The organism is Variovorax defluvii (genome assembly GCF_039541515.1).
Lineage (GTDB): Bacteria > Pseudomonadota > Gammaproteobacteria > Burkholderiales > Burkholderiaceae_C > Variovorax > Variovorax defluvii.
Genome location: NZ_BAABGJ010000026.1, coordinates 1 through 40,521, shown reverse-complemented (window position 1 = coordinate 40,521; position 40,521 = coordinate 1). Strand labels below are relative to the sequence as shown.

At 68.8% G+C, this 40,521-nt stretch carries 37 protein-coding genes and 1 pseudogene; 25 read left to right on the top strand and 13 right to left on the bottom strand.

Going from position 1 to position 40,521, the window contains the following annotated elements:
- A partial coding sequence (locus ABEA07_RS13755) for a tripartite tricarboxylate transporter permease (RefSeq protein WP_345538502.1) occupies positions 1-1,238 on the top strand: 1,238 nt, incomplete at its 5' end.
- A gap of 41 nt (positions 1,239-1,279) precedes the next feature.
- Here ABEA07_RS13755 and ABEA07_RS13750 read toward each other — a convergent pair.
- The 8 genes from ABEA07_RS13750 to ABEA07_RS13715 form a co-directional block, all read right to left on the bottom strand.
- The gene (locus tag ABEA07_RS13750; protein WP_345538501.1) at positions 1,280-2,305 is read right to left on the bottom strand and encodes a uroporphyrinogen decarboxylase family protein; all 1,026 of its coding nucleotides are present in this window, start codon (positions 2,303-2,305) and stop codon (positions 1,280-1,282) included.
- Between the two features lie 31 nt (positions 2,306-2,336).
- Positions 2,337-3,041, bottom strand: a complete 705-nt coding sequence (locus ABEA07_RS13745) for an ABC transporter ATP-binding protein (protein ID WP_345538499.1) — start codon at positions 3,039-3,041, stop codon at positions 2,337-2,339.
- Complete coding sequence (locus ABEA07_RS13740) at positions 3,034-4,833, bottom strand: branched-chain amino acid ABC transporter ATP-binding protein/permease (RefSeq protein ID WP_345538498.1); 1,800 nt, start codon at positions 4,831-4,833, stop codon at positions 3,034-3,036. The genes ABEA07_RS13745 and ABEA07_RS13740 overlap by 8 nt, the downstream gene beginning before the upstream one ends.
- Positions 4,830-5,696, bottom strand: coding sequence for a branched-chain amino acid ABC transporter permease (locus ABEA07_RS13735; protein WP_345538496.1), 867 nt, complete (start codon positions 5,694-5,696; stop codon positions 4,830-4,832). Before ABEA07_RS13735 ends, ABEA07_RS13740 begins: the two co-directional genes overlap by 4 nt.
- A gap of 269 nt (positions 5,697-5,965) precedes the next feature.
- Complete coding sequence (locus tag ABEA07_RS13730) at positions 5,966-7,180, bottom strand: amino acid ABC transporter substrate-binding protein (protein WP_345538495.1); 1,215 nt, start codon at positions 7,178-7,180, stop codon at positions 5,966-5,968.
- A gap of 148 nt (positions 7,181-7,328) precedes the next feature.
- Positions 7,329-8,516, bottom strand: a complete 1,188-nt coding sequence (locus tag ABEA07_RS13725; RefSeq protein WP_345538493.1) for a CaiB/BaiF CoA transferase family protein — start codon at positions 8,514-8,516, stop codon at positions 7,329-7,331.
- A complete protein-coding gene (locus ABEA07_RS13720; protein ID WP_345538492.1) occupies positions 8,513-9,319 on the bottom strand; it encodes a citryl-CoA lyase in 807 nt (268 codons plus the stop codon). Before ABEA07_RS13720 ends, ABEA07_RS13725 begins: the two co-directional genes overlap by 4 nt.
- Before the next feature lie 98 nt (positions 9,320-9,417).
- Positions 9,418-10,305, bottom strand: coding sequence for a dioxygenase family protein (locus ABEA07_RS13715; RefSeq protein ID WP_345538491.1), 888 nt, complete (start codon positions 10,303-10,305; stop codon positions 9,418-9,420).
- A gap of 117 nt (positions 10,306-10,422) precedes the next feature.
- On the opposite strand from ABEA07_RS13715, the gene ABEA07_RS13710 reads away from it, so the two are divergent.
- From ABEA07_RS13710 to ABEA07_RS13670, 9 genes are all read left to right on the top strand, one after another.
- The gene (locus ABEA07_RS13710; RefSeq protein WP_345538490.1) at positions 10,423-11,331 is read left to right on the top strand and encodes a LysR substrate-binding domain-containing protein; all 909 of its coding nucleotides are present in this window, start codon (positions 10,423-10,425) and stop codon (positions 11,329-11,331) included.
- A gap of 98 nt (positions 11,332-11,429) precedes the next feature.
- Positions 11,430-12,470 (top strand): TRAP transporter substrate-binding protein, encoded by a 1,041-nt coding sequence (locus ABEA07_RS13705; RefSeq protein ID WP_345538489.1) that lies wholly within the window; start codon positions 11,430-11,432, stop codon positions 12,468-12,470.
- Between the two features lie 34 nt (positions 12,471-12,504).
- Complete coding sequence (locus tag ABEA07_RS13700; protein ID WP_345538488.1) at positions 12,505-13,620, top strand: LLM class flavin-dependent oxidoreductase; 1,116 nt, start codon at positions 12,505-12,507, stop codon at positions 13,618-13,620.
- 99 nt (positions 13,621-13,719) lie between these two features.
- Positions 13,720-14,754, top strand: a complete 1,035-nt coding sequence (locus ABEA07_RS13695; RefSeq protein WP_345538487.1) for a TRAP transporter substrate-binding protein — start codon at positions 13,720-13,722, stop codon at positions 14,752-14,754.
- Positions 14,755-14,781: 27 nt separating this feature from the next.
- On the top strand, positions 14,782-15,828 hold the full coding sequence (locus ABEA07_RS13690) for a TRAP transporter substrate-binding protein (protein ID WP_345538486.1): 1,047 nt from the start codon (positions 14,782-14,784) through the stop codon (positions 15,826-15,828).
- Between the two features lie 185 nt (positions 15,829-16,013).
- Entirely contained in the window at positions 16,014-17,045 is a 1,032-nt protein-coding gene (locus tag ABEA07_RS13685; protein WP_345538485.1) for a TRAP transporter substrate-binding protein, read from the top strand.
- Positions 17,046-17,057: 12 nt separating this feature from the next.
- Positions 17,058-17,564, top strand: coding sequence for a TRAP transporter small permease (locus ABEA07_RS13680; RefSeq protein ID WP_345538483.1), 507 nt, complete (start codon positions 17,058-17,060; stop codon positions 17,562-17,564).
- A gap of 46 nt (positions 17,565-17,610) precedes the next feature.
- On the top strand, positions 17,611-18,906 hold the full coding sequence (locus ABEA07_RS13675; RefSeq protein ID WP_345538482.1) for a TRAP transporter large permease: 1,296 nt from the start codon (positions 17,611-17,613) through the stop codon (positions 18,904-18,906).
- A gap of 7 nt (positions 18,907-18,913) precedes the next feature.
- Positions 18,914-19,855, top strand: coding sequence for an SDR family NAD(P)-dependent oxidoreductase (locus ABEA07_RS13670; RefSeq protein WP_345538481.1), 942 nt, complete (start codon positions 18,914-18,916; stop codon positions 19,853-19,855).
- Between the two features lie 55 nt (positions 19,856-19,910).
- Here the strand turns inward: ABEA07_RS13670 and ABEA07_RS13665 are convergent, their stop codons facing one another.
- Entirely contained in the window at positions 19,911-21,737 is a 1,827-nt protein-coding gene (locus ABEA07_RS13665; RefSeq protein WP_345538480.1) for an acyclic terpene utilization AtuA family protein, read from the bottom strand.
- A gap of 92 nt (positions 21,738-21,829) precedes the next feature.
- Between ABEA07_RS13665 and ABEA07_RS13660 the strand changes: the two genes are divergently transcribed.
- From ABEA07_RS13660 to ABEA07_RS13650, 3 genes are read left to right on the top strand one after another with little or no spacing between them, the layout of a single operon-like run.
- Positions 21,830-22,726, top strand: coding sequence for a succinate--CoA ligase subunit alpha (locus ABEA07_RS13660; protein ID WP_345538479.1), 897 nt, complete (start codon positions 21,830-21,832; stop codon positions 22,724-22,726).
- Positions 22,723-23,925, top strand: a complete 1,203-nt coding sequence (locus ABEA07_RS13655; protein ID WP_345538477.1) for an ATP-grasp domain-containing protein — start codon at positions 22,723-22,725, stop codon at positions 23,923-23,925. The genes ABEA07_RS13660 and ABEA07_RS13655 overlap by 4 nt, the downstream gene beginning before the upstream one ends.
- Positions 23,922-24,740: an enoyl-CoA hydratase-related protein gene (locus tag ABEA07_RS13650; RefSeq protein ID WP_345538476.1), complete on the top strand. Its 819-nt coding sequence runs from the start codon at positions 23,922-23,924 to the stop codon at positions 24,738-24,740. The genes ABEA07_RS13655 and ABEA07_RS13650 overlap by 4 nt, the downstream gene beginning before the upstream one ends.
- 33 nt (positions 24,741-24,773) lie before the next feature.
- On the opposite strand, the gene ABEA07_RS13645 is transcribed toward ABEA07_RS13650, so the two are convergent.
- Positions 24,774-25,541, bottom strand: coding sequence for a GntR family transcriptional regulator (locus ABEA07_RS13645; protein WP_345538475.1), 768 nt, complete (start codon positions 25,539-25,541; stop codon positions 24,774-24,776).
- Positions 25,542-25,613: 72 nt separating this feature from the next.
- On the opposite strand from ABEA07_RS13645, the gene ABEA07_RS13640 reads away from it, so the two are divergent.
- From ABEA07_RS13640 to ABEA07_RS13630, 3 genes are all read left to right on the top strand, one after another.
- Positions 25,614-26,609 (top strand): Bug family tripartite tricarboxylate transporter substrate binding protein, encoded by a 996-nt coding sequence (locus ABEA07_RS13640; protein ID WP_345538474.1) that lies wholly within the window; start codon positions 25,614-25,616, stop codon positions 26,607-26,609.
- A 117-nt stretch (positions 26,610-26,726) separates the two neighbouring features.
- A complete protein-coding gene (locus ABEA07_RS13635; RefSeq protein ID WP_345538473.1) occupies positions 26,727-27,896 on the top strand; it encodes an acyl-CoA dehydrogenase family protein in 1,170 nt (389 codons plus the stop codon).
- The gene (locus tag ABEA07_RS13630) at positions 27,896-28,915 is read left to right on the top strand and encodes an NADP-dependent oxidoreductase (protein ID WP_345538471.1); all 1,020 of its coding nucleotides are present in this window, start codon (positions 27,896-27,898) and stop codon (positions 28,913-28,915) included. Before ABEA07_RS13635 ends, ABEA07_RS13630 begins: the two co-directional genes overlap by 1 nt.
- Before the next feature lie 28 nt (positions 28,916-28,943).
- Here the strand turns inward: ABEA07_RS13630 and ABEA07_RS13625 are convergent, their stop codons facing one another.
- The gene (locus ABEA07_RS13625) at positions 28,944-29,906 is read right to left on the bottom strand and encodes a Bug family tripartite tricarboxylate transporter substrate binding protein (protein ID WP_345538470.1); all 963 of its coding nucleotides are present in this window, start codon (positions 29,904-29,906) and stop codon (positions 28,944-28,946) included.
- Positions 29,903-31,156: a CaiB/BaiF CoA transferase family protein gene (locus ABEA07_RS13620; RefSeq protein WP_345538469.1), complete on the bottom strand. Its 1,254-nt coding sequence runs from the start codon at positions 31,154-31,156 to the stop codon at positions 29,903-29,905. Before ABEA07_RS13620 ends, ABEA07_RS13625 begins: the two co-directional genes overlap by 4 nt.
- Positions 31,157-31,249: 93 nt before the next feature.
- On the opposite strand from ABEA07_RS13620, the gene ABEA07_RS13615 reads away from it, so the two are divergent.
- Positions 31,250-32,368: an NAD(P)H-dependent flavin oxidoreductase gene (locus ABEA07_RS13615; RefSeq protein WP_345538467.1), complete on the top strand. Its 1,119-nt coding sequence runs from the start codon at positions 31,250-31,252 to the stop codon at positions 32,366-32,368.
- Between the two features lie 57 nt (positions 32,369-32,425).
- Here ABEA07_RS13615 and ABEA07_RS13610 read toward each other — a convergent pair whose 3' ends face one another.
- Complete coding sequence (locus tag ABEA07_RS13610; protein ID WP_345538465.1) at positions 32,426-33,283, bottom strand: GntR family transcriptional regulator; 858 nt, start codon at positions 33,281-33,283, stop codon at positions 32,426-32,428.
- 83 nt (positions 33,284-33,366) lie between these two features.
- On the opposite strand from ABEA07_RS13610, the gene ABEA07_RS13605 reads away from it, so the two are divergent.
- The 8 genes and pseudogenes from ABEA07_RS13605 to ABEA07_RS13570 form a co-directional block, all read left to right on the top strand.
- Positions 33,367-34,518, top strand: a complete 1,152-nt coding sequence (locus tag ABEA07_RS13605) for an iron-containing alcohol dehydrogenase family protein (protein ID WP_345538464.1) — start codon at positions 33,367-33,369, stop codon at positions 34,516-34,518.
- Between the two features lie 155 nt (positions 34,519-34,673).
- Positions 34,674-35,828 carry an LLM class flavin-dependent oxidoreductase gene (locus ABEA07_RS13600; RefSeq protein WP_345538462.1) on the top strand — a complete coding sequence of 385 codons (1,155 nt, stop codon included), beginning with the start codon at positions 34,674-34,676 and terminating at the stop codon, positions 35,826-35,828.
- A gap of 6 nt (positions 35,829-35,834) precedes the next feature.
- On the top strand, positions 35,835-36,965 hold the full coding sequence (locus tag ABEA07_RS13595; protein WP_345538461.1) for a flavin reductase: 1,131 nt from the start codon (positions 35,835-35,837) through the stop codon (positions 36,963-36,965).
- A 62-nt stretch (positions 36,966-37,027) separates the two neighbouring features.
- On the top strand, positions 37,028-37,876 hold the full coding sequence (locus tag ABEA07_RS13590; RefSeq protein WP_345538460.1) for an SDR family NAD(P)-dependent oxidoreductase: 849 nt from the start codon (positions 37,028-37,030) through the stop codon (positions 37,874-37,876).
- Between the two features lie 11 nt (positions 37,877-37,887).
- On the top strand, positions 37,888-38,670 hold the full coding sequence (locus ABEA07_RS13585) for an SDR family NAD(P)-dependent oxidoreductase (RefSeq protein ID WP_345538458.1): 783 nt from the start codon (positions 37,888-37,890) through the stop codon (positions 38,668-38,670).
- A 35-nt stretch (positions 38,671-38,705) separates the two neighbouring features.
- Complete coding sequence (locus ABEA07_RS13580; RefSeq protein ID WP_345538456.1) at positions 38,706-39,944, top strand: CaiB/BaiF CoA transferase family protein; 1,239 nt, start codon at positions 38,706-38,708, stop codon at positions 39,942-39,944.
- 44 nt (positions 39,945-39,988) lie between these two features.
- A complete protein-coding gene (locus ABEA07_RS13575) occupies positions 39,989-40,294 on the top strand; it encodes a hypothetical protein (protein ID WP_345538455.1) in 306 nt (101 codons plus the stop codon).
- 39 nt (positions 40,295-40,333) lie between these two features.
- A pseudogene (locus ABEA07_RS13570) lies at positions 40,334-40,521 on the top strand (electron transfer flavoprotein subunit beta/FixA family protein); the annotation flags it as partial.

The window sequence follows — 40,521 nt, the reverse complement described above, 5'->3', positions numbered from 1 at the left end:
CCGTGATCGACGGCCACCAGATGGCCAAGCAGGGCCGAGGGGGCGCCGCGCTCGCGGCCGCCGGCCTGGGCTCCTTCTTCGCCGGCTGCGTGGGCACGCTGATCCTGGCCGCCTTCGCGCCGCCCTTAACCGAACTGGCCTTCAAGTTCGGCCCGGCCGAGTATTTCTCGCTGATGGTGCTGGGCCTGATCGGCGCCGTGGTGCTGGCGTCCGGCTCGCTGCTCAAGGCGATCTGCATGATCGTGCTGGGCCTATTGATCGGCCTGGTCGGCACCGACGTGAACTCCGGCGTCGCACGCTACAGCTTCGATATCCCGGAACTGACCGACGGCATCAGCTTCATCGCCATCGCGATGGGCGTGTTCGGTTACGGCGAGATCATCGCCAACCTGGCCAAGCCCGAGGAGCACCGCGAGATCTACACCGCGAAGCTGCAAGGCCTGTGGCCCACGAAGGACGACTTCAAGCGTGGCATTCCGGCCGTGCTGCGCGGGACCACGCTGGGTTGCTGCCTCGGCATTCTCCCCGGCGGGGGCTCGCTGCTGTCGGCCTTCGCGTCCTACACGCTGGAGAAGAAGCTGCGCCTGGGCGCCGGCGAGATTCCTTTCGGCAAGGGCAACATCCGCGGCGTGGCGGGCCCCGAGTCGGCCAACAACGCGGGCGCGCAGACCTCCTTCATTCCGCTGCTCACGCTGGGCATTCCAGGCAATCCCGTGATGGCGCTGATGGTCGGCGCGATGACCATCCACAACATCCAGCCCGGCCCGCAGGTCATGACCAGCAACCCCGAGCTGTTCTGGGGCCTGATCGCCTCGATGTGGATCGGCAACCTGATGCTGATCGTGCTCAACCTGCCGCTCATCGGCATGTGGATCAAGCTGCTGTCGATCCCCTACAAGTGGCTCTTCCCGGCCATCGTTCTGTTCTGCGCGATCGGCGTGTACTCGACCAACAACAACACCTTCGACGTGTGGATGGTGGGCCTGTTCGGCGTCGTGGGCTATGCCTTTCACAAGCTGGGTTGCGAGCCGGCGCCGCTGCTGCTGGGCCTGATCCTGGGCCCGATGATGGAAGAGAACCTGCGACGTGCGCTGCTGTTGTCGCGCGGGTCGTGGGCCGTGCTCGTGACGCGCCCCATCTCCGCGGGCCTGCTGATCGCCGCCGCGCTCCTGCTGGTGATCGTCCTGATGCCGGCCGTGAGGTCGAAGCGCGAGGAAGCCTTCGTCGAGGAAGGCTGAGGGCGCCGGCCGCGCCGGCCGCGCCCGCCGGCGCCTTTGGCTCAGCCGGCGTGCTCTTCGCGCAGCACCCTGGCCGCCGCCACCATCGCCCGCAGCTTGCCCGTAGCGGCCTCGCGCGGCAGATACTTCATGCCGCAGTCCGGCGCCAGGATCACGTTCTCCGGCTTCACGTAGGGCAGCGCGCGCCGGATGCGCTGGACGATGGTCTCCACCGATTCCACCTCGGGAGTCGACAGGTCGATGCAGCCGACCATGATCCGCTTGCCGTCCAGCGGCTGCAGCGCCGCGCAATCGAGATTCGACTGCGCGGTCTCGATCGACACCTGCCTGCACCGGCACTGCGCCAGCTCCGGCAGAAAGGAGTAGCCGCTGGGCCGCTCATGGATGATGGCCGCGTAGCCGAAGCAGATGTGCACCGCCGTCGTCCCCGTGATGCCTTCGAGCGCGCGGTTGAGCGCATCGAGGCCGTACCGCCGTGCCTTCTCGGGCCGCGCCTGCATGTAGGGCTCGTCGATCTGCACCACGTCCGCGCCGGCGGCGAAGAGCTCGCGGATCTCGGCGTTGACCGCGTCCGCGTAGTCCATCGCCGCCTCTTCCTCGGTCTTGTAGAAGTCGTTCTGCGCCTGCTGCAGCATGGTGAAGGGACCGGGCACGGTGATCTTCACCTGCCGGTCGGTGTGGGCGCGCAGGAACTTCAGGTCCTCCACCTCCACCGCATGGCGGCGACGGATGCGGCCCACGATGCGCGGCACCGGGTTGGGATGGCCCGAGCGGTCCAGCGCCGTGCCGGGGTTGTCGAGGTCCACGCCGTCGAGCGCGGTGGCGAAGCGGTTCGAATAGCTCTCGCGCCGGATCTCGCCGTCGCTCACGATGTCCAGGCCGGCCTCCTCCTGCGCGCGGATCGCCATCAGCGTCGCGTCGTTCTGCGCCTCCTCCAGGTACTGCGGCGGAATGCGCCACAGCTCGCGCGCCCGCACGCGCGGCGGAAAGCGGCCCGCGAGCTTTGCGCGGTCGATCAGCCAGTCCGGCTGCGGAAAGCTGCCGACGATGGTGGTGGGAAACAGCATGGGCTTCTCCTGTCAACGGTTGAATTCGACGCTACACGCCCAGGTAGGCGCGCTGGATCTCGGGCCGCGCCATCAGCGCCTGCGGCAGGCCCTCGGCCACCACGCGGCCTTCTTCCAGCACGTAGGCGCGCTGCGACACCTCCATCGCCATCGCCACGTTCTGCTCCACCAGCAGCACCGACATGCCCTCGGCGTTGATGCGGCGGATGGCGGCGAACATGTCGTTCACGATGCGCGGCGAGAGCCCGAGCGAGGGCTCGTCCAGCAGCAGCAGGCGCGGCCGCGCCATCAGCGCGCGGGCGATCGCCACCATCTGCTGCTGCCCGCCCGAGAGCTCGCCGGCCGGGCTGGCCAGTTTCTCCTCGATCACGGGGAAGAGTTCGATCACCTGGTCCAGCGTCTGGCGCCGCCGCGCCTTCGCGTTGCGCGTGAAGCTGCCCAGCTCCAGGTTCTCCAGCACGCTCATCCCGGTGAAGAGGCGCCGCCCCTCGGGCACCAGCGCGATGCCGGCTTCGCAGAAGCGATGGGGCGGCAGATGCGTGAGGTCCCTGCCATCGAGCACGATGCGCCCCGACCGGGCACGCAGCATGCCGGAGATGGCGCCGATCAGCGTCGTCTTGCCGGCACCGTTCGGCCCGACCACGCACAGCAGTTCGCCGGCATGCAGGTCCAGCGACACGCCCCACAGCGCGCGCGCCGCGCCGTAGGCCACTTCGAGCTCTCGTATTTCAAGCATGGGCCACCTGCCCCAGGTAGGCGCTCATCACCTCGGGGCGCTGCATCACGTCGCGCACCCCGCCTTCGGCCAGCAGTTCGCCGTGGTTGAAGACCACGATGCGATCCGTCAGCGCCATCACCGCGCGCATCACGTGCTCGACGAAGACGATGGTGGAGCCCTGCTCACGGATGCGCCGGATCAGCGCCACCGCCTCGTCGATCTCGCTCGGCGTCAGCCCGCACAGCACCTCGTCGAGCATCACCAGGCGCGGCCGCGAGGCCAGCGCGCGCGCCAGCTCGAGGAACTTGCGCTGGTGCAGGTTCAGGTCGTCCGGCCGGGCCATCGCCTTGTCCTGCAGGCCGGTGAACTCCAGCCATTGCATGGCCAGCCGGTTCGCCGTCGCGGGGTCGCCCACGGCACCGCCGAACATCGTGGCGATGGCCACGTTCTGCAGCACGCTCAGGTGCCCGAAGGGCCGCGGGATCTGGTAGGTGCGCGCGATGCCGCTGCCGGCGATGCGGTGCGCCGGCAAGCCGTCGAGGCTGCGGCCCTCGAACCAGATCGAGCCGCCGGTGGGCGTGTAATGGCCGCTCACCACGTTGATGAAGGTGGACTTGCCCGAGCCGTTGGGCCCGAGCAGGCCGAGAATTTCCCCACGCCGCACTTCGACGTTCACGCCGGCCAGCGCGCGCACGCCCTTGAAGGATTTGCTCAGGCCCTGCACGCGCAGCAGCACCTCGGCCTGGGCTTGGCTCCCTCGCCCCCCGGGAGCGGGCTGGGGTGAGGGCACCGGGCCCGTGCCGTCGCCGTGCGCTTGCAAAGGCCCCGCGCCCTCGGCCCCGCCCGCGCCCAGAGGGAGAGCGGGCAAGGCAGGGGAGCGCCGCCAGAGGCGCTGCACGCGCATCAGGATGCCGTCCGGCATGAACAGGATCGCGGCGATCAGGATCGCCCCGATCAGCGCCTTGCCCGCCACCGCGTGGTCCGCCGCGGTGAAGCTGTAGAGCAGCCCGGTGATCGCCACCGCGCCGATGGCCGGCCCGGCCCAGTGGCGCGTGCCGCCCAGCACGCTCATCAGCACCACCGTGAGCGGCACCGTGATCGTGAATACTTCCCCCGCCGTCACGTACGACAGAAAGAGCGCATGGATGCCTCCCGCCACCCCCGCCAGCGCGCAGGAGATCGCGAGCGCCATCAGCTTGTAGCGGAAGGTCGGCACGCCCATCACCTCGGCAGCGTCCTCGTCGTCGTGGATCGCGAACAGCCCGGCGCCGAACTTCGACACCTGGATGCCCCAGGCGATCAGCAGCGTCGCCACCGCCGCGGCCAGCGCCAGCAGGTAGAAGGTGGACGAGGCCGTGGGCCCGATCTTCGGCACGGCCACCGCGGCCAGCGAGACGCCGTTGCCGCCGTCCAGCGGCGTGTTGACCACGATGGTGCCGATCACGAAGGTGATCGCCAGCGTCAGCAGCGCGAACAGCTCGCCGCGCACGCCCTTGACGCGAAACACCACCGCCCCCAGCGCCACGCCCAGCACCGCGGCGACCAGCGCGGCGACGGGCAGCGTCCACAGGAAGGGCCAGTCGAAGCGCGACATCAGGTTGGCGCTGGTGTAGATGCCGGCGCCGAAGAAGGCGCCGTGCCCGAAGGAGAAGTAGCCCGAGTAGCCCGAGAGGATGTTCCACGAGGTCGCCAGCACCACCCAGTGCAGCACCAGGTAGAGGAAGGCGTCGTAAAACGCGGGCAGGCCCAGCTGCGGCAGGAAGGCCAGCGCCACGCCGGCGGCGAGGATGGCGACAGGGGTTCGCTTCATCCCGCCTTCCCGGGCTTGAGGATGAGGATCACGATCAGCAGCGTGAAGGACACGATCGGCGCCCACGACGGCGCGGTCACCGCCATGGTCACCGCCTCGCTCACGCCGATCAGCGTGCCCGCCACCAGCGGGCCGAGCGCGCTGCCCAGGCCCCCCAGCATCACGGCGGCGAACACCACGCCGACCCAGGCGTACATCTGCGAGGGCGTGAGCGTGAAGCTCAGCGCCAGGCACACGCCCGCGATGCTGGCCAGCGCGGCGCAGGTGCCGGCCAGGATCAGCCCCAGCGCCCGCTCGTTCACGCCGAAGGCCGCGGCCACCGGCCCGTCCTGCGCGGCGGCACGCAGCGCACGGCCCAGGTCGGTGTAGCGCAGCACGGCCCACACGGCGAAGGCCAGCGCGACCGCGATGATCAGCGTGATCAGCTCCGGCACCGGCACGAACAAGCCCGCCACCTTGAACTTGTGCTCGCCGTAGCTCGACTCCAGCTTTCGGAAGTCCGCCGTCCAGATCGACTGGATCACGCTCTCGGCGATGCCGGTGAGCCCGAAGGTCAGCAGCAGCGAATTGAAGGGCGTCACCGAGAAACGCACCATCACCCAGTGCAGCGCAGCGCCCAGCACGAAGAAGAGCGGCACGATCACCGCCAGCGTCAACAGCGGGTCCATGCCCATCGTCGCCATCTGGTAGCACAAGTAGGCCGCCAGGAAGGCGAAGGCGAAATGCGCCAGGTTGATCAGGCGCAACAGGCCCCAGCTCAGGCTGAGGCCCAGGCCCATCAATCCGTACAAGGCACCGACGAAGATGCCCGAAAGGATCGATTGGGACAACAGCGAAATGCTGGGCAGGGTGAAGCCAGACATATCAGTTTTCTGCCACGCGATCGGGAGACCCGCGACGCGCGAAACACGCAGGCCGCGCAGCCGGCCCGCTCGGGAGCACCCGTGGAACCGGCTTTGCCGGGCCACCGGGTGCGCCCCCGGTGAGGGGGTTGGCGGACCACACGAAGTGGGGGAGCCTGGGGGAGAGCAACATGCTCCGTGGAACCGGCTTTGCCGGGCCACCGGGTGCGCCCCCGGTGAGGGGGTTGGCGGACCACACGAAGTGGGGGAGCCTGGGGGAGAGTGTCATTTCAGGGCGTCAGGAGTTTCGCGCCGCCCGAGGTGACCTCCTTCGGCCACACCACCACCCACTTGCCGTCCTGGATCTGCTTGATGCGCATCAGGTCGTCGCCGAAGTTGCCGGTGCCGTCGAAGCGCAGCTTGCCCTGCAGCGTGTCGACCTTGTTGGCCTTGAGCCAGGTGCCGATGGCCTTGTCGTCCAGGCTCCTGGTATTGACCACGCCCGCCTCCAGAATCTGCCAGGCCGTGTACGAGGCCGCAGCCTGCGTTTCCACCGAGGTGTCGGGGAAGCCCGCCTTGCTTGCGCGCTCGCGATAGATCTTCACGAACTCGGCGGCGCCGAAGTTGCTGGTGAAGGGCGGCTGGTCCTCGAAGATGGTGGCCGACAGCGCGTTCTTCGCATCCGGCGAGGCCAGCAGCGGCCCCGGCGCCGGGTACAGGTAGAAGTGCAGCGGCGGCGAATAGTCGATCTTCTTCATCGCGTCGAGCAGCAGGTTGCCCTCCAGCCCGATCGCGCCCACCCACACGAAGTCCGGCTTGGCGTCTTTCACGCGGTTGGCGATGGGGCCGAAGTCGCGGTTGCCGAAGTCCCATTCGAGGAACAGCACCTCCGTCAGCCCACGCTTCTTCAGCACCTCGCGCGCGCCCGCGCTCATGAACTGGATCGAGGGAAACTTGCTGGTCACCACCGCCACCGTCTTCGGCGGCTTCGGCGAGGCCGCGAGTGCGTCGAACAGCGTGTTGGGCACCGTCGTCGCCGGGTCCGATCCGATCGACCAGGCCGGGAACTGCATGTCGTACTTGGCCAGCGAGGGGATGCCCAGCGTGTGGTGCACCAGCACCTTGTTGTAGCGCTGGGCCACGCCCATCGCCGAAAGAATGGCTCCGGTCGCATAAGGGCCCATCAGCAGGTCCACCTTGTCGGCGGTGACGAGCTGTTCGTACAGGGTGCGTGCGAGGTCCGGCTTGGACTGGTCGTCCTTCACCACCCACTCTACCGGCCGGCCCAGCAGGCCGCCGCGCTTGTTGAGCTGCTCGATGTAGATCTCGCCCACCAGCTTGTGGATCTGCGCCGTGGCCGACAGCGGCCCGGTCAGCGCCAGCGTGCTGCCGATGCGCACCGGCTGGCCCGTGGGCTGCTGCGCGAAGGCGATGCCCGATGCGGCGAACGCCAGCGCGGCCATGGCCGTGCGGCGGGGAATGCCCGGAAGCTGCTGCGTCTTCATGATGCCTGTCTCCTTCTGCTTTGTTGATCAAGTTACACCGCTGCTGCTCTTTCCAGGAACACCGCGGAACCGGCTTCGCCGGCCCGCTGGTGTTGCCCCCGGTGAGGGGGTTGGCGGACCCCACGAAGTGGGGGACCCTGGGAGAGAGCTAATCCACCTGCGCGCCGGAGCGCTTGTCACCCTCTTCGCTGTTGGTTTGGAGGCGCTGCTTCAGCGCCGCGCGGATCTCGTCGTTGTGCTCGCCCAGCGTCGGCGGCGGCCGCACCTCGAGCGCGCGCACGCCGTCGAAGCTGACCGGCGAGCGCACCGTGCGGAACAGGCCCATCACCGGGTGCCGCGCCGAGGTCATCAGCTGCAGGTGCCTGGCCTGCGGGTCGTCCAGCGCCTCGCTGGTGTCGTACATCGGCGCGTGCGGCACGTCCTCCTTCGCCAGGCGGCGGCACCACTCGTCGCGCGGCTGCGTGCGGAAGCGCTGGCCCAGCAGCTCGATCAGCGTCTCCTGGTTCTCGATGCGCGCCTCGCGGGTGGCGAAGCGCGCGTCCTCGAAGATGTCCGGCTGCTCGATCGCCACCGCCAGGCCGCGCCAGAACTTCTCCGGCGACGACATGTGCAGCGCGATCCACTTGCCGTCCGCGCAGCGCAGCACGTAGGACTGCGACACGCTCGGCCGGCTGTAAGGCCCCATCACCTCGTCGACCTGGAAGTAGTGCGTGAAGGCGTCGAGGTTGAAGTGCGTCATCGCCTCCAGCATCGACACCTCCACCTTGCGGCCCTTGCCCGTGCGGCCGCGCTCGAACAGCGCGCCGAGCGCGCCGTAGGCGGCGTAGAAGCCGGTCAGCGCATCGGCGATGGCCGGCCCCACCACGCGCGGGTTCTCGGGGTTCACCAGCAGGTTGAGGAAGCCGCTCGCGGCCTGCGCCACCGTGTCGTAGGCCGGGCGCCCGGCGGCCGGGCCGGTGGCGCCGAAGCCGCTGATCGCGACGTAGATCAGCTTCGGGTTGAGCGCCTGCAGCCGCTGCGCGCCCACGCCCAGCTTCTCCGCCACGCCGGGGCGGAAGTTCTGGATGTAGACGTCGGCATCCGCGATCAGCGCATCGAGAACCTCGCGGTCGGCCGCGTCCCTGGTGTCCAGCGTGATGCTGCGCTTGTTGCGGTTGTAGGTCTGGTAGTGCGGGCTGTACAGGCCGTTCTTGAAGGCGCGGAAGGGGTCGCCGGTCTTCGGCACCTCCACCTTGATCACGTCCGCGCCCAGGTCGCCCAGCAGCATGCCGGCGGCCGGCCCGGTGATGAAGGTGCCCTGTTCGATGACCTTGAGGCCTTGCAGGACCGGGATCATGCGTGCTTCCCGAACTCCGGGGGCACATCGCCCTCGTACTCCACCTCGCGCGTGGCCTGGTAGGACAGCGCGAAGCCGATCGGCTGGCGGATCTCCTCCACCATGTGCGCGATCAGGCCCGCCGTGCGCGCCAGCATCGGCACGCCCTTGAGCCCTTCCACCGGAAAGCCCGCGCCCAGCAGCACCGCCGGGATCGCACCCGAGACGTTGAGCCGCAGCGGCTTGTTGAGCAGGCCGGGAATCAGGCGTTCGCAGGCCTGCGCGATCTCGACGAAGCGCAGGCTCGTGCCGGCTGCCTTGGCCGCGTCGAAGAGCGCGCCCACGCGCGCGTCACGCTCCTTGTGCAGCGGGTGGCCGTAGCCCGGCACCGAGCGGCCCGCCGCGCGCCACGCCTGCATCACCGCGAGCGCTGCTTCGTCCATCGGCGCGCCGGCTTGCATCTTCGCGTCGATCTCGGCGTACATGCGCCCCGCCGTCTCCGACGAGCCCAGCACCACCGAGCCGCAGCCCAGGATGCCCGCCGCCACCGCGCCCTGCATCGCGTCCGGCGCGGCGGCGAAGGTCATGCGTGCCGCCTGCACGCTGGGCACCAGTCCGTGCTCGGCAATCGCCACCAGCGTGGCGTTCAGCACCGCGGCCTGCCCCGGGCTCGGCATCTGCCCGGTCAACAGCAGGAAGAAGTGGTCGACGAAGGAGATCTTGCCGATCAGTTCCTTCGACAGGTCGCGCCCGCGGATCACGATGGTGTGCTCGTCCGAGGTGCAGATGGCCGTGCGCGGCACGGTGGCCTTGCCGATCTTCATGGGAGTCCTTGAGATAAAGAGGGGAGGGGGAGCGGAGTGCACCGAAGCACCTTCGCCTCCGGCTGCGGTACGAGCGCCTTCGGGCGGCCGGGCGGTGCTCAATCCGGCACCGGCGCGAGCCGCACGTCGAAGCTCGCGGAGTAGTAAGGCACGGGCATCTCGCGCCCGTCCACCGCCTTGCCCGGCGGGTGCGACTCGAAATCCACCACCAGGCTGTCGCGCTTGCCGAACACCGCGTCCTGGTCGATGTACGGGCTGCCGCCGACGAAAACCTGCGTGGTCAGCGTCACGTGCCCCGGCGCCGAGACCTGCAGGTGGATGTGGCCCGGCCGGTAGATGCTGCGCTCGGTGGCGCGCATCATCTCGCCCACCGGCCCGTCGTCGGGAATGGGGTAGTAGGCCGGCCGGATCGACCAGAACCAGTAGCGCCCCTGCGCATCGGTGCGGAAGCGCCCGCGCGCGGCCATCGTGGGTTCGCTGCTCAGCTGCACGTCGTACTTGCCCTCGCCGTCGCCCGACCAGACGTCGAGCAGGGCGCCTTCCAGCGGCACGCCATGCACGTCGGTCACGCGGCCCATGTACAGCGTCGGCTCGCCGCGTGCGCTGCCGCGGATGTCGGCGCCCAGCGGCTGGTCGGGCGCGCCGGCCCAGTAGAAGGGGCCTTCCACCGTGGCCTCGGTCGCCTCGGTCGCGCCCTGGGCCTGGCCGCTGGCACGCGCCTGGTCCAGCGCCACCACCATCATCGACAGGCCCAGCGTGTCCGACAGCAGGATGAACTCGGGCCGCTTGTCGGTGGAGATCTGCCCCGTCGCCTCGAGGAACTTCATCGCCGCGAGCCATTCGCCGGGCTTCAGGTCCACCTCGCGGGCGTAGGCATGGAGGTGCTTGACCAGCGCCGTCATCAGCTCGCGCAGGCGCGGGTCGGGCGTCCTGGCGAAGGCTTGGAGCACGTCCTGGGTGATGCTGTCCTGGTTGTAGTCGGCCACGTCGCGTCTCCAGTCATCCTGTGTTGTGGCATGGACGATAGGCCTCGGGAAAGCGAGCGGCAAATGATGAATTTCCATGAATATCATCGATGCCGTCGATCATCCGCAGGGGTTTTCATGGAGATGCGCCATCTGCGCTACTTCGTCGCGTTGGCCGATTGCCTGAGCTTCACGCGGGCGGCGGAGCGGGTGCATGTCACTCAATCCACCCTGTCGCACCAGATCAGGCAGCTCGAGGACGAACTGGGCCAGCCGCTCTTCGAGCGCATCGGCAAGAAGGTCGTGACCACCGAGGCCGGCGAGCTGCTGCGGGGCTTCGCCGCGCGCGCGCTGAGGGAGGTCGACCAGGGCGTGGCCCTGCTCAAGCCGGCTGCGGGCAGCCTCACCGGCGAGGTGCGCATCGGCGCCACGCACACCTTCAACATCGGCCTCATCCCCGAGTGCGTGGCCCTGTCGCTGGCGCGCCACCCGACAGTGCGCATCACCGTCGAGGAACTGGCCGCCGAGGTCATCGCCGCGCGCCTGGTGGCGGGCGAGTTGGACCTGGGCATCTCCTACCGCCCCGCGGACCCGACCGGCCTGTGGTTCGAGCCGCTCTACAACGAGGAGATGGTGCTGGTCGTCTCCACCGCCCACCCCTTGGCCGAGCGCAAGCGCATCCGCATGGTGGAGCTGCACCGGCAGGCGCTGGTGCTCCTGTCGCGCACCTTCTCCACCCGCACCATGCTCGAGGAGTGCTTCCGCGCGGCCGGCTGCGAGCCCACCGTGGTGGCCCAGATGTCGACCGTGGCGCCGATGCTCGGGCTGGTGGCGCGCACCATGATCGGTTCGATCGTGGCCATCAACGCGGTCCCCGGGGGCATGCCCGGCCTCAAGGTGATCCCGCTGGAGAGTCCGACGCCGATCCGCACGCCGGGCATCCTCTGGCGGCTGGGCGAGACGCGGCCGGCGGTGGTGCAGTCCTTTGCGGTGATCCTGCGCAAGACGGCCTTGGGGAACAGCCTGCGGCGGGAAGGGCCGGGTTGAGGAATGCCAGCCCGTTGACAAGGCTGAAAGTCCTATTAATAATTCTTTAGGCAAATCGTTGAAGTCCTATAGATCCAACCTCAAGCCCGGAGACATACATGCGATTCATCTCGTCCGCCATCGGTCTCGTCCTCGCCGCCGCGGCCGCCCTGGCGCCGCTCGGAGCCGCCGCGCAGCCCATCGTGCTGAAGTACTCGTCCTACCACCCGCAGACCATCTGGTTCACCAGCAAGGGCATCAACCCGTGGATCGCCGAGGTCGAGAAGGCCACCCAGGGCCGCGTGAAGATCGAGACGCTGCCGAAGACGGTGGGCACGCCGGCGAGCGCCTTCGAAGTCTCGCGCGACGGCCTGGCGGACATGTCGATCGTGATCGCCGGCTACACGCCCGGCCGCTTCCCGCTGGCGGAGATGGGCGAACTGCCCTTCGCCGGCGATGACGCCTCGACGATGTCCCCCGCCTTCGACCGCGTCTACCGCAAGCACTTCGCCAAGGCCGACGAGTTCAAGGGCGTCGAGGTCCTGAGCATCTTCACGATCTCGCCCGGCCACATCTTCACCACCAAGCGGCAGGTGAAGACCATGGACGACATGAAGGGCCTGAAGCTCCGCAGCCCGGGTGCGACGTCGACCCGTTCCCTCACGCTCATGGGCGCCGTGCCGATCCTGAAGTCGTTCACCGAGGCGCACGAGATGCTCTCCACCGGCGCCATCGACGGCAGCCTCATGCTCAAGGAAACGGTGAAGTCCGGCAACGCGGTCGATCTGCTCAAGTACGGCACGCTGGTGCCCGGCGGCGTGTTCAATGCCGTGCTGGCCGTGGTGGTCAACGCCGACAAGTGGAAGTCGATCCCCGAGGCCGATCGCCAGGCCATCATGTCCGTCTCGGGCGAAGCCCTCGCCCAGCACATGGGCAGCGCCTACGTCGAGGCCGACAAGGAAGCGATGGGCCTCATGACCCAGGCCAAGTACGTGGTCGAGACGGCCAGCCCCGCCCTGGTCGCCGACATGAAGAAGGCGCTCGCGCCGCAGGAGGCCGAATGGGTCGAACGCGCCAAGAAGAAGGGCGTTGCCGATCCGATGGCCGCCCTCAACGAGTTCCGCCAGGAATCGGCAAAGCCCCGCGTGGCTGCGCGCTGAAGCCATTGCCCATCTTCGACGGAGGCCCGCTCTCATGCATCTCGGCTTTTTCACGATGCCCCTGCACCCCCTTTCGCGGAATTACCCGGACACGCTGGAAGAGGATCGCCAGGCGATCATCCTGGCGGATCGACTGGGCTTCACGGAGGCATTCGTCGGCGAGCATGTGACCGACCTGTCCGAACCCATCAGCTCCTCGCTGATGTTCCTCGCGTCGCTGGCCAGCGACACGCGCCAGATCAAGCTGGGTAGCGGCACCGTCAACCTGCCGAACAACCATCCGGTGGCGGTGGCGGCCCAGGTCGCGATGCTGGACAACCTGCTGCGCGGGCGCTTCCTGTTCGGCATCGGGCCGGGCGGGCTCAAATCCGACTCGGAGGCCTTCGGCAACCTCGACGAGGACCGCACCGCGATGTTCGTCGAGGCCATCGATCACATCCTCGCGATGTGGCAGGACGAGGCACCGATCGTGCGGGACGGCAAGTACTGGAACATCCGCATGGACCGCACCTACATGCGGGAGCTCGGCCAGGGCATGATGCTCAAGCCCTACCAGGGCCGCGTGCCGGACATCTTCGCCACCGTGGTGGCACCTTACTCCAAGGGCATCGTCGCCGCGGCCGAGCGCGGCTGGCTGCCGGTCACCGGCGACATGCTGCAGCCCGTGTGGCAGGCGACGCACTGGCCGCTCTACGAGAAGGGTTGCCGCAATGTCGGGCGCGCGGCCGACCGCAGCGACTGGCGCGTCGGCGTGAACATCTTCGTCGCCGACAACGAGGCAACCGCGCGGACCTACGGCGGCAGCGCCGAAGGTCCCTACGGCCAGCGCTGGGAAAGCCTGCGCACGCGCTTCGTCTTCAACGGCCGCATGGACCTGTTCAAGTCGGACCTCGGCATGCCCGATTCGGCCATCGACGCGCAGTACCTGGTCGACAACCTCACGATCAGCGGCACCCCTGAGCAAGTTGCCGAGAAGCTCCTCGCTCGCCACGACGCCCTGGGCGGCTTCGGCACCGTGCTCTACGTCGGAGCCGACTGGCAGGACCCCGCGCTGGCGCGCCGCTCGATGGAGCTGATGGCGACCCGCGTCATGCCGATGGTCAACGCCGTCCTCGCGGACCGAGAGCCGCGCACCGGCACGCTGGGCTGACGACGGCCGGCCGATGCCCCCGGTCCTTCTTCCCAACCAAGAAGGCCCGCCGAACCAGTGACGGTCACAGACGGACCCCGATCCGGAAGGAGACAGAGGATGAAGCGCATGCTGCTGGTGGCCGCCCTGTGGCTGGCCGTGTCGGCGCCCGCCTTGGCACAGACCATGATCCGCTACTCGAACTGGCTGCCCGTCAAGCACCAGCTCCATGCGGAGGTCATGGTGCCCTGGATGGCCGAGGTGGAGAAGGTCACCCAGGGCCGTGTCAAGTTCGAGATCCTGCCGAAGCTCGTGGGCACGGTGCCCACGCAGTTCGACGTGGTGCGCGACGGCCTGGCCGACATGGCCATCTTCGTGCCTGGCTTCTCGCCAGGCCGCTTCGAACTGGTCGAGGTGACCGAGCTGCCGCTGCTGGCCGACGACCCGCTCGTCATGGCACCGGCGGCCAACGCGCTCTACGTGAAGCATCTGGCCCGGTACAACGAGTTCAAGGGCGTGCACATCGCGAGCATGTTCTCGACCGCGGCAGGCCACATCTACACCGCGAAGAAGCCGATGCGTTCGCTCGCGGACCTCAAGGGGCTGAAGTTGCGCACCTCGCTGGCGAGCAACGCGCCGGCCATGATCGCCCTCGGCACGATCCCGATCCAGAAGGGCACCAATGAAATCTACGAGCTGGTGACCAGCGGCGTCGTCGACGGCACCCTCTGGACGAAGGAAGGGCCGGCCGGCTTCAGCATGGTCAACGGCACCCTCAACCACATGCTCGTGGTCCCGGGCGGCCTGTACAACTCCATCCTCTCGCTGGCGATCAACGAAGAGAAGTGGAAAGCCATCGAGCCGCGCGACCGCGAGGCCATCACGAAGAGCTCGGGCGACGCCCTGGCCCGCGCAGTCGGCGAAGCCTACAGCCGCGCCGACGAGCGCGGTTTCCAGATGATGAAGGCCGCCGGCGCCACCATCGTCACGGCCGACGGCGAGTTCCTCGCATCGATCCGGCAGGTTCTGCGGCCGGCCGAGGCGGCCTGGATCGCCAAGGCGAAGAAGAAAGGCATGCCCGACCCCGAGGCCGTGCTCGCCGACTTCAAGGCCGACATCGCCGCGCGCCAGAAGGCGCTCGGATCGGCGCGCTGAGAAGCGACATCACCACAGGAGACTTCCATGAAGAGACTCGTGCTCTGCCTCGCCCTCATGCTGGCCGCCGCCGCACCCGCGTGGTCGCAGACCGTTCTGCGCTACTCCAACTGGCTGCCCGCCAAGCACCAGATGCATTCGGAGGTGTTCGTGCCCTGGATGGCCGAGGTCGAAAAGATCACCGAGGGGCGCGTCAGGTTCGAGATCCTCCCCAAGATGGTCGGCACCGTGCCCACGCAGTTCGACGTGCTGCGCGACGGGCTGGCCGACATGGCGGTGTTCGTGCCCGGCTTCTCGCCGGGGCGCTTCGACCTGATCGAAATGGCCGAGCTGCCTCTGGTCGCCGACGAACCCAACGTGATGGCGCCCGCGGTCGAACAGCTCTACACGAAGCATCTGGCCAAGTACAACGAGTTCAAGGGCGCGCACATCGTCAGCATCTTCACCACCGCATCGGGACACATCTACACCGCCAAGAAGCCGGTCCGCAACATGGCGGACCTCAAGGGCGTGAAGCTGCGCACCTCGCTTGCGGCCAACAGCCCGGCCGTCACCGCGCTCGGCGCCGTGCCGGTGCAGAAGGGCACCAACGAGATCTACGAACTGGTGTCCTCCGGCGTGCTGGACGGCACCCTCCTGAGCAAGGAGGGCGTGGTCAGCTTCAGCCTGGTCGACACGCTCAACAACCTCACCATCATCCCGGGCGGCATCTACAACTCGGTGCTCTCGCTGGCGATCAACGAGGACAAGTGGAAGGCCATCTCCGCGAAGGACCGGGAGGCCATCTCGAAGATCTCCGGGCAGGCCATGGCCAAGGAGGTCGGCAAGGCGTACAGCAAGGCCGATGCCGCCGCCGTGGCGACGATGAAGAAGGCCGGCAAGACCGTGATCGTCGCCGAGGGCGACTTCTACAAGCAGATCAAGCAGGCGCTGTCGTACGCCGAGTCCACCTGGATCGCCAAGGCGAAGAAAAAGGGCATGGCCGAGCCGGAAAAGGTACTCGCCGAATTCCGCGCCGACATCGCCGAGCGGCACAAGGCCCTGGGCATCCCGATGCTGGGCGAGAGCCAGTGACATGCAGGACGCGCTGTCGGGCCTCGCAGTGCGGATGGCCGACCCGGCACCGTACAACGTCCGTCCCAGACAAGTACTATTGACAGGCAAACCGGCCAACGAGTAGATTGGTTTGACGAATTATGCGGCGCCACGACGCTGGCGATTCGCACCCCCCGCGGAACAAACGGTCGAAGGAGACAAAGGTGCACCCATTCAAGACAACCATCCGGTCGGCCACGGCCGGCCTTTTCCTCGCCGCGGCGGCGGCACTGGCGCACGCGCAGGCGGCGGTGGTGCTGACCTATTCGTCCTGGCTGCCGCCCACCCACTGGCTGAACACGAACGGCATGCTTCCCTGGATTGCCGAAGTCGAGAAGGCGACGCAGGGGCGGGTGAAGATCGAGATGCTGCCCAAGACGGTCGGCACGCCGCCCACCCAGTTCGACGTGGTGCGCGATGGCCTGGCCGACCTGAGCCTGATCGTCACCGGCTACACGCCCGGCCGCTTCGAGCTGGCGGAGATGGGCGAGCTGCCCTTCCTCGGCGAGGACCCGACCGTGATGTCCCCGGCCTTCGACCGCGTCTACCGCAAGCACTTCACCGCCGCCAACGAATTCAAGGGCGTCGACGTGATGAGCATCTTCACGATCGCGCCGGGCCACATCTTCACGGCCAAGAAGCAGATAAAGACCCTCGACGACCTCAAGGGCATGAAGCTGCGCAGCGCCTCGGCCACGGGAACGCGGGCCCTCAACCTGGTGGGCGCGGTGCCGATCCTCAAATCCTCCACCGAGGCCTTCGAAATGCTGTCCAGCGGCGCCATCGACGGCAGCCTCATGCTGCAGGAGACGGTGAAGTCGACCAATTCGCTGGGCTTGCTGCGCTACGGCCTGCTGATCCCGGGCGGCCTGTTCAACTCCTCGCTGGCTGTTGTCGTGAACAGCGGCAAGTGGAAGACCATCTCGCCCGCGGACCAGCGCGCGATCATGAGCGTCTCGGGTGAAGCGCTGGCGGCCAAGATCGGCCGGGCCTATGCCGCCGCCGACCAGTCCAGCATCGATTCGATGAAAGAGGCGAAATACGTCCTGGAGCGCGCCGACCCGGCATTGACGGCGGGCCTGCGCAAGACGCTGAGCCCGATCGAGGACGAATGGATCGCCAAGGCCAGGAAGAAGGGCGTGGCCGATCCGGCGGCCGCGCTGGCCGACTTCCGCGCTGCGGTCCAGGCCCGCTGAAGGAGCGAGCCCATGTATCGCCGGATCGAACGCGCGGCCGTGAACCTGGCCGCCATCCTGCTGTTCGCCCTGATGCTCCTGACCTTCGTCGACGTGGCCGGGCGCAACCTGTTCAACAAGCCCCTCACCGGCGCCTCGGAGCTGACGGAGATCCTGCTGGCGCTGGTCATCTTCCTGATGCTGCCGCAGGTCGCGCGGCGCAACGAGCACATCGTGATCGACCTGATCGACCAGATCTGCAGCGACCGGGTGCGCAAGGCGCTCGACATCTTCGCCTGCGTACTGGCCGCCATCATGTTCGGGCTGATCGCCTGGCAGTGCTGGATCCTGGCCAACCGGGCGATGGGCTACGGCGACAGCACCGCCGCGCTGCAGATCCCGGTGGGACCCATCCTTTATGGCCTGTCGGTGATGGCCGGCATCGTGGCGGTCGCATCCCTGCTCGCCATCGCACCGCAACACCCCAAGACCGAGCAGAGCGTCGACGGCGAAGCCGCGCAAGAGCCCGTCATCGTCTGACCTGCCCCACGCCCATTCCAACTCATCACACTCGACAGGAGCCACCATGTACGCAGCGGGTGCGGGGTTTCTCTTTTCCTTCGCGCTGATCTTCATGCGCGTGCCGATCGCGGTGGCGCTGGGGCTCACCGGCGTCATCGGATTCGGCCTCACCGCCGGCTGGCACCAGTCTTTCGTGATGCTCGCGCTGACCACGCGCGAGGCGGCCATGACCTATTCGATGGTCGTCATTCCGCTGTTCATCCTGATGGGCAACCTGATCGCCGGCACCGGCGTGTCGAAGGAGCTCTACAAGGCCGCGCAGGCCTTCCTGGGCCGGCAGCGCGGCGGCCTGGCCAGCGCCACCGTGCTTTCCTGCGGCGGCTTCGCGATGGTCTGCGGCTCCAGCGTCGCCACCGTGGTGACGATGGGCAAGGTGGCGCTGCCCTCGATGCGCGCGTTCAACTACGACGACAAGCTGAGCGCCGCGACCATCGCCGCCGGTGCCACGCTGGGCATCATCATCCCGCCCAGCGTGCTGCTGGTGATCTACGGCGTGATGACCGAAACCCACATCGGCAAGCTGTACGCCGCGGCACTGATTCCCGGCTTGCTGGGTGTCGTCGGCTACGTCCTCGCGGTGCGCTGGACCGTCTGGCGCAACCCCTCCAGCGCGCCGGGCTCGATCGCATCGACCCGGGCGGAAAAGATAGGCTCGCTGATGGCCATCTGGCCCATCCTTGCGCTCTTCACGCTGGTGCTGGGCGGCATCTACAGCGGCCTGTTCACGGCGGCGGAGGCTGCCGGCATCGGTGCCGTGGGTGCCTTCGCGCTCGGAATGGCCCGCCGCAAGATGACGATGAAGCTGCTGCAAGAGGTGCTGATCGACACCGCGCGGTCCACCGCCGTGATCTTCGGCCTGCTGATCGGCGCGCTGGTGTTCACCGAATTCCTCAACCGCACCGGCGCGCACAACGCAGTGCTCTCGCTGGTCAAGGACCACGGCTTCTCGCCCTTCCAGGTGGTGGCTGTCATCTGCATCATCTACATCGTGCTGGGCGCGCTCATGGAAGAGCTTTCCATGATGTTGCTGACCGTGCCGCTCTTCTTCCCGGTGGTGACCGGCCTGGGCTACGACGGCGTGTGGTTCGGCGTGCTGGTGATCGTGCTGTGCGAGCTCGGGATGATCGCGCCGCCGGTGGGGATGAACCTTTTCGTCGTCCGATCCTTCGCGCCGGACATCAAGATCGGCACCATCGTGAAGGGCATCGCGCCCTTCGCCGTGGCCGACATCGTGCGCGTCTTCATCATCGCGGCCTTCCCGATCCTGGCGATGTACCTCCCCAACCTCTTCTACAAGTAGCGACCGCATGTCCGACCCAGCACCCTCGCGCGATGGCGCCATGACTCTTCGATTCGACGGCCGCGTGGCGATCGTCACCGGCGCCGGCACCGGTATCGGACGCATCTACGCGCTGCAGCTCGCCGAACGCGGCGCAAAGGTGGTGGTCAACGACCTCGGCGGCAGCGTCGCCGGCCAGGGCCGCTCCAGGCAGGCGGCCGACGCGGTGGTCGACGAGATCCGCGCCGCCGGCGGCGAGGCGGTGGCCAGCCACGACAGCGTGGCCACGCCCGAGGGCGCCGGGCGCATCGTCGCGACGGCCGTGGAGCACTTCGGGCGGCTCGACGTGCTCGTCAACAATGCCGGCAACCTCAAGATGGCCAAGCTGGGCGAGGCGCCCGTCGGCGATGTCGATGCTCAGGTGGGTGTGCACCTCATGGGCACGCTGTACTGCTGCCGCGCAGCGCTGCCCGAGATGCAGCGCCACGGCTACGGCCGCATCGTGCTGACCAGCTCGGGCTCGGGCCTGGTGGGCTTTGCCGGCCAGGCGGCCTACGGTGCCGCCAAGACCGGCATGGTGGGCCTCATGAACTGCATCTCGCGCGAGTACGGCGAGCAGGGCATCTTCATCAACACCATCGTCCCCACGGCGACCACGCGCATGAGCCAGGGCTTGCTTTGGCCGCAGATGGAAAAATTTCTGCGCCCGGAGCTGGTGGCGCCGGCCGTGCTTTTCCTCGCCAGCGAACGCTGCACCTCCAACAGCGGCATGTTCGCCGTCGCGGGCGGCCACGTCGCCAAGCTCGAAGTGCACAAGGCGCCGGGCGTGCAGTTCGACCCGACGAAACCAGTCACGCCCGAGATGGTGGCCGCGCGGTTCGACACCGTCTGCGACATGGCCGGCGCGGCCGAGTTTCGGGGCACGCAGGCGGCCATGGAAAAGATGCTCACGCAGATGGGCGTGATGTAGCGACGCGCCCCGGGCTCCAGCGGGCGGTGGCGCCCCGCGACGGGAGCGCTCATCTTCAGGATGCGATGGTCCCCTGAAAGCCCGGATCGACCTCGGGCAGCCAGGCCTTCGGAATCTCCACCGGATGCGTGAGGGCGATCTGGCTGAAGGTCTTGCCCAGCGGGTCGTTGCGCAGCGACGCGGCACCGCCGCCGCCGAGGGCCTCGTCGAGCACGTAGTTGTAGGCGTGGATACCCGGCACCTCGTAGCGGTGTACGCGCCCCTTCGCGAGGTGTGCGAACCAGGACTTCATCGCCGACTCGGTCAGCTGCGCGCCGACGAGCGCGGCGAAGCGCGGCTCGCGCGCAATGATCGCGAGGTGCGCCCGGTCCCCCTTGTCGCCGCTGCGCGCGACAGCGATCGCCGACAGCGGAACCTTCGCGGTCTCGCCGGCAGGCACGGCCGCATGCGAGAAGCGCGTGCCATCGGACGGCACGAAGGCGTCGGCCGACGACGGAGGCACGACCGCGCTGCGTTCGTCGTCGATCACGATGCTCACAGGCACGCGCGACTTCGGCCACAGGAAGGAGAACAGCCGGAAGATCGGCGTCGGCTTCTGGCGGCCGCTGAAGCCGGTGGTGCCGGGCGCGCCGGCAATACCCATCGGCGCGATCTCGCCAGCCAGGATCTCCAGCGCCTTCGCGCTCTCGTGATGGACCGCGAGCCGAACCACCACCTCGCGCGCATCGGCCTGTGCGTGTGCGCCGAAGGAAGGCTGCTCGCTGCCCAGCACCTCGATGTTGACGCGCTTGAAGTCCCCGTGCCCGGCCTCGGCCATGACGCGGCGTGCGCGGGCGACGATGGCGTCCATGGCGCGCCGTCCCATGGCCACCGCATCCTTGCCGACGAAGGTGAGCGTGGTCGACAAACGGTAGCCGTCGAGCCAGGTGCCGCTGACCTTGTAGGTCGGCGTCGGCGCCCGCCCGCGCGCGCCCTGCACGCGCACGCGGTTGTCGCCGGCCTGCTCCAGCTTCACCGCGGTGAAGTCGCAGGTCACGTCGGGCAGCAGGTAGTTGGCCGGGTCGGTCACCTCGTAGAGCATCTGCTCCGAGACCACCAGCGGCGTGATCAGTCCGCCGGTGCCCGCCGGCTTGCACAGCACGAAGCTGCCATCGGCTTCGCACTCGGCGATCGGGTAGCCCATGTCCTCCCAGCCCGGCACTTTCCACCAGTCGGTGAAGAGACCGCCGGTGGTCTGGGTCGTGCATTCGAGGATGTGGCCGACCAGGCTGCCCGCGGCAAGCCGGTCGTAGTCCTCGGGCTTCCAGCCGAAGCGATGGATGAGAGCGGCAAGCGCGAGCGCGCTGTCGGCGCAGCGGCCGGTGACGACCACGTCAGCCCCTTGCCGCAGTGCCTCCACGATCGGAAAGGCGCCCAGGTAGGCGTTCATGCTGGTCAGGCCCTCGGGAAGCGGTGCCCCCGAGAAAGCTTCGCGCACCCCGGCGGCACTCACTTCCGCGCGATGCGGCAGCAGGTCGTCGCCCTCGATCACCGCGATGCGCAGCTGCACGCCCGCCGCGTCGGCCGCGGCGCGCAGCGCCTGCGCGCAGGCCTGCGGGTTCATGCCGCCGGCATTGCTCAGCAGCAGCGTCCCGCGCTGCTTGAGCGTCTGCAGGTGCGGGCCCACGGCCTTCACGAAATCGGTCGCGTAGCCGAGCTCGGGTTTGCGGCTCTTCGCACTGGCCATGATGGAAAGCGTGAGTTCCGCGAGGTAGTCGAACACCAGCACGTCCACGTCGCCGCGCTGCACCAGTTGATCGACGCCCTTGTTGCTGTCACCCCAGAAGGCGCTGGCGCCGCCGATGCGCAGCGTGAGCTTGTTGGCCATTTCCGTTCCTTTCATGCATGGTCTTCCGGCATTCGAGTTTCCTTGTTAGCATAACGTCCTGTCAATAGTACTTCTCGGCTTACATCGATTAGGGGACGCCTCGCTGCATGGCCATCCTGCTGAATTCGGAGACTCGCGTACTCGCCGTCAACGCCACCGGCGCCTACGGTGGTGGGCAGGTGCGTGCCATGCGCGGCTTCGGCACGCGCGTCGTCGCCCACGTCGCGCCGGGCCGCCGCGGCGAACTCGATGGGCTGCCGGTGTTCGACACCATCGCGCAGGCTGTGCAGGCGACGCAGGCAACGGCCGCGGCCGTCTTCACGCCGGCGGCCGGCGTGCGCGATTCGATCGTCGAGGCGGCGCGGGCGGGGCTGAAGCTGGTCTTCGCCGCGGCGGAGTTCGTGCCCGTGCACGATGCGCTGCGCGCCGCGCAGCACGCGCGCGAAGCGGACTGCTGGCTGGTCGGCCCCAATTCGAGCGGCATGGCCTCGCCAGGGCAGGCCGTGCTCGGAGCCATCGCGCCGGGAATGACGCTGCCGGGCCGCATTGGCGTCATCGGCCGCAGCGGCACGCTGACCATGAACGTCTGCCGTGCACTCAGCCTCGCCGGGCTGGGCCAGAGTTCGGTGTTGCACATCGGCGGCGACGTGGTGTGCGGCCGCAATCCGCACGAGTGGCTCGGCCTTTTCGCTGCCGATCCGCAGACCGACCTGGTGGTCTACCTGGGCGAGCCCGGCGGCACCAAGGAATACGCCATGCTCGATGCGGTGCGTGGCGCCGGCAAGCCGGTCGTCGCGCTCGTGGTCGGCCGCCACGTGCCCCCGGCGCGGCGCATGGGGCATGCGGGCGCCATGGTGGGCAGCGCGCGCGAAACCGCGAGCGCCAAGATCGAGGCGCTGCTGTCCGCTGGCGCGCATGCCGCGCGTTCTCCTTCGGAGGTGGTCACGATGGCAGCGCGGCTGCTCGGCCGGCCTGCGCCTCGCGCGCCGGAGCTGCTCGCATGAACCTCGTCGAGTTCGAGGCAAAGGCGATGCTCCATCGCGCCGGCTTGCCGGTGCCTGCCGGCACCGTGGCGGGTGAAACGGCCGCCGTCGAGATCGAACCGCCCTGCGTCCTCAAGGCCCAGATCGCCGAAGGCGGGCGCGGCAAGCGCGGCCTCGTTCTGCCGGTGGGCGTCGGCGAGGATGGCGCATCGCAGCTGGAACTGCTGCGCGAGCGCATGCGGGCCCACGGGCACGATGCACCCCAGGTGCTGGTGGAACAGACCATCGACGCCGCGCGCGAGCTCTACTTCTGCTGGCGCATCGACGACGTGGCGCAGGACCATGTGCTGCAGTTCTCGATGCACGGCGGCGTCGATGTCGAGGCGCAGGGCCACACCCTGTCCGCCTTTCACGTCGCGCCCTGTCACGTGCCGGCCGCGCACGAATTCGTGCCCTTCTTCGCGCAGGCCGGCGCAGAGGGCCGCACCCTGGGGGCGCTGTGCCGCTTCGCCAGCGTGAGCTGGCGCGTGTTCGTTCATGAAGACGCCGAGCTGCTCGAGATCAATCCGCTCGCCGTTCTGCCTTCCGGCGAACTGATGGCGCTGGACGCGAAGCTGGTCCTCGACGACAACGCGTCCCCGCGTCACCTGGACTGGCGCGCGCTCCACTCGTCGCGCCTGGCGGATCGACGGGTCACTCCCCTGGAGCGGCGCGCCGCGGCCAACGGCTTCGCCTTCGTCGAGCTCGAAGGCGAGATCGCGATGCTCGCCGGCGGCGCAGGCATCGGCATGGCGATCCTCGACATCGTGGCCGACGCCGGCATGCCGGCGGCCAACTTCGCGGATGCATCCGGCGGCAGCGGCGCCGACGTGTTCGAAACGCTGGGCCGCATCGCCTTCGAGCGCGCCGCCCGGCCGGATGTGAGCGCGATCCTCATGTACTTCACCCTGGCTGCGACCTCCGTGGCGACCGTCGTCCGGGGCGTCATGGCGCTGCTCGATGCCGCCGCGCCGCCCAAGCCGATGGTGATCGGGCTGCTGTGCTGCGGGGCAGGCGAGCGCGAGATGACTTTCGCCCAGGCGCGCGAGGCCTTCGCCGCGCGCGGCCTGCGCTGCGAGCCCGGTCTGCCCGAGGCGCTGGCGGCCCTGGCCGAGGTGCGCGTACCGCGCCGGGCCGGCCCCGACACCCTGCCAACCCACCACGACGGAGCGATTCGATGAGCGTAGAGAAATGGATCAAGGACCAGGAAGGCCGCCTCGCAGGCGGCGACCTGCTTGCGGCGTGCGAGGGCCAGGTGCTGCGCCTGACGCTGAACCGGCCGCAGCGCCGCAACGCACTGACCGATGCGGTGCTGCTCGGCCTGCGCGATGCATTCGCGGTGGCCTCGAAGGACAACACCCTGCGCGCCATCGTCCTCACCGGCGCGGGCGACAAGGCCTTCTGCGCGGGTGCGGACCTCACGCCGGGCGACACACCCTTCCAGCCGGACTTCGCACGCCTGACGCTGCCGATGGCCGACCTGATGCGCGCGGCGCACGGCTGCCACGTGCCGATCGTCGGCCGCATCAATGGCGTGTGCATGGCGGGGGGCATGGGCCTGTTCGGACTGTGCGACATGGCCATCGCGGTGGAGGAAGCGCGCTTCGGCATGCCCGAGGTGAAGGTCGGCATCTTCCCGATGCAGATCCTCAACGTGCTGCGCGACCTCATCCCGCCACGCTTCCTCAACGAGATGTGCATGACCGGCCAGCCCATCGATGCGGCCACCGCCTTTTCCATCGGCTTGCTCAACAAGGTGGTGCCGGCCGCGCAGCTCGATGCCGCGGTCGAGCGGCTCGTGCAGGACCTGCTCGCTGTCTCGCCGATGGCCGTCCGGCGCGGAAAGTACGCGCTGCGCGCGGTCGAATCGATGGCCTTCCCGGAGCGCGTGGCCTTCACCGAAACCGCCATCAGCGCGATGATCCAGACGCAGGACGCCCGCGAAGGCCTGGCGGCCTTCAACGAGAAACGGCCGCCGCAGTGGAAGAACCGCTGAGAAGCTGCGAGCCCGCCGCGCCCGCGTGCGCGCTCAGGCGCCCTTGATCAGGTCCGTCGTGTCCCGCTCGATGCCGAAGCGGTCGCTGCGGAAGGTCAGCAGCGCGTAGTAAAGGACCTCGTCCTTCGCGTCCAGGAAGACGCGGCGGATGCGCGCGACCGGCGCCGCCAGCGGGCACTTGAGGAACTGCGATTCCTCCAGATCCGCCGCGCCGACCGTCACGCGCTCGTGGCAGCGGTGCAGCGCGCCGCGCGACTTGTCGCGCACGAGGCGCGCGATCTTCACCTGGTCTTCGCCCACCTTGCCGAAGCGCTTGTAGATCGGCAGCGAGATGAAATGCGTCGACACCGAATACGGCTCGCCACCCTCGAAGTCGACCTTGCGCACGCGCATGTAGGGGCCGCGCGCCTTGCCCAGGTACGGCTCGCCCAGGTAGGACTCGGGCACCTCGTCGCGGCTGATGACGGTGATCTCGTAGTTCGGCGTGACCGACGACACCATGTTGATCGACAGGAACAGCGGGTTCTTGTCTTCGGCCGGCGTGTACGTCACGAAGGTGCGGCGGCCGCGCTGGCTGGAGACGAGGCCTTCCTTCATGAGGATCTGCATGGCCTGGCGCACCGTGACGCGCGCGACGTTGAAGTCGGCGGCCAGTTCCTCGAGCGTGGGAATCTCCTCGCCGTTGGGCCAGGCCCCGCTCTTGATGCGTTCGCGCAGGATGCCCGCGAGCTGCGCATAGAGCGTCACCGGCCCGGCCTCGAGCCTGTAGGTAGGAGTCTGGGAAGTGGTCGGTGCTCGCATGGCCCGGATTCTAGGGGCGCCATCGGGTCAAGGCCCATTGACGGTACCTTGGGATCCACTAAATTGCCTGACATGTCCCGATCGCGCAGCGCCCCTGTTTCCCGCCGCCTCGTCGTCGCCCTCGCATCCGCCTGCGCCGCGGCGATGCTGGCCACGCCCTCTTTCGCGCAGGCGTCCGGCGCGCGCGTGGTCCGGCTGGTCGTCGGCAGCGCACCCGGCGCCAGTTCCGACAGCGTGGCGCGCCTGCTGGCCGAGAGCTTCACGCGCACGCTCGGCCGCAGCTTCATCGTCGAGAACAAGCCGGGGGCCTCGGGCAATATCGCTGCCGATCTGGTCGCCAAGTCGCCGCCGGACGGCAGCCACCTGCTCCTCGTCTACAACGCGCATCCCGCCGTCGGCGCCCTCTTTCCGCATCTGCCTTTCGATCCGATCAAGGACTTCCGCTCGGTCGGCATGGTCGGCACCACCCCGTACGTGCTGGTGGCCGCGCCCACGCTGCCGGGGCGCGACCTGGCCGAAGTGCTGGCGCAGGCCAAGGGGGCTGGCAAGCCGCTGAGCTTCGGCTCCACCGGCGCCGGCTCGCCCCAGCACCTGACCATGGAGCGCCTGCGCAAGGAGTCCGGCGTCGACATCACCATGGTGCACTACAAGGGGGGCGCACTGGCCGCCAACGACGTGATCGCCGGCCACGTCGACATGGCCCTGGCCACGCCCAGCCTGGCGATGCCGCAGATCAAGGCCGGCCGCGTCAAGGCGCTGGCGGTGACGAGCGACAAGCGGCTGCCCGAACTGCCGGCGGTGCCGACCGTGACCGAAGCAGGCATCCGCGACTTCGTGTCGGTGGGCTGGTTCGCGCTGCTGCTGCCGGCCGCCACGCCGGCGCCTGTCGTGCAAAGCTACAACGAGGCGCTCGACAAGGCATTGACCAGCGCGCCCTTCAAGGAGCGCCTGGAAGCCCAGGGCATCACGCCCACGCCCGGCGCGCCCGAGGTGCTCGACCGTCAGATGCGGGCGGATGCGAAGATCTGGAGCCGCCTCATCAAGGACCTGAACATCACGCCCGATTGACCGGTGCCGCGACGCGCAGCGGCGTCAAAGATCGAACATCCCGCAATTAGGCTGGTTGACTGGTCATTAGGCTTACTCTATCCTTCGGCCGATCACACCTCTGCAGGAGAACCCGCGATGCCCGGCCTGGCCATGACGCCCTTGCGTCAGCAGATTCACGACGCTGCCAAGAAGGTCTGCGATCGATTCGACGACGCCTACTGGCTCGAACGCGACCTCAAGCACGAGTGGCCGGTGGCGTATCACCAGGCGGCGAAGGAAGCCGGCTGGCTCGGCATCACCATCCCCGAGGAGTACGGCGGCGCCGGCCTGGGCGTGACGGAGGCGGCCTTGCTGATGCAGGTCATCGGCGGCTCGGCCGGCGCCATCGCGGCCTGCTCGGCCATCCAGGCCGGCGTGTTCGGCCCGCACGCGGTGACGGTACACGGCACGGCCGAGCAGAAGAAGCGCATCCTGCCGCGCCTGGCCACCGGTCAGGACCAGGCCTGCTTCGGCGTGACGGAGCCGGACGCCGGACTCAACACCACCGCGATCACCACGCGCGCCGTGCGCAAGGGCGACCGCTACATCGTCAACGGCCAGAAGGTCTGGACCTCGACCGCGCAGGTGGTCAACAAGATCATGCTGCTGGCCCGCACGACGCCGCTGGAGGAATGCGCGCGGCCGACCGACGGCATGACGCTGTTCTGCACCGACTTCGACCGCACGAAGATCCAGGTGCAGGAGATCGAAAAGCTCGGGCGCGCGGCAGTCGACTCGAACGCGATCTACATCGAGGGCCTGGAGGTGCCGGTGGAAGACCGCATCGGCGATGAAGGCAAGGGCTTCAGGGTGCTGCTGGACAGCCTGAATCCCGAGCGCATCATCATCGCCGCCGAAGTGGTGGGCCTGGGCCGCCGCGCCCTGCGCAAGGCGGCGGAGTATGCGAAGGAGCGCGTCGTGTTCGGCCGGCCCATCGGCAAGAACCAGTCGATCCAGCACCCGCTGGCCGAGAGCTGGATGGCGCTGGAGGCGGCCGACCTCATGACCTGGCATGCAGCCACGCTCTACGATGCGGGCCAGCCCTGCGGCGCGGAGGCGAACACGGCGAAGTACCTCGCCGCCGAAGCCTCTTTCGAGGCCTGCGACCGGGCCGTGCGCACCCACGGCGGCTTCGGCTATGCGAAGGAATTCCATGTCGAGCGCTACCTGCGCGAGACCATCCTCCCGCGCATCGCGCCGGTCAGCCGCGAGATGATCCTTTGTTTCATCGCCGAGCGCGAACTCGGCCTGCCCAAGTCCTACTGATGCGCGCGAATCGCCAGGTCGTGCTCGTGGCGCGGCCGCGGGGCCTGCCACGGCCCGAGGACTTCCGGCTCACGCAAGCGCCGATGCCCCACCCGGCCGAAGGCGAGGTGCTGATGCGCCACGATTGGCTGGGCCTGGCACCCGCCGCCCGGCTGCGCATGGACGAGGCAGGCTCGTACAGCGCACCGATGGCGCTGGGCGACGTCGTCTACGGCCAGGCCATCGGCACGGTGCTGCAGAGCCGTCACCCCGGCTTCGCGCCGGGCGACATGGCGATGGCCATGCGGGGCGGCTGGCAATGCTTCTCGGCGCTGCCCGGCGGCGATCTCAACAAAATCGATCCGAAGCTCGCGCCGCCGCCGGCCTGGCTGGGGCCCTTGGGCACATCCGGTCTTGCGGCCTATATCGGCCTGCTGGCGCACGGCCGGCCGCGAGCCGGCGAGACGGTGGCCGTCAGCGCGGCCGCGGGCGCCGTGGGCTCGGTGGTGGGCCAGATCGCGCGCATCCTGGGCTGCCGCGTGGTGGGCATCGCGGGCGGCGAAGACAAGTGCCGAGCCGCGGTCGATGAATTTGGCTTCGATGCCTGCGTGGACCACCGCGACCCCGCGCTGGCGCAGGCCCTGGCGCGCGCCTGCCCGGACGGCATCGACGTCGCCTTCGAGAACGCCGGCGGCCCCTCGCGCGACGCGGTGTGGCCGCTCATGGCGCGCGGCGGGCGCATCGTGGTGTGCGGGCTCATCGCCGAATACAACGCGCCGGAAACCGCGGGACCCGGCTGGTACCGGCTGCTCACGCAGCGCCTGACGATCCGCGGCTACATCACCTCCGACCACCTCGACCTGCGCCCCGACTTCGAGCGCGACATGGCACGCTGGTGGTCCGAGGGCCGCATCCGCATGCGCGAGGACGTGAGCCACGGGCTGGCCACGGCTCCGGCCGCCTTCATCGGGATGCTGCAGGGTCGCAACCGCGGCAAGGTGCTGGTCTCGCTCGCGCCGGACCACGCGCAAGCCGCATGAGGCAGGCGCGCCGGGCGCCGGCGCTGCGCTACTCCGGCTTGATGCCCTGTTCGGTGATGACCTTCTTCCACATCGCCGCGTCCTCCCGGATCTGCCGGTCGAGCACCTGGGGCGTGCCCCGCGTGGCCACCAGGTTGGCGGCCTTGAATTTCTGCAGCACGGCGGGATCGGCCAGCACCTGGTTGAGCGCGTCGTTGTAGCGCTTCACGATTTCCGGCGGCGTGCGCGCGGGCAGCAGCATCGCGTACCAGCCGTCGGTCACGAATCCTTTGTAGCCCAGCTCGTCGATGGTGGGCGCGTCCGGCAGCTGTGGCAGGCGCTGCGGGCTGGTGACGGCGAGTACCTTCATGCGCCCGGCGCGTACCAGCGGCTCGCAGAAGGCGATGGTCGACAGCGTGAAGTCGACGTGCCCGGCCGCGACGTCGGTCTGCCCGACTGACGCATTCTTGTAGTGGGCCATGCGGATGTCCACGCCGGTCTGCTGCTTGAGCCGTTCCAGCATCAGGTGCTGCGGCGTGCCGATGCCGATCGAGGCGAAGGAGAGCGATCGGCCCTGGCTCTTCGCCAGCGTCAGCACCTCCTTGAGATGGGCGCCGGGCAGGGTCGGCGTGGCCACCAGCGCATAGGGCGTGGTGGCGATGATGCCGACCGCCGCGAAGCTGGTCACCGGATCGAAGGGCAGCTGCGGGTGCAGCGCGCCGGCGATCGGATGCACGTTGAAAGTCACCAGCGCCGTCAGGCCGTCGGGCGCCGCCTTGGCCACGTGGTCCGCGGCGATGTTGTAGGACGCGCCGGGCTTGTTCTCCACGATGATGGTGCGTCCCATCGCATGGCCCATGTGCTCGGCCAGCAGGCGGGTCAGCACGTCGGTGCCGCCGCCGGGCGCGCTTCCGGTGACGAACTTCGTGACCTGCTGGGCCTGGGCGCGGGCTCCGGCCATGCCGAGGCCGGCGAGCAGCGCGACCGTGGCGGTTCGGCGATTGCATGTCATGGCGTTTCCTTGGCAGGCGGGACCGAGCCCTTGTCGGGTTGGCGGCAGACGCCGTCCTTCATCATCTTCGCGATGTCGGCATCGCTGTAGCCGATCTCGCGCAGGATCTCTTCACTCTGCTCGCCCAGCAGGGGCGGCGCGCGGTAGTTCCCGGGCGGCGTGCCGTGCCATTCGCTGGGCACCGCCATCTCGCGGATCGTGCCCACGTGCGGATGCTCGACCTCCGAGAAGAAGCCGATGTCGCGCAGGTGCGGGTCGTCCAGCAGGCTCTGGAAGGTGTTCATCGGGAACACCGGAATGTCCGCCTCGGCCAGCGCCGCCTGCCACTGCGCCGTGGTGCGCAGCTGAAGCTGCTCGCGCACGAAGGCGTTGAGCTCCTCGCTGTGCGCGGTGCGTGTCGTCATGGTGGCCAGGCGCGGATCGGTGCCCCACAGGTGGCCCATGCCGACCACTTCGAGGAAGGCCTTCCAATGGTGGTCGTGGTAGATCGCGCAGCAGACCCAGGCGTCCTTGGTGCGGTAGGGCTGGCGCGCCTTGGCCAGCAGCCGGGGGTAGCCGAACTCGCCCTGGGGCGGCAGGAACTTCTGTCCGTAGAGATGGTCCCCGAGCACGTAGGGCACCATGGTCTCGAACATGGGCACGTCGACCTGCTGACCCTTGCCCGTCCGGTCGCGGCTGTACAGCGCCGCAAGCACGACGCCGAAGGCGTACAGGCCGACCGAGCGATCGGCGATGTTCACCGGCACGTAGTGCGGCGCGTCGTCGGTGTTGGCTGCCACGGCCCAGGGCAACGCGGTCGCGGCCTGGATCAGGTCGTCGAAAGCCGGCGATCGCGCGTAGCGTCCACGCTGCGAGAAGCCGACCATGCTCACATAGACGATGCGCTCGTTGACCTGGGCCACGTCCTCGTAGCGCAGGCGCAGGCGCTTCAGGCCGTCGGGCCGGACGTTGGTCGTGAGCACGTCGGCGTTCTTCGCCAGCCGCAGGAAGGCCTCGCGTCCCGCCGGCGCGGCCAGGTCGAGCACGATGCTGCGCTTGTTCCGGTTGGCCGCGAGATAGACCGGGCCCATCCCCGCGTCGCCCTGCGGTCCGATCTTGCGCGTCGCGTCGCCGACGCCGGTCTCGACCTTGACGACGTCCGCGCCGAGGTCGGCCAGCATCTGCGTGGCGGAGGGGCCCATCAGCACGGCCGTGAGATCGAGGATCTTCAGGCCCGAGAGCGGCCCCGTGAATGGCTTGTCCTGCGGCATCTTGAAAGTGACGTTTCCAATAAAGTCTGCTTAATGTACCATTATCGGTACTTCAGGGCGAGAAGTACTCGCCATCCAACCCAAGGAGCCAACGTGACCCGGAACGCCATGTGCAGCATGTTCAACATCGAGATCCCCGTCTTCGGTTTCTCCCATTGCCGGAACGTCGTGGCGGAGATCACGCGGGCCGGCGGCCTGGGCTGCCTCGGAACCGCCTACTACACGCCAGAGGAGCTCGAGTGGGAACTCAAGTGGATCGATGAGCAGGTGGGCGACAAGCCCTACGGCGTGAACCTGCTCCTGCCGCAGAAGTACGAGACCGTGGGCGAGGCCTCGCTCGACCCGGCGCGGTTGTCGCAGGAACATGTGAAGTGGCAGCGCGACCTGCTCGAGAAGGCTGGCATTCCCGAGCTTCCCGCCAGCGAGCGGGAGGAGCTCATGAACGCCGAGCTGGGTCGCCTTCACATGACGCCGGAGTTCGCCGGCGAACTGCTCGACGTCGCCTTGCGGCACCCGAGCGTGAAGCTCGTGGTCAGTGCGCTCGGCTCGCCGCCGCGCCCCATCCTGGACCGGCTGCACGCGCACGGCATCATGGTGGGCGCCATGACCGGCAAGGTCGAGCACGCGCTCAAGCACAAGGAGGCCGGGCTCGACCTGGTGATCGCGCAGGGCACGGAGGCTGCGGGCCATACGGGGGTCGTGAGCTCGATGGTGCTCTGGCCGGAAGTGGTGGATGCGGTGGCGCCCATGCCGGTGCTGGCGGCCGGCGGCATCGGCCGGGGGCGTCAGATGGCGGCCGCCTTCGCGTTGGGAGCGCAGGGCATCTGGTGCGGCTCGATCTGGCACGGCACGCGCGAGAGCGACCTCACCGACGAAATGAAGCAGCTGCTGTTCAAGGCCAAATCCGGCGACGCCGTGCAGACGCGCTCCAAGACCGGAAAGCCGGGGCGCATGCTGCGCAGCAAGTACACCGAGGCCTGGCTGCAGCCCGATGCGCCCAAGCCTCTGCCCATGCCCTGGCAGAGCGTGCTGAACGTCGAGGCGCGCCTGCGCATCGACCGGGCCCGGGCGCTGGAGTACATGACCTGCCCGGTCGGCCAGATCGTGGGCACGATCAACCAGGAAAGCTCGGTGCGCCAGGTGATCTACGACATCCTCGACGAGTTCGCCGACACCATGGAAGGGCTCGGCGAGCGCTCCGGCCTGGTCTGAAGAAGGTGTGAACGGGCGGGCGGGATTCATTCACGCCCTCTGACACATCGCGCCGCGTCAGGCGCGGGCACCGGGGGCGGAAGCCGGCATGTACAGCAGCGGCCGGGGGTCGGTGGCCGGGCGCGGCTGGCCGGGCGGCTCGGCCAGCGCATAGCTGACGTCGCGTTCCACCACGAAGCGGTCGCCCCGATACACCAGCGCACCCAGGTAGACCAGCAGGCGATCGGCGGCGAAGAAAGCACGCGTCACGTGCGCCACCGGGCTTCCCACCGGTATCTGCAGCAGGTTGGCGTCGTCGTAGCTCGCCACCGAGATCGAGGTGCGTTCGATGGCCGAGTTGAGCGGCGGACGTGCGTGGTCGCGCACCAGCCGGCTCAGCTTGATGCTGCCTTCGGCGCCCGCGGGAAAGCGCCGGTAGAGCGACAGCGCCACGTAGTTGTCCGACACGGTGTAGGGAATGCCGTTGAGCCCATCCACCTTGCGGATCCGCATGTACTTTCCGGCCGGAGTACCCAGCCCCGCGAACTGCGGCGGCAGCTGGTCGAACTCCTGGTGCGAGATGAGCTGGATCGAATAGCTGTTGCCGTCGATGTCGCCGTCCGGCGAGCCGGTGGAAGAGAACAGCGGCGCATCGACGGTGGCGGGGTCGAAGGTCACGCAGGTCCGGCGCCCGCGCTGGCTCGACAGCAGCCCTTCCTCCACCAGGATCTGGATCGCCTGGCGCACCGTGACGCGTGCCACGGCGAACTCGTCGACCAGTTGCTCCAGCGTGGGAATCTCGTCGCCCGGCTTCCAAAGGCCGGTGAGGATGCGGTCGCGCAGAATGCTGGCGAGCTGCGCATAGAGCGTGATCGGCCCGGCCCGCAACGGCGCGTGGTTCATGGCACGCGGAATATTGGCGGTGACGAGCGTCATCCAGGTCTCCTGAACAAAGAAAGACTAATGACATGCTTATAGCACTAGCTTAGACTGCAAGCCCCTTCAGCATTACCAGCAGGATGGCTTTCCAGCATCACATCGCCGAGTTGAGGCTGCACTGTGGCGAGAACGCGCTGGCCGCGCTGCCCCGCGAACTCGACCGCCTGGGCTGCCGCCGGGCCGTGGTCTTCTGCGGTGCCACCTTGAGTCGCCCGGGCGGCGCGCTGGCGCTGGTGGCACAGACACTGGGCGGTCGCATGGCCGGCGCCTACAACGGCGTGCGCGGCCACAGCCCGGCCGACAGCGCGGCGCAGGGCGCCGCCTGCATCGCCGACACGAAGGCCGATGCCGTCGTCGCGCTGGGCGGCGGCTCCGCCATCGTCACGGCGCGCGCTGCGAGCATCCTCGCCGCGGAGGACGGCAGCGCCGCCGACCTGTGCAGCCGCATCGACAGCGAAGGCCGCACGCACAGCCCGCGTCTGGACCGGCCCAAGCTGCCCCAGTTCGTTCTGCCCACCACGCCCACCACGGCCTGCGCCAAGGCCGGCAGCGCGGTGCAGGCGGCCGACGGCGAACGCTTGGCCCTCTTCGATCCCAAGACGCGCGCGCGGGCCGTATTCGTCGATCACGCCCTGATCGCCACGGCTCCCGCGCCCCTGGTGCTCGCCGCCGCGCTCAACGCCCTGGCGATGGCGGTGGAAGGGCTGGAATCGGCGCGCGGCGACTTTTTGTCCGACGCGCTGCTGATCCACGCGCTGCGGATGCTGATGCAGGACCTGCGGGAATGGAAGGACCACCCGCAGGACGCGCCCCGGCGGGCGCGGCTGGTGCTCGCGGCGGTCCTCTCCGGCCGGGGCACCGACCAGGCCGGCGGCGGCCTCGCCTCGGTGCTGGGCCACGCCATCGGACACCGCAGCCAGGTGGCCAACGGCATCGTCAACGCCATCGTGCTGCCGCACAGCATGCGCTTCAACCTGCCGGCGACGCGCGATCGCCTGTGGAAACTGCGAGCCGGCCTCGGCGGCGCGCCCGATGCGGCCGACGTGATCGGCACCTTCGATGCCCTGTTCTACGACCTCGGCGTGCCCCGCCGCTTGCGCGACACGGGCCTGCAACGGGCCGACTTCGACGCGGTCGTCGCCGATGCCGGCGCGGACCATTTCCTTCGGCGCAATCCGCGCCACGTCGACGACCCGGCCCAACTGCACGCGCTGCTCGACGCCGCCTGGTGACGCCGCCGGGCGAAGCCGCACCGCGAACACGACACGAACCGACGCAGGGGATCCTATAAAGTACTATTGACAGTTCTTTAAGACCAGTGTCAACTCCAGGCGTCGAGCACCCGCTCCCCAGACCCTCTTACTTTCGAAGTCAGACAGGAGACCCGATGTCACAGATTCCCCTCCAGCACGGCGTGTTTCTCGCTCCCTACCATCCGAACGAGGAAAGCCCCACCACCTGGTTGCGCCGCGACATCGAACTCGCGCAGCACCTGGACAAGCTGGGCTTCGCCGAGCTGTGGGTCGGCGAGCACCACTCCGGCGGGTTCGAGATCATCGCGTCGCCCGACCTCTTCATCGCCGCGGCCGCGGAAGTCACGCGCCGCATCCGCTTCGGCACCGGCGTGATGACGCTGCCCTATCACAACCCCCTGGTCGTCGCCAACCGCATGGCCCAGCTCGACCACCAGACCATGGGCCGCGTGTCCTTCGGCTTCGGCCCGGGCCTGCTGATGTCCGACGCGCTGATGATGGGCATCGACCCCGAAAAGACGCGAGACATGATGCTCGAGGCCATCGATGTCATCGTCCGCCTGCTGCGCGGCGAATGCGTGACGGCCAGGACCGACTGGTTCAACCTGGTCGAGGCGCGCGCCCACCTGCTGCCCTATTCGCAGCCGCTCGAGATGGCGGTGGCCAGCGCCGGCACGCCCTCCGGCGGCCGTGCGGCCGGCAAGTTCGGCATGTCCATGCTGTGCGTGGCCGCGTCGCAGGTCGGCGCCTTCGACGTGCTGGCCAGCAACTGGAAGATCGCCAACGAGGTGGCGGCCCAGTACGGCAACACCATGGACCCGGCCAAGCTGCGCCTGGTGGCCCCGATGCACATCGCCGAGACGCGCGAGAAGGCGCGCGAGAATGTCCGCCACGGGCTGGATCGCTGGGTGCGCTACTACGACATGGCGGCGCCCAACCCCTTCCCGAAGGACGGCCGCGACCCGGTCGACATCCTGGTCGACTCGGGCCGTGCCGTCATCGGCACGCCCGAGGACGCCATCGCGATGATCGAGCGGCTGCGCGGCAAGCAGGGTCAGTTCGGCGTGTTCCTCGCGCAGCACGTGGATTGGGCCGACTGGGACCAGACCATGAAGTCCTTCGAGCTCTACGCCCGCTACGTGATGCCGCACTTCAGCGGCGCCAACGCCAACCGCGTCGCCACCTACAACGTGATGGCCGAGCGCGTGGAGGAGTTCAAGACCCTGCGGCGCGGCGCGGCCGACAAGGCCTTCGCGCAACACGAGGCGGCCCTGCGCAAGGTGGGTTGAGTCGCGATGAGCGAGCTTGCTGTCACCGCGGCCGGCGGCACCGTCACCGAGTTCAGCTCGGTCGACTTCCGCCGCTGCCTGGGTGAGTTCATCACCGGCGTCACGGTCATCACGACGGTGGGGCCGGACGGGCGCCGCTACGGCATGACGGCCAACTCCTTCAGCTCGGTGTCGCTGGACCCGCCGCTCATCCTCTGGAGCCTGCGGCTCAATGCATCGAGCTTTCCGATCTACAGCACGGCCGATCACTTCGTCGTCAATATCCTCGCCGAGGACCAGATCGGCGTGTCGCAGCGCTTCGCGAAGTCGAGCGTCGACCAGTTCGAGGGCGTTTCCCACACGACCAGCGCGAGCGGCATTCCGCTGATCGACGGCTGCGTCGCGCAGCTCGAATGCCGGCGCGAGGCGACCTACCCGGGCGGCGACCACGTCGTCTTCCTCGGCCGCGTCCTGCGCATCCGCAACCATGGACGCCAGCCACTGGCCTTTCGCAGCGGCAAGTACCAGGTGGTGCACGCGCACGAGCCGGTGGCGCCGGGCGAGGTCGACCAGCCCAACGTCGCGACCCTGTCGGCGATCCATGCCGCGCGGCCGCTGACCGACGAGCTCGGCCGCGAGACCGATCGCACCGTGGGCATCTCGGTGTGGGGCAACTTGGGCCCGACCATGATCTGGTGGCGCGAGGCGAGCAAGCCGCTGCGCACCAGCGTGCGCTGCGGCCTGGTGGTGTCGCTGCTCGGCTCCTCCACCGGCGCGCTGTTCGCGGCCTACGCGCCGCGTGAGGTCACCGGGCCCCTGCTCGACCACGAACTCGATCAACAGAAGCGCTGCGAAGGCCGCGAAGACGCGCGCCGCTTCCGCACCCGAGACGACGTCGAGAACTACCTGCGCGAAGTCCGCGCCCGGGGTCTCGGCACCATCGCCAACGCGATGACGCCGGGCGTCAACGAACATCCCGTGACGGCCGTGGCCGCGCCCGTGTTCGACGCCAAGGGCGACATCGTGCTGGCCATCGCCATGCTCGGCGACACGAAGGAGTTCCGCGTCGACGACTGCGCGGTCGAGCGGCTGCGCGCCGTGGCCGCGGGCCTGTCCCTGCGCCTTGGCTACAAGGCCGAGTACCAGCGGCACCGGTGAACGCGCAGATCCAACGGGCCGCCGGCCATCTTCCTCACCTTTCCGATCGAAGGAACACACACATGAACTATGGGCTAGCAGGCCGTGTCATCGCGGTCACCGGCGGCGCCTCCGGCATCGGCCTGGCCGTGGCGCGGGAAGCGCTGGGCCAGGGCGCGCGCGTCGCCCTGCTGGACAGCTCCGCACAGCACATCGACGCGGCGCTGACCGAACTCAAGGCCCTGCCCGGCGCCGCGGTCGTCGCGCATGCGGTGGACGTGCGCGACCCGGCCGCCTGCCAGGCTGCCGTCGACGCCGTCGAGCGGGACTTCGGCCCCATCGAAGGCCTGGCGGCATGCGCCGGCGTCTCGCGGCCCGAGCCGGCCGAGCAGATGGCCGACGAGACCTGGGACCTGGTGATCGACATCAACCTCAGCGGCGTGTTCTACAGCGCGCGCGCCGTGGGCCGGCACATGCTGGCACGCGGCCGCGGTGCGATCGTGACCATCGCTTCCACCGACGCGCTCGGCGGCCACGCGGGGCGCACGCACTATGCCGCCTCCAAGCACGGCGTGGTGGGCCTGACGCGCTCGCTGGCCATCGAATGGGGCCGCCGCGGCGTCCGCGTCAACGCGGTCGCGCCCGGCGTGGTCGATACGCCGCTGCTGCGCAAGGTGGCGCCGCCCGAGCACGTGCAGAACGCGATGGTCGATCGCGTGCCCATGGGCCGCTTCTCGCGCGCCGACGAGCAGGCGCACGCCACCCTGTTCCTCCTGTCCGACGGAGCCTCGTACATCAACGGTACCGCGCTGGCGGTGGACGGCGGCCTCACCGCCGGCTACTTCACGCGCTGGAACGGCGCCGATCTGGGCTCCAAGGCCATGCTCGAGAGGGGTGTGTACGGTCCGCCGGACAGCGCTCCCGCCGTTTGAAGGAGCCGCACGTGCCCCACGAATCGACAAGGCGCATCGCACTGCTGACCGGCGGCACCGGCGGCCTCGCCCGGGCCACGGCCGAGCGCTTCGCCGGCGAAGGCATGGCGGTGGTCGTCGCCGACCTCGACGCGCATCGGGCCCGCCAGGCGGCCGAGGCGCTGCCGGGCGGCGGACACCGCGGCATCGGGATGGACGTCAGCGGCGAAGCCTCCGTGCGCGACGCGTTCGAGCACGTCGAGTCCGAGCTCGGGCCCGTCGCCGTGCTCGGCTGCTTCGCCGGCCTGCTGAGTACCCGCGCCACGCCCGGGCGCGCCCTTCTGACGGAGCTCACGCTCGACGAATGGGAAGGCGTCCACGCGGTCAATGCGCGTGGCACCTTTCTCTGCATCCGCGAGATGGCGCGGCGCCGCGCGGCCGTTCCGGTGCCGCACGGGCGGATCATCACCATCGCCTCGCTGGCCGGCCAGCAGGGCGGCCTGGGCGCCGGCGCTGCCTACAGCGCCTCCAAGGGAGGCGTGCTCGCCCTCACCAAGGTGTGCGCACGCGAGCTTGCCGGCCAGGGCATCACCGTCAACGCCATCGCGCCCGGCCCCATCGACACGCAGATGCTGCGTTCGACCGTGCCCGCCGAAAAGGCCGGCGAGACCTACGTGCACCTGCAGAACGTTCCGCTGGGCCGCGTCGGGCAGCCGGTCGAGATCGCGGCGGCCGCCGCCTGGCTCGCCTCGGCGGAGGCCGGCTTCGTCACCGGGGCCACCATCGACGTGAACGGCGGCCTCTACATGCGCTGAATCTCTGCGCAGCAAACACGAACACAAGGACCCTCATGGCATTCTCCGGACCCCTGGCAGGCGTGCGCGTGGTGGACATCACCGCGGTGCTCATGGGCCCCTCCGCCACCCAGATGCTCGCGGACCTCGGCGCCGACGTGGTGAAGATCGAACCGCCGACCGGCGACGCCACGCGCAAGATCGGCCCCGGCGGCGACGAGCGCATGGGCCCGATCTACCTGGGCCTCAACCGCAACAAGCGCAGCCTGGTGCTGAACCTCAAGACCCCGGAGGGCGTGGAGGTCCTGCGCAAGCTCGTGGCCCAGGCCGACGTGCTCACCTACAACGTGCGGCCGGCGGCGATGGAGCGCCTGGGCCTGACCTACGAGGCCCTGAGCCAGGTCAACCCGCGGCTCATCTACGTCGGCATGTTCGGCTTCTCGCAGCGCGGCCGCTACGCGCCCTCGCCGGCCTTCGACGACCTGATCCAGGCCGCGACCGCCATGCCCAGCGCCATGGCGCCGAGCGTGGATGGGACGCCGCGCTTCATCCCGATCAACTTGGCCGACCGCTCCGTGGGCCTCTATGCCTTCGGCGTGATCGCCTCGGCCCTCTATGCCCGCGAGAAGACCGGGCTCGGCCAGCGCGTGGACGTGCCCATGTTCGAGACCATGGTGCCCTACGTGCTGGGCGACCACCTCTACGGCGAGAAGTTCGTTCCGGCGCGCGGCGACTTCGGGTACCCGCGCCTGCTGTCGGCGGCGCGCCGGCCCTTTCGCACGCTCGATGCCCACGTGTGCTGCGTCATCTACCAGGACCACCACTGGAAAGCCTTCCTGGAGATTCTGGGCATGGGCGAGATGTACCAGACCGACCCGCGGCTGGCCGACATCACGGCCCGCACCCAGCATGCCGACGAGCTCAATGCCTTCGTCGAACAACACCTGGCGACCAAGACCACCGCGCAGTGGCGCGAGCTGCTCAAGTCCGCGGACATCCCTGTTTTTCCGGTGCATACCTTCGAGACCCTGCTGGACGATCCGCACCTGAAGGACATCGGCTTCTTCCGCGAGCAGGAGGTGCCGGCGCTGGGCGCGATCCGAGAGACCGCGGTGCCCAGCGAGTGGTACGGCACGCCGCCGTCGAACTACAGGCCGCCGCCGGCGCTCGGCGAGCACAGCGCCGAGATCCTGCGCGAACTCGGCTACTCGGACGAGGACATCGAAGCGATGGCCTTCCAGGGCGTGACGCATGCGGACGCGCCCTGTTCGCGAGCCGAGGCCGAACCGATCTGAGCGCACCGGCATGCGGCTTTTCGAATCGACGAGTCATTCCGATCATGGAAATCCATTGGACCGACGGTGCGCTGTCGCTGCACCGGCCTGACGACTTCAAGGCGTTCAAGGTCGTCCTCCACGACGCGCCGCGCTCGAACGAAAGGCTCCAGCGCGCCTTTGACGACGTGGCCCGCTTCGATAACGATCAGGTGTGCTGGGTTTCGCAGCGGGGCTTGCGCGCGCTGGCAGGGCCGTTGGCGACGCCGCAATGGCTGAATGACCTGGCGCTGATGGTGTCGAAGGCGCGGCCCCATGGCTGGATCGACGACGCCACCGGTGACATCCGCGCACATGTGGAGCGGGCCTGATCCCCCTATTGTTTCTTGAACTCATCGAGTGCAGCAGCCATGAAGATACTTGTCCCCGTCAAGCGGGTCGTCGATTACAACGTCAAGGTCCGCGTCAAGTCCGATGGCACGGGCGTAGCCATCGCCGACGTGAAGATGAGCATGAACCCCTTCGACGAGATCGCCGTCGAAGAAGCGGTCCGATTGAAGGAAAAGGGCGTCGCCACCGAGATCATCGCGGTCTCCTG

Coding starts and splice junctions, on each gene's coding strand:
- ABEA07_RS13590 (WP_345538460.1), top strand. CDS start 37,028: ATGAACTATGGGCTAGCAGGCCGTGTCATCGCGGTCACCGGCGGCGCC.
- ABEA07_RS13660 (WP_345538479.1), top strand. CDS start 21,830: ATGGCCATCCTGCTGAATTCGGAGACTCGCGTACTCGCCGTCAACGCC.
- ABEA07_RS13595 (WP_345538461.1), top strand. CDS start 35,835: ATGAGCGAGCTTGCTGTCACCGCGGCCGGCGGCACCGTCACCGAGTTC.
- ABEA07_RS13655 (WP_345538477.1), top strand. CDS start 22,723: ATGAACCTCGTCGAGTTCGAGGCAAAGGCGATGCTCCATCGCGCCGGC.
- ABEA07_RS13690 (WP_345538486.1), top strand. CDS start 14,782: ATGAAGAGACTCGTGCTCTGCCTCGCCCTCATGCTGGCCGCCGCCGCA.
- ABEA07_RS13635 (WP_345538473.1), top strand. CDS start 26,727: ATGCCCGGCCTGGCCATGACGCCCTTGCGTCAGCAGATTCACGACGCT.
- ABEA07_RS13710 (WP_345538490.1), top strand. CDS start 10,423: ATGGAGATGCGCCATCTGCGCTACTTCGTCGCGTTGGCCGATTGCCTG.
- ABEA07_RS13650 (WP_345538476.1), top strand. CDS start 23,922: ATGAGCGTAGAGAAATGGATCAAGGACCAGGAAGGCCGCCTCGCAGGC.
- ABEA07_RS13700 (WP_345538488.1), top strand. CDS start 12,505: ATGCATCTCGGCTTTTTCACGATGCCCCTGCACCCCCTTTCGCGGAAT.
- ABEA07_RS13725 (WP_345538493.1), bottom strand. CDS start 8,516: ATGATCCCGGTCCTGCAAGGCCTCAAGGTCATCGAACAGGGCACCTTC.
- ABEA07_RS13675 (WP_345538482.1), top strand. CDS start 17,611: ATGTACGCAGCGGGTGCGGGGTTTCTCTTTTCCTTCGCGCTGATCTTC.
- ABEA07_RS13695 (WP_345538487.1), top strand. CDS start 13,720: ATGAAGCGCATGCTGCTGGTGGCCGCCCTGTGGCTGGCCGTGTCGGCG.
- ABEA07_RS13735 (WP_345538496.1), bottom strand. CDS start 5,696: ATGTCTGGCTTCACCCTGCCCAGCATTTCGCTGTTGTCCCAATCGATC.
- ABEA07_RS13620 (WP_345538469.1), bottom strand. CDS start 31,156: ATGCCGCAGGACAAGCCATTCACGGGGCCGCTCTCGGGCCTGAAGATC.
- ABEA07_RS13670 (WP_345538481.1), top strand. CDS start 18,914: ATGTCCGACCCAGCACCCTCGCGCGATGGCGCCATGACTCTTCGATTC.
- ABEA07_RS13750 (WP_345538501.1), bottom strand. CDS start 2,305: ATGCTGTTTCCCACCACCATCGTCGGCAGCTTTCCGCAGCCGGACTGG.
- ABEA07_RS13645 (WP_345538475.1), bottom strand. CDS start 25,541: ATGCGAGCACCGACCACTTCCCAGACTCCTACCTACAGGCTCGAGGCC.
- ABEA07_RS13740 (WP_345538498.1), bottom strand. CDS start 4,833: ATGAAGCGAACCCCTGTCGCCATCCTCGCCGCCGGCGTGGCGCTGGCC.
- ABEA07_RS13630 (WP_345538471.1), top strand. CDS start 27,896: ATGCGCGCGAATCGCCAGGTCGTGCTCGTGGCGCGGCCGCGGGGCCTG.
- ABEA07_RS13745 (WP_345538499.1), bottom strand. CDS start 3,041: ATGCTTGAAATACGAGAGCTCGAAGTGGCCTACGGCGCGGCGCGCGCG.
- ABEA07_RS13600 (WP_345538462.1), top strand. CDS start 34,674: ATGTCACAGATTCCCCTCCAGCACGGCGTGTTTCTCGCTCCCTACCAT.
- ABEA07_RS13720 (WP_345538492.1), bottom strand. CDS start 9,319: ATGAAGATCGGCAAGGCCACCGTGCCGCGCACGGCCATCTGCACCTCG.
- ABEA07_RS13730 (WP_345538495.1), bottom strand. CDS start 7,180: ATGAAGACGCAGCAGCTTCCGGGCATTCCCCGCCGCACGGCCATGGCC.
- ABEA07_RS13575 (WP_345538455.1), top strand. CDS start 39,989: ATGGAAATCCATTGGACCGACGGTGCGCTGTCGCTGCACCGGCCTGAC.
- ABEA07_RS13625 (WP_345538470.1), bottom strand. CDS start 29,906: ATGACATGCAATCGCCGAACCGCCACGGTCGCGCTGCTCGCCGGCCTC.
- ABEA07_RS13665 (WP_345538480.1), bottom strand. CDS start 21,737: ATGAAAGGAACGGAAATGGCCAACAAGCTCACGCTGCGCATCGGCGGC.
- ABEA07_RS13640 (WP_345538474.1), top strand. CDS start 25,614: ATGTCCCGATCGCGCAGCGCCCCTGTTTCCCGCCGCCTCGTCGTCGCC.
- ABEA07_RS13705 (WP_345538489.1), top strand. CDS start 11,430: ATGCGATTCATCTCGTCCGCCATCGGTCTCGTCCTCGCCGCCGCGGCC.
- ABEA07_RS13580 (WP_345538456.1), top strand. CDS start 38,706: ATGGCATTCTCCGGACCCCTGGCAGGCGTGCGCGTGGTGGACATCACC.
- ABEA07_RS13605 (WP_345538464.1), top strand. CDS start 33,367: ATGGCTTTCCAGCATCACATCGCCGAGTTGAGGCTGCACTGTGGCGAG.
- ABEA07_RS13610 (WP_345538465.1), bottom strand. CDS start 33,283: ATGACGCTCGTCACCGCCAATATTCCGCGTGCCATGAACCACGCGCCG.
- ABEA07_RS13680 (WP_345538483.1), top strand. CDS start 17,058: ATGTATCGCCGGATCGAACGCGCGGCCGTGAACCTGGCCGCCATCCTG.